Below are 57,671 nucleotides of genomic sequence, written 5' to 3'. Positions count from 1 at the left end.
GCAGTTCGCTTTCTAGTTGGCTCCCCAAATAACCCCGCAGTTGTTTTTCTAGCTGGCTGCGAAGTTTTCTATCGAATTGGCTGCGCAGTTCGCTGCTGGGATTGTCAACTCGACTGAGGATTAGATCGCCAGCTTCGTAGGGGCGATCGACAAAAATGATTTCCGGTGCTTTTAGGCCGATCGCACTGTAAGCCGATTTAATTGTTTCCTCCGCTTGCGAGCGATTTATCGGCCCAGTGGAAAGCGATCTCGCTCTCCACTTTTCGCGATAAACAGGAATCAAAGCTGCTTGTTCTGGCGTCAGTTTTTTAACCTTAGTCTGCGACATACCTCCAACCTTGGGGCTGATATTCCCGCTGAATTCGCACCATCCAATTACCCTCGGGAATTGCGATCGCATGGTGTTCTTCGTGACTCAATAAAGCTGTCGGTGAAAGCACCCGCAAGTACAGAGTGCCGTCTTTTTCGTAAAGTTCAGCTTGTCCCTCAATAATCTGGTGAGAATGTCCCGTGACTTCACCTTCGGCGAGAGTTAGGTGAGGTTTTTTTTCTCCTTGGATTTTCGGTACCGGGGTGAGAATTACGTCGCCTTGTCGGATGGGTTGCATAGGTTGTTTCTCAATTTTGTTTGCTGGTGTCGGTCGATCGAGCTTTTCTACCGCAACTCTATACTACATATGTATTATATGGCTGTCAAGAGCCACAAACCAAATTCCATAACTCTTTGCTGCACTCACAGGCGTCATCTTGGAGTGTGAAAGTCGCCTGGGTGAGGGCGGGTTTATAGATATTGTCGATGTGAATGAAATATTGTTGGTGAAACCCGCCCCTAAAAATATTGTGGTTAATTGATGGAATCAGTGAGGGCGGGTTTATAGATATTATCGATGTGAATGAAAGATTGTTGGTGAAACCCGCCCCTACTTGACATATTTGGCATTGCAACCTATTCCCCTTGTCTGTGTTGACGAGAGAACCCACAACTTGTTTGTATTGGCTGGATCTGACGAAGAAATTGAGGTTAAAATTGCTCCCAATGGGGAGTTTTTTTTTAGTTATTCAAGTAGATTAGACTGCAATGTCCGAGGGATAATTGAACCGTTATTTCCTTAAAAATCGCGGGAACAAAGCTGCACAGCCAGCCTAATTATACAGGCGGAAAAAGCACTTGAATTCAATCATAACGAAACAGGGAGATTGGGATTTTGATAATAATAGCAATTAAAAAAACTCATGCAACCGTAACTGTAGTAGCTGAGCCTGGTGCGGCTATCTAAAATAAAAAAAAATTGACAATCTAGTAGCGACGCACCTGACAAAATAGTTCAGGAAACAACCCTCCGTTGCACCTCGCCCCACACTAATAAGTGTTGCAATACTTTTTGTGATTGGTATAAAATTGAGGCAGCGTCAGCGCCAGCAAATGAAAGAATATAAAGGTGAGTATTGTATCCTAATAATATATTTATAAATAGGGGAGCGATCGCCCAAGCCACTGGGACTTTAAACCCCAGAAATCCCGCGCCGAAACTCCATAACGGCTTCAACCCTAGAAGCCATCAGCAAGCAGCGAGACAGCAGGTTGATGTCTAAACCGGGCAGAACTTCGCTTTGGTCAATTTTTTCATAACCGTGCGATCGCAAATGATACAGGCCAAATATTCCATCCTCCCAAAACCAAACTTCGGGTACTCCTAATGCTTGGTAGCGAGTTAGCTTGCGCTTTCCCCCACTGGTAAACACTACTTCGATGGAAATATCCGGGGTAATACCTGTTGACTTACCAATTAAAAAGGATTCGTCAGCTTGAGCCGAGACTTCCTCTCCCTTCTCTTGGGTAAAGCTACCCAAAGGGTTAAACTCGATGTCTTTTTCAACAAAGTAGTCGATCGGCAAGCTGGCAATCATTCTGCTGAAAATTTCGTGTTCTTGCGAGACTGACAAGATTTCTACCTCACTGTTATAATAAAACAGTCTGATACCGGGGGAGTTAGAAAAACCCTGCTGAATTAGTTTGAATTGTTGCCAGCTAATCTCGGAGTGGACTAGCCTTTGGTCTTGGGGTTGATTTAATGTTACTATCACGATCCGACATCCTATAATTATTCTAGTGCTAGTGGAAATAATTTAAGTTTTTCGTCAGGACTTTAATGCTTATTAAGTCGGAGTTAAGGACAGAAGTCCTTACTACGAACCTATTTTTGTAAGATATTTAGTTTTTCCAATTCGATCGCAGTGAACTGACAAAAAACTAATAACTAAGGACTAATAACTATTATCATTGAAATGTGGCAACCGAAACCCGATCGCGCCCTGATGCTTTCGCCTGATAAAGCGACTCGTCGGCGAGCGCAATTAGCGCCTCCGGCTGCGACTTCGGCGCGGGAATGCAGCAAGCTACACCCAAACTCAGCGTCACGTATTCGCTGACAGCAGACTTAGCGTGAACTATTTGCAAAGCCCGCACCTGTTGTGCGATCATTTGAGCTACGCAAGTGGCACCTTCAATATCCGTATTCGGCAAAACTACTACAAATTCTTCTCCACCGTAACGCGCTACTAAATCGGCCGCTCGCTTTACCGAATGCTGGATAACCGCCGCCACTTGCCGCAAACATTCATCCCCCGCTTGGTGACCGTAAGTGTCGTTGTAAAGTTTGAAATAATCGATGTCGCACATAATCAAAGACAGCGGTGCTTCTTCCCTCGCCAAACGCCGCCATTCCGTATCGAGGTATTGATTAAAAGAGTGGCGGTTTTTTACCTCAGTCAAACTGTCGTAAGTTGCCAAATACTGCAAGGCTCGATTCACACTTTCCAACTGCTGTTTCTGCTGCTGCAACTGACGGTTGAGAAGCGCCAACTGCTGTTCGGCTGAGTGCGATCGCAACAAATTTCTCACCCTCGCCAGCAATTCCCTCTCGTCAAAAGGCTTTGCAATATAATCGTCAGCACCCGCATCCAAACTTTCGATCCGAGCTTCCATCCCCGATCGCGCTGTCAAAAAGATTACCGGAGTCGAACTCAATTCTGGCGTACTCCGAATCTCCTTGAGCAAATCCAGTCCGTTTTGTCTGGGCATGACTTGGTCGCTCACAATCAAATTTGGCTGCAAACTTTTGGCTTTTTCTAAACCTTCAACCCCGTCACTCGCGACGGCGACTCGATAGTACGGAGTTAATAAAGTTTCGAGGTAAGCCTGCAGAAAATTGTTGTCTTCTACTACTAGCAACAGCGGTAATTCTCTGCTGTCAGTTGTTAATTGTTCCTCATTATTTTTGTCGTCAAAACTGTTATGTTCCGGCAGCGAGTCCTGGGGTGCGATCGCCCCGATACTTCCCGATCCCCACTCTCCGGAGCCGAATCCAGTCAGTCCAGCCAATTGGGCGATCGCGCTCACCAACTGAGTCGCTTCCACCGGCTTCGACAAATGCCTCTGAAACCCCGCCTCCAGCGCTTCGGCCGAATCTTCTTCCTGGAGGCCTCCCGTCAGCGCCACGGCCGGCAGCAGTTCCCTGTGCTCGAACCTTTCCATTGCTCTGATGCGGCGGATCAAATCGCAGCCGTCAGCTCCGGAAACCGTCATATCGCTCACCAACACGTCGGGCCGCGACTGTTGCAACTCGGCCATCGCTTCGCCGGCGCTACCCACCGCTGTTACCTTGGCTCCAAATGCTTCGAGGCCAGTTTTGAGAAATTGCCGGATCTCGACGCTGCTTTCCACCACCAGGACTTGCTTTCCCGCTAGGGGTTTGGAAACCGATCCGGGTCTGCTTTCCATTTGGGCGATCGCAGCAGTGCGATCGTCCTGTGCATTTTGCTGGGCAATCGGTAGCACCACCCCAAAGGTCGCCCCCTGACCGATGCCGGGACTCGAAGCCCAAACAGTTCCCCCGTGCAGTTCCACCAAGTGCTGCACAATTGAGAGCCCCAGCCCGAGCCGGTGCTGTTCCTTGGTCTGGAAGCTCTCAGCAGGGCGGAAGTAGTCAAAGATGTGGGGCAGAAATTTGGGGTCGATCCCGCAACCGCTGTCGCTGACCCGAATCAAGACGCCTGACTCAGTAGGCTCAGTCCGCACTTGAACTGGGTTTGGTGCCGATTCTGGGGTGAATTTGATGGCGTTGGTAAGGAGGTTCCAGACTACTTGCTGCAAGCGTTCTGCATCTGCCAAAATGTAGCTGACGGCGGGGTCAAAATGTGTTTCTACGCGGATGTTTTTGGCCGAAGCCTCGGGGCAGAGGGTGGCGATCGCAGACTCTACGATCGACGGGAGGTGAACTCGGCCAATGTTCAGGCACACTTTCCCCCGCAGCAGCCGCGAAAGGTCGAGGAGATTGTCTATTTGCCGGTTTTGTAATTTGGCGTTGCGCTCGATGATTTCCAAAGCACGGTTGGTGGTGGCTTGGTTGAAATTGCGCGATCGAGCTAGCTGCACCCATCCCAAAATCGCGCTCAGGGGCGATCGCAGTTCGTGGGAGGCGATCGCCAGAAATTCGTCTTTTGCCCGGTTGGCTTCGGCTTGGGCTGCTTCAACGGCTTTGCGATCGGTGATGTCGAATCCGATCGCCAAATACTCACAGGGTTTTCCCTTGCAGTCCAACAGCGGAACTACTGCTGCGTACACCCAATAATCACTTCCATTCTTGGCTTTATTCTTAATGTCTCCTTGCCAAACTTCACCTTTGGCAACTGTTGACAGCAGATTTTTGATTAATTCCGAAGACTTATATTCCGAATGGAGGATGCCAAAGTGGCAGCCGATCAGTTCGGGGCGCGAATAGTTGGACATGGAGCAAACTCGATCGCTGACGTAGTTGATAATTCCTCGCGCGTCAGTCCTCACCGCAAGTGCCGATCTGTTGATCGCTCCTTGAAAATCTAAACATTCTTGCAGCGACGAATCTAGTTTTTTTGTCGTATAAATTTTGCCTGGGCGATCCGGCTTATCCTTGCTCCGCTCTTGGATTTCCATTGCTTCTATTTTCCCCTGACGGCTGACACCTAATCTACTCGCATCCTGATTCATTGTCACTATTTTCTTTCCCGCGTCGGCGGGTGCAATATTTTGCATCTCTTCATCTTCCTGAAAATTTGGCAGGACATCGACTCGGGAGTCACCTCAATTTTTATTTATAGTTGGCTAAATTTTGTCAATCTGAGGACTGATTTTCTCATATCTAGCCGATCGTCCGCTGCTGGCTAATACCCTTTTATATTTTATATTTTATATTTTACTAGGGGGAATTACTGAGAAATTTAGGGTGTGGATCGCACGCCTACAGTTCCATTCTTCTTTTAAACGGGTAGCATAACCGTCAACTTTTTTCTCACAATTACTCCTCGGATCTGGCACAAAGTCTCCTCAAGGGCCGGCTTTCGGGTCTGTGGCATTCTGCCTCAGATCCACTCAAGCAGATATATGTGTATGGCTAGACAGTTCCCTAATCATTGGCGGGTTTGGGCGAAGAAAGTCCGTGTCTTGCGATCGTCGGCAACTTCTGTTAAATTATTTTCTTCTACATCTTGACAGGGCTGTATAATTTTTGTATTATAAAATGTAATATAAGTTCAAACGAGAGAGCCGCCCAACTGCATTGACGCACTCAACTATTAACAATTTGAGGAAAATAGTCTGTGAATTTAGACGCTGTACGCGAGCACTTTGAACAAGGAGCATTTGATTATGACGGCTTAATTCCTCGCCTGATTCCGCGCTATCGCGAACAACACGATGTAATATTGCAGTTAATCCCTTCTGAAACTAATGCTAACATAAAAGTTCTGGATTTAGGCGCGGGAACTGGCATACTGTCGGCTGTGGTTTTGTCAGCATTTCCTCAAGCAAAAGTCCTCGCCTTTGACATGGCGCAAAATATGCTAAAAACTTGCCAAACTAACTTGTCCGCTGTCCGAGAACGGCTGACCTTGCAGCAAGGAAACTTTGCCGAAGATGATTTCGGCAGCGGTTACGATTTGGTAGTTTCAGGGTTGGCAATCCACCACCTCGACAGCGCAGGTAAACAACAGCTATTTCACAAACTTTTCCACTCGATGAATCCAGGGGGAATCTTGCTAATTCGAGATATTGTGACAGGTGCTACTCCCCGGCTGACTGAGCAATACGAACAGTTGTGGCGGCAGTACATGAAAGCTAACGGAGAAGACGATGCAGCCTGGTTTCAAAAATATCTAGGAGAAGATATTCCCTCCTCTGTGGAAGAGCAGACCAAGTGGCTTGCAGAAGCAGGTTTTGCCGACGCAGGATGTCACTGGCGCTATCTAAATTTTGCTATTTTTGGCGGAGTTATCCCCAGGTAGAAGGCATGGCAGAATGCAGATTTTTTGATAATTATCAAAAGATAAAGCTCGTGAGAACTCGCACACCGAAAACTTTTTCATTCCCGGACGCAGAACCTAATTATGTAGGTTTTTAAGGGCGCACCTTACCGCTCGAATTCGCGCGTAAAACCCTTCGTTTTTGGCGATATGAAAATTTTAACAAACCTGTAGGGCGGGTTCACTAAAGCGCCCTCTGGCAGTGCAAACAGATTCAACAAACCCGCCGCCCACCCACGAAATAAGCCGCTAGTAACATTTTGTAAAAGGTGATTTAAAAGCTCAATAAATAAAGTAAAATCATGAATGATTCTCGCTTAGTAAAAATCAGCAGATATCTCAGCAAACACCTGCGCCACGCGCCAGGGCGCATCGGCATTGAACTCGCTCCAGGTGGCTGGGTTCCTGTTAACGAACTCCTCGATGCGTGCCAAAAAAATAACTTTCCAGTTCAGCTTGCAGAACTCAAAAAAGTAGTCGCGCAAAACGACAAGCAGCGCTTTTCACTCGACTCCACAGGCACTCTAATTCGTGCGAACCAAGGACACAGTGTAGAGGTAGACTTGCAGTTAGAACCCGCTGTTCCCCCGGATATTTTATATCACGGCACAAGTAGTACTGCCGTCGAGTCTATTCTCAGTCAAGGAATTAGGAAAATGTCGCGGCATCATGTTCATTTGTCGGTGAATATCCAGACCGCGCGCCAAGTAGGTGCAAGACATGGCATCCCGGCCGTCTTTACTGTAGATGCCGCAGCAATGCAAAGCGACGGCCATACATTTTACTGCTCTGCCAACCAAGTTTGGCTAGTAGATTTTGTGCCACCCAATTATCTCAAAATAAGTTGAGAACTTTCCGGTGTTTTGTATAAATTGTACCCAAAATGTTTTAAAATTAAGAGCAAGTAGGAGTTTTGCAAAATGAGTGCAGAAGATATGGGCGATCGCGACAACAATTTCAATCAAAACAATCCTCAAAATCGAGGGCTGCTCGGCTCGGGCTGGCGACCTTTTTACCGTCAATTTGATTGGGATCACCTGCTACACTTAGCGTCTAGCGACCCCTTAGAACTAGCTCAAAAAACTTTAGGTGCAGCTAGCGACATTGCCGACGCAATGGGACGACACCAATATACCTGGTGGGCAAATATTTTAAATGTATTCTCGGAAAATACTCGCTACGAAATGGATGAGTTTTGGGATTACATTACTCCGCAGCCAGTTTACCCGGATTACCGCTACAAAGACGTTTTAGCTACCGAAACCCCGGTGGTACAATTGGTCAGCCGCGCTAGCATTCCCATCGACTACGTTCTCAACAAACTCCAAGAGATTACTGTTTTCAAAGTTCTGGATTTGCTGGGAAAACCGGATGCGATTACCCAGTGTTTTATGGAGCGACATTTTTCTTATGCCCCGGAGCGATTTATTAGCTGGGAACGCTTGGAAGTTTTGGGTACTGTTTATGCTTATTGGGCCCGATTAGGCTGCTGGCTGCAAATTGACAGCTACGACAGGGGAAGACGCTGCTACACTCTGATTTCCCAAGATATTGCGCCGCTCGTTAGCAAGGCAACTTACAATTTAGCGGTGATTCTGGGCGGGTACAAAAGCCGCGTCGGACAGGTTCACAGCCAGTTCCCAATTCGGACGTTTACGGAGGAGGTTCAAAGTTTTACTGATACAATTCAGCAGGCAATTCTGGATCAAAATCAGTTGGCTGTTTTGATCAGTGGCGAACCGGGGACGGGCAAAACTGCTTGGACGCAAGCGGTAGCAAAGGAAATTTTAGTGCCGCTGGGTTATGTAATTTTTATCTTAGACCACGATGCTGTGGAAAATTTTGTGCCACCGAGTTATTTAGAGCGGATTTGTATTATTATCAATGAGGCTGATAATTTGGCTCAAGATCGATCGACCGCAGAGGGCCAACGCACTAACAAAACTGAACACATTTTGAGTTTGCTGGATGGCACTTTGTATCAAAGCGTGATAGACGAGCACGGGATTCAATTTGGACAAAAGCTCGTAGTTTTGATGACTTGCAACACTGCTGAAAGATTAGATCCTGCAATGTTACGCAAAGGGAGAGTGGATTTTACCAGTGAATTTACGCACAAATTTGTTTGAGCTATCTCTTAAATTCTCCAGCTATCTGCGCGATCGCACTGACTGCACGATCTCATACCATGTTCGATTTTCGATTTTCAATTAAAGAATTGGGAATGAGTGAGGAAGCTCAAGGTTTGGATCGCGGGCCTACAGTTGCATTCTTTTTGGATGTATCAAATACCGAACAATCACCAGGAAATCTTCTGAATCTCAAAGTTGGGGGAAAAATTGCTTGAGTACCTATAGACCATTGGTGTCAACAATCACCTAAAATCCTTTGTATCTCTCGTTTTTTGCCGAGTCTTGCTCCCCCTCTTGCGCCCCCCAATAGTCGGGGGAGACCAGAGAGCACTCGAGTCCCATCCGGCTATTCGGCGATCGCCCGGGCCATCTGTGCCTAATCGTCAAACAGCAGTCGGGCAATAGATTTGGTCTTAAGTTGACACCAATGCCTGTAGACAGATAGACATATAGACATCAAAAATGATATGACTGAGGGGTGATACCCTGTAAGGGTATCGTCCGAGAGGGGAAATCAGGGGAACACAGCATTTTTGGTCTCAAACAGAATTTGTTAAACTTGACAGCTATGGAGGAAATCCCAAACCGTGCAAACTAAGCCAGTTCAGCAAAAAAGTCAGGGACTGGGAAGGTACGCCGACGGGACAGTCGCGATCGCCCAACAACCCGCAGAGGCAGCCGTGTCCGAGAGTAAAGACCGACTTCGGCGGTTTGTGGAGCGCTCCGCCGAGGCCGTGGCAATGGTAGATTGTGAAATGCGCTATCTGTCGGTTTCTCGTCGCTGGGAAACAGATTGCGGGCTCGGCTGCCAATCGGCGATCGGCCGGTATCATTGGGAACTGTTCCCGAATCTCCCGGAATATTGGGAGCAAAATGCCCAGGCTTGTTTAGCCGGAGTTTTGGAATACAGCGAGTTTGTGGCAGGGCCATCGATCGCATCTGTATCAGGAAAAATCGCAGGTGGCTCTTTGGCCGCGTCGGTAAAATGGATATTTCAGCCTTGGAAAAATAGCGAAGGTGCGATCGGCGGTTTGATCCTGTTTGCCTCTGAGATAGCCTGCGATCTCGCTCAAACAAATGACTATAATAAATTTCTGTCCGAGGTCAAAAGCAAGCCGTTAGAAACCATACCGCAACTAACTCAAATTGCCCTCGAAAATGCTGCTGATACAATCTTTATTACTACCTCCGACGGTCAAATTTGCTACGCCAACAAAGCCGCTTGCCATCTTTTCGGCTACTCGGAATCGGAACTGCTAAACCTGAGGGTTAGCGACATCGATTCGCAGTTACCAGCATCGGATTGGCCCGAGCACTGGGAGCAACTAAAGCAGCAAAGCAACCTCACTGTTGAAACCAGTTACAAAACCAAAGACGGCGCCAGTTTTCCCGTCGAAGTTAAAGTCAATTATTTAGAATACGGCGGCTGCGAATACCGCTGCGCGATCGCCCGCGACATTTCGGATCGCCAAGTAGCAGAATCAGCGCTTTTAGAGGCGAAAGAGCAACTTCAAGCCGTTTTGGACGCCGTGCCGGGATTAGTTTCTTGGGTAAGTTCCGATTTGCGGTACTTGGGAGTAAACCGACATTTAGCTAGGGCATATAAAATGCCTGCCGCAGTATTTACCGGTCAAAAAGTAGGTTTTTTAGATACAAGTCCCAAATTTAACGATTTAGTATACGGTTTCTTTGCCAGCAATAAAAAGAAGACATCTCAAGAAGTAACAGCGAGCATCAGAGGAGAAAATAAAACTTATCTAATTGTCGCTCAAAAATACCATAACAATACGGCGGCGGTATTTGTGGGATTGGACATTACAGAAAGCAAACAGTCTCTTTTTGCTTTGCAAGAATCCGAAGAACGCCTGCGGCAGCAAGCGGCTAGATTAGAGCAGACGCTGTTAATTTTGCAGCGAACTCAAACTCAACTGATTCAAACAGAAAAGATGTCATCCCTGGGGCAGTTGGTAGCAGGAATAGCGCACGAAATTAATAATCCAGTTAGTTTTATTTCCGGCAATGTCAGCCACGCCACCGGCTACATTCAAGAACTAATGCGATTGATCGACCTTTACCAAAACTATTATCCCCATCCCGTGCCGGAAATTAAATATGTGATGGAGGAATTAGACTTAGAATTTATCACGCAAGACTTGCCAAAACTGCTAAATTCAATGAAAGTCGGTTCGGAAAGGATTCGGGATGTCGTGCGATCGCTGCGCTTGTTCTCGCGTACCGATGAAGCCCAAATGAAGCCTGCAGATATCCACGAAGGTTTGGACAGCACTTTGCTGATCTTGCAAAATCGCCTGCAAGCTAAAGGGGGACGGCCGGGGATTTCTCTAGTTAAAGAATACGGGGATTTGCCGCTAGTCCGCTGCTATGCGGGACACTTAAACCAAGTGTTCATGCACTTGTTGACAAATGCGATCGACGCTTTGGAAGAAGGGGGGAGAAATTCCGAAAAGAATGGTAAAATGCAAAATCAGTCTTTCTTGTCTGGGGCCAGCTCGGGCTCTGGAATATTAAATCCCGAAATTCGGATTCGGACCTCGGTGGTAGAGGAAAACGAAGTTGCGATCGCCATTAGGGACAACGGCCCTGGGATGACTGAAGAAGTCCTCGGCTGCATCTTTGACCCTTTATTTACCACTAAATCTCCAGACACGAGCACAGGTTTGGGTCTAGCAATATCCCAGCATTTAGTAGTAGAAAAGCACGGCGGTAACTTGCACTGTATTTCGCGTCCGGGAGAGGGAACGGAGTTGATAATTAAAATTGCGATCGGCAATGATTAATTGACTTCACCCAAAGCTGGAGACAAGCTGCCGCCGAAAGTCGCCCAGAGCAAAAAAGTTGAGATTTTAGTTGAGCAGGACTTATGCAGAACCTAATTATGTAGGGTGTTCTTCGGCGCACCTTACGGCTATAATTCGCGCGTCGAACCATTTTTTGCGTCCAGGATTGTTTAAGCCCCCAGAGTGCGGCTGTACAATCAATTCTAAAATCTAAAATCTAAAATCAAGTGATTTACAGGGGAAATAATATGGTAATCGAGTGGCTGAGATTTAAAGTACCTCCGGAAAAGTGGGAGGCGTTTATTCAACGAGATGAAGAAGTTTGGACGGCGGGACTAAAAAATTTCCCCGGTTTTTTGGGCAAAGAAATTTGGGTGGATTCGGTGGAAAATGAGGTGGTGATGTTGATTCGCTGGGAAACTAGGGAACAGTGGAAGTCTGTTCTGCAAAGCACAATAGATGAGTTGGACCGCCAAATGGGCGATTTGCAAATTGCGATCGCCGAAAGTCGCGAATATCAAGTTCCCAAGTTTTTGCCTTAGTCAGTCAGCAGTCAGCACTTAGGAGTTAGGAATCAAGCGTCCAATCTTCGATCGAGAGTCCAGGAACTTGACAAAAGTCTCGTTGGTTGTGAGTGATAACGGTAGCACCGATGGATAAAGCAATGGCTGCAATCCGCATATCTTTTTGCAGGCGATTTTTCCGCAGGGGCGGGTGATCTTTTAACAGTTTCTTGAGACAAGTATCAGCTTCCGGTGTAAAGTCCAGTACCTCAATAGTTTGCAGAAATTTTACAGTTGTCCAAAGTTGAGAATAGAGTCCAGGTAGGTTATGCACCTCGGACGGATCGTTAATCTTGCCAACCCAGCCATTGAAGAGTTCTTGAACTGTGACAATCGTGACAGCAACCTGATGCTTGGCCGCGTTAGCAGTGACATGGGGATGATTGTAGAAAATATCTGAAACGCAATCCGTATCCAGAATATATCGAGACACAAAAAGCCACCTCTACAGGTAATAGGAAGGATCGACTTCTGACTCATCATCTGAGGTTCGTTCGGCGCGAATTGACTCCATAATTGCCACAAAATCGGGATCGTCTTTAAAGACACCTGCAAATTTCATCCAGGTTGGTTCTGAAGCCTGAATCGGCACGTTCCCTGAAATCGCTTCAATAATTTTGAGCCGTTCTAAAATGGTAGCTTTCATTTGTGCGATCGCCATTGCCACCAAATCGGAATCGTCTTTAAAGACACCTGCAAATTTCATCCAGGTTGGTTCTGAAGCCTGAATCGGCACGTTCCATGAAATCGCTTCAATATTTTTGAGCCGTTCTAAAAAGGTAGCTTTAATTTGTGCGATCGCCGCTTCTCGTGTTTCTGCTTTCACTTGACAGTCGGGAAACTCTCTGACAGATGCCACAACTTCTCCGGATGTGAGTGATTCTAGCAGCAGCGTCACATTGAGGTTGGTGAATGGATCGGGCTGGGGTAACTCTAGGTCGATCATGTTAATTTTTTAAAGATTAATTATGAGTTTACTTTTATTGTACCGCAGACATCAATTTGGTATTTGGTGCGAGGGGCGATATGACGAAAAACCTAACACAAAACAAACTAAAACTCTACATCAAGATTTAAGCGAAATGCCGGAGTTGGGCGACTTCTTCGATCGCACCCTCGAACTCCAAACCCTCACCACCTGGATTCTACAACAAAACTGCCGCCTCATCACCCTCACCGGTATCGGCGGCATCGGCAAAACAGCCCTAGCAGTACAACTCGTAAAACAAATCAAAGACGAGTTTGAGTACGCAGTTTGGTACACACTAGACGAATTCCCCACCGTAGATAAATTTCAATCTAACCTAATACAGCTTTTTTCCCAGTCAGAAAAACAAGATTCATCCCCAACAAACCCGAAACGCTTACCGCCGATCAAATATTTACAAAAGCATCGCTGTTTAATAGTCTTAGATGACATTCACAACCTTTTCTGTAGCGGCGAATTGGCAGGAAAGTATAAACCAGACTGCGAAGAATATCGCTCTTTATTCAAACAAATAGAAAAATTATCTCATCCCTGTTGCTTTCTGCTAATCGGTTGGGAACCGCCGAAAGAAGTGCCTCAACTCACCAGCGAAAATACTCCCATTCGTACTTTACAACTCACTGGTTTAGACACCGCAGCCGCCGGAGAAATTCTCAGAGATAAAGGATTAACAGAAATTGATAACTGCGAAGCACTCATTCACCGCTACCAAGGCAACCCGTTATGGTTAAAAAGCGTGGCGACTCTGATTCAAGAGTTGGGAATAGGCGCGACAGAGTTATTAATAGATGATACCATATTGTTACCCGAAGATTTAAAAGATATTTTACAGCAGCAGTACGATCGCACTTCCGAACTAGAAAAACAAGTCATGTCATTGTTGGCGACAGAAAACCAGCCAGTCAACGTCGCCAACTTGCTACAAAACGGACAAATATCATCATCAGATTTGCTAAACGCATTGCAATCTCTATCGCGGCGCTGCATGATCGAAAAACAGGAAAGTCTTTACACTTTGCCACCTGTACTGAAGCAATATATCAAAGGGTTATAACTCACATCTTGCACCATTCTCAAGAACAGGCAAGATGCCTGTGAAGCGAAGAATTAATTTCTTGTGGAACAGGCATCTTGCCTGTGAAGCGAAGAATTAATTTCTTGTGGGGTGGGCAGGAGAGCCCGCCCATAAAAGCCTTATTGAGAATGGTGCAATATCTCAGTTATAACCAAAATAGTCTTGGGCGCATAAATACCAAAGAAACCGGGTTTTTTACCTATTCTGCGGGCTGCAACGCCTCTTCTCGTAAAAAACCCGGTTTCTGGACACTATGCGTTCAGGACTAATTTTAAGAAAATTTTGCATAGAGAGCTAAAATAAAATTAACGCTTAAAAAGCCTACTCCTAGTACGAGAATGATAAAGATGCCGATACTGAAAATAGACTTTAGCCGATCGGCAATTCCGGGTTTTTCTGAGTTCATTGGTCAATTTTCGCAGTAAACTTGATTCGGGCAATTCAGAAAGAGTAAATTATACCAATGGGGGAACAAAAATGCAACTACCGACAAGCTCCAAATCCCGAGATCCATCAGTAGGTCGCATTTTTTTAATTTTTAATCTCAAATCTCAAATCTAAAATGGTATTAGGCATGGTTCGGTTGGGCACAGCAGCCGCGAAAGTCGATCGCCCGAAGCCGATCGCGCCCGCGTCCTGTAAAATAGAGGGCGCGTTGGGGCCAACCTTTTAACAGCCAGAATTAGGGGCGATCGCAGCGGACTCCCAAATACATAATAATATGTCAGTGATTCTTAACTTGCTGACTAAGGTAAAAATAGAAGAGTGCCAAGAAATAATCTAAAACATATAACTGAAAAAAGGATAGAAATCGATGCTCCACCCAGTCTCGCAACCTTACCAAAAACGAGAAAATACTATGACCCAAAGAGCCGTGCGGAAGCCAAAACCCTCTGTTGGAAACCAGTTGAGGCCAAGTTTTCCTCAAAGGCACTGGCTGGAGCTGGCAGAGTACGCCTCTCTGGCGGCCTCTGGTGTGGGTTCCCTGGCGGTGGCTGTGTCGGGTCAAGCTTTTTACGGGGTGGCTCCCCTAACTTTGGCTTTGTCGCTGAATGTTGCTAACCGGTATCGGTTCGAGCAGCAAGTGCGGGTTCATCAAAATTTGGAAATCGCCCAAGTGCAAAAGTCTGTAAATAAGGTCGAAAAAACGGCGGTGACGGTAATTGTTAAATTGCGCAAGCAGTTGTCTGGAGATATTACAGCGCTGCGCCAGCAAATGGCTGCACTGCCTAAGCCAGAAGGCTTAGAGGATTCTCTCGACATCCAGCGGCAATTGCTGAGTTTAGGAGAGTCGGTAGCTTCTTTGCAAGAAATCGTGGCGTCTGCTGTGCTCGATGTCCGCCAGCAGGTGAGCGAACAAGTGCAAGATTTATCGGTTGGCCAATCGGCGACTCTCGAAGCTGTGGAACAGGCTATAGAGAAACTGCAAAGCGCGACGAAAGGCTTGGCAGAAACTTCTCTCACCCGAGACGACTGGGAAGCAGTAAATACTCGATTTTTGGAAATCCAGAAAGTTATGGCCAATTTGCAAAGCCAACTGCAAGCTCCCGCGCACCAATCGACTGCAGATTTGTCCCTCGTCCAAGCTCAAATCCACCGTTTGGAACACGAGCAGCAAGAAGTTGTCAAACCTCACCTGAAGCGCTTAATCACGGTTGTCAAGGAGTTGCAGCACACACAAGAGACCCGTCAGTAGTTATTAGTCAGCAGTCATTAGTCATCAGTCATTAGTCATCAGTCAGCAGTCATTAGTCAGCAGTCATTAGTCATCAGTCAGAAGGAAGATTTTTCCCTCGGACACGCTCGACACTCTCCGACTCTCCGACTGTCGCCCGATCGAGTCCAAGTTTTTGGACAACTGTGTTACCGAAAACCTGGGTTTAAAGCCCCGTCCTTTCAGGGCGGCTTTTCTTTTTATAGTCACAAGTCGCCATAAAGTGTTAGGATAGCTGCATGATAACACTAGAGTACAAGTTAAAAGGTAAACAAGCGCAATATCGGGTCATCGACGACATGATCCGAACTGCTCAGTTTATCCGAAACAAGGCTCTTCGTTATTGGATGGACAATCAAAATGTTAAGCTGTCCGATCTATACAAACAGTGCGCCATATTGGCTTGTGAGTTTGAATGGGCGGGAAAACTTAACTCGATGGCGCGTCAAGCGATGGCCGAACGTGCCATTTTTGCTGTCCAACGTTTCTTCGCTAATTGCAAAGCTAAGAAACCTGGAAAGAAAGGCTACCCGCAGTTCAAAAAGAACTCGCGTTCTGTGGAGTATAAAACATCAGGTTGGAAGCTTTCTTCTGACAAAAGAAGATTGACTTTTAGCGATGGCTTCGCAGCGGGTACTTTTAAATTAGTCGGCTCTGGTGACCTACACTTCTATGCTCCTGACGAGATTAAGCGAGTCCGGGTTGTCAAAAGGGCAGATGGCTACTATGTTCAGTTTTGCGTCAACGTAAAACGGACAGAGGAAATCAGTCCAGCAGGTAAGGCTATTGGTATCGACGTTGGGTTAAACCACTTCTTAACTGATAGTAACGGAGACACCGTACCCAACCCTCGCTATTTACGTAAAAGTGAGAAGGCGCTCCGCAGATTGCAACGGAAAGTTTCTAAAAAGAATAAAGGGTCGTCTAATCGCCAGAAGGCTATCAACAAGTTAGGGAGAAAACACCTCAAAGTTAGTAGGCAACGTAAAGACTTCGCCGTAAAGACGGCGTTGTGCGTAGTGAAATCTAGCGATTTCGTAGCCTACGAAGATTTGCAGGTGAAGAACATGGTAAAAAACCGCAAGCTTGCTAAATCAATAAGCGATGCAGCTTGGAGTCAGTTTGCTCAGTGGTTGCAGTATTTAGGGAACGTGTACGGGAAAACAGTTGTTGCTGTCGCCCCTCAATACACGTCTCAAGACTGTTCGGGTTGTGGCAGCACGGTTAAAAAGTCGTTGTCAGTAAGGACTAAAATTTGTAGTTGTGGATTAGTGTTAGACCGCGACCACAATGCAGCACAGAATATTTTAGCTAAAGCTCTACGACAAACAGGAATTCAAATAAATACGGCGGGGCACGCCGGAATTAACGCTTGGGGACAGACCGACCTCTACTCGTTGGTGGTGACACCAACGGGCAAGCCGACTGGTTGAACCAAGAATCTCCGTGCGTTCACGCACCCTGAGTGTCAAAAAATGAAAAGCTAATCTGCCTAGTTCACCTGTTTTCAACCTGTTACAACAAAATTCAATGACTGCAACTGTCACTCTTGCTGATAACCCGTTACTAATCGGTCAAGGATTGCCTCCATTTGACGCGATCGAACCACAACACGTAGTCCCCGCCCTCACCCAACTGCTGACCGAACTAGAAGCCTCGCTAGCTGCCTTAGAATCGTCTGTCGAGCCGACTTGGAGCGGCTTAGTAGAACCCTTGCAGCGGCTCGGAGAGCGTTTAAATTGGAGCTGGAGCATTGTCGGACATTTGATGGGCGTGAAAAATAGCCCGGAACTGCGATCGGCCCACGAAACAGTGCAGCCGGAAGTAGTAAAATTTTGGAGCAAGCTCAGTCAAAGCAAACCGCTTTACGAAGCTTTTAAAGCGCTGCGGGCCAGCGAAAATTGGGACGGCTTAGAGTCAGCTCAACAGCGAATTGTCGAAGCCGCTCTCCGAGACGCCCAACTCTCCGGCGTGGGTTTAGAAGGCGAGCAAAAAGAGCGTTTTAATGCCATTCAATTAGAATTGGCCGAAATTACTACCCAATTTTCCAATCACGTCCTCGACGCTACCAAAGCATTCAGCCTCACCCTCACAAACAAAGACGAAGTTGACGGTTTGCCGCCGAGTTTGTTGAGTTTAGCAGCTCAAGCCGCTCGCAGCGCCGGCGAAGAAAATGCGGATGCCGAAAACGGCCCTTGGCGGATTACTTTAGACTTTCCGAGTTACGGCCCTTTCATGCAGCACAGCACCCGCCGCGACTTGCGCGAAAAGTTGTACAAAGCTTTTATCGGCAGAGCAAGTAGCGGAGAATTGAATAACTGGCCGTTGACCGATCGCATTTTAGCTTTGCGCCAGGAAAAAGCTGCTTTGCTCGGGTTTAGCAGTTATGCCGAATTGAGCTTGGCGAGCAAAATGGCTCCTGACGTTGCAGCAGTGGAAGCTTTGTTAGAAGAATTGCGCTTAGCTAGTTACAGTGCTGCTGTCAAAGATTTAGAAGATTTGAAAGCTTTTGCTGCCGAAAAAGGCGCGCCGGAAGCTGGGGATTTGAAGCACTGGGATGTAGGTTTTTGGTCGGAACGGCGGCGGGAAGAAAAGTTTGCTTTTAGTGCCGAAGAATTGCGCCCTTACTTTGCTTTGCCGCAGGTATTAGAGGGATTATTTGGATTAGTAAAGCGGCTGTTCGGCGTGACAGTAACTGCGGCGGACGGTCAAACTCCTGTCTGGCACAAAGATGTGCGCTATTTCCAAATAGATGATGAAGCAGGAAATGCGATCGCCAATTTCTATTTAGACCCCTACAGCCGCCCCGAGGAAAAGCGCGGCGGTGCTTGGATGGACGAGTGCGTGGTGCGCGCTAAATTTGTGGAAGCGTCCAAGACAACCACGCGGTTGCCGGTGGCTTATTTGGTGTGCAACCAAAGTCCTCCTGTTGACGGGAAACCGAGTTTAATGACTTTTGGGGAAGTCGAAACTTTGTTTCACGAATTCGGTCACGGTTTGCAGCATATGCTGACAACGGTAGACTATCCGGGGGCTTCGGGCATCAATAATGTTGAGTGGGATGCGGTGGAATTGCCCAGTCAATTTATGGAAAATTGGTGTTACGACCGCGCGACTTTGTTCGGGATGGCAAAGCATTACGAAACCGGGGAAACTTTGCCGGAACACTATTACCAAAAACTGCTAGCAGCGCGCCACTACATGAGCGGCACCGCCATGCTCAGGCAAGTACATTTTAGCAGCGTTGACATCGAATTGCACCACCGCTACCGATCGGGCGGCAGCGAAACTGTGGCCGATGTCCGCAACCGCATAGCTAAAACTACCACAGTTTTGCCTCCTCTGGAAGAAGACGCATTTTTGTGCGCTTTCGGACACATTTTTGCGGGCGGCTATGCGGCAGGGTATTACAGTTATAAATGGGCGGAAGTGCTCAGCGCTGATGCTTTTGCGGCTTTTGAGGAAGCGGGTTTGGAAGATGAAAGTGCGATCGCATCTACAGGCAAGCGCTTCCGAGATACAGTGTTAGGATTGGGCGGCAGTTTGCACCCGATGGAAGTGTTTAAAACTTTCCGGGGACGCGAACCGAGCACTAAAGCTTTGTTGAGACACAGCGGTTTAGTTGCGGCTTAATTAAGTGTGGAATAACTGGAGATTAATGCGGGTGAATTTATCTGCATTAATCCCGGTTTTTTGTTGAACAAGATTTACGCATATCCTGTATGTGTAGGGTGCGGTGTGCATGGAGTCTTACCGCTATCCAGCAGATTCAACGCTTATGAAGTACACCACATATCGTTCGATACCCGTAGGGACACGGCGAAAGCCTTTGTCCCTACACTTCATAAACCTGGAATACGTTATAACTCATGCGTAAAACTACTTTTTGCGTAACTTTTGCTGAATTCAAAATGTTTGTAGTCAGGACTAAAGCGATCGGATTTTTATAATAATTCCAAAAACTATTGCTAGATATAATCGTGTGACCATCTGTAGGAACTCGGCAAATTTTGATAATAGTTATAAAATTGATAATTGTAGCAACACTTTTTTTATTGATATTAATAGGACTTGCATTCCTGACTACAAACCTATTTTATTGTAGAACATCATACAAGAAACATCTATAGTTAGGCACATCCCCAATGTTTATGTGTAAAACTGGGGAGAAAGTGCGATCGCCAGCAGCTTTTAGTTTAGGTTGAAGGCTCACCAAAGCAGGATCAGTGTCAATATTGTGAGGACAAACTGCAACGCCGCGAATATTTGCTGTCATGTATCACTGATTATACTTAACTTTCCCTCCCCCAGACATTAACTTTATATTTCGCAACATTTATCGGCTTTTGTCTCGATACAGCTAATGCTTTTATTAGCGACTAAAAATCGCGGATTTTACCGAATCTTTAATATAGAGCGACAACAGCGAGTCTTTTTTTAAGTTTTGTTAAAAAGCGGGGGACTCGGCGTCAAAAGGGTAAAAAATTTAGGTACAAACTAAAAAACTTAGTTGAGATTAATTTTAGGATTGTCAGAAAAAATCTTTGTATATATGATAAAAAGTAAGGATTGATAGTGAGTCGTTAACCCATAGATTAAGATTTTCATGGATATTCAATTAATTAATATCGGTTTTGGTAACATTGTGTCTGCTAACCGAGTGATTGCCATTGTCAGTCCCGAGTCAGCGCCAATTAAGCGGATTATTACTGATGCGCGGGAGCGGGGACAACTGGTTGACGCTACTTACGGCCGCCGCACGAGAGCGGTAATTATTACAGATTCGAGTCACGTCATCCTCTCGGCGATTCAGCCGGAAACGGTTGCTAATCGTTTTGCGATCGGCAAAGACGCTCACAGTCGGGATGATTGAGGTTTGTCAGTTGCAATTTGAGCGCTTACAGTTTAGAGTAAGCGAAAACTTGAATTGTTACAGGTTTCTCTTCTAAAAATGAAATTCGGTAAATTAATTGTTCTGACGGGGCCTAGCGGTGTGGGGAAAGGCACCCTAGTTCGATCGCTCCTCAATCGCCATCCCAAATTGTATCTTTCGGTATCGGTGACAACTCGATCGCCCCGTGAGGGAGAAATTGAGGGACAGCACTACTATTTTGTCAGCCGCAGCCGCTTTGAACAAATGGTTGAGGCTGGAGAGTTGGCGGAATGGGCTGAGTTTGCGGGTAATTTTTACGGTACTCCTTATTTTGGTCTCAAGCTAGGAATTGGTGAGGGAAAATGGGTAATCCTCGAAATTGAGCTCGAAGGGGCTAGGCAAATTAGGAATAATTTTCCAGAGGCGCTGCGAATTTTTATTTTACCTCCTTCTTGGGAAGAATTGGAGCGGCGGCTGCGGAGTCGGGGTCAAGATTCCGAAAGTGCGATCGCCCGTCGCTTGCTGCGGGCTAAAGAGGAAATTGAAGCTGCGGGGGAATTTGATTTTCAGGTTGTTAATGACGATTTAGAAGTTGCTTTGAAAAAACTGGAATCAATACTTAATTTGGTTGAGGTCTCAGGTAACTAATGACTAATAACTAATGACTAATGACTAATGACTAATTACCCATTTTTCCGTCCTGGCTAAAACTTCGCTACTTTCTTTGAGAGAAACACAAACTTTAAAATTCAATTCCAGAATATTCACCGAAGGCGAAAATTTTCGTAGCGGTTCAATTTCGCGAGCAGAACAGCCCAACATTTCCATATAAGCTAGCGTCCACCCAATAGCTGCAATGTCGCTGATATTGCCAGTACCCTCGCACAGGTGACAGCTAATTTCGCCTTGGGGGCCGCACTCGGGACAAACCCAATTGCCGAGAGATGAATGCGGTTGATTTGTGCGAGCATTAGATGCAGTTTTTAAGGCTTTAATGTGGTTGTGAACTACTTGTTCAAAACTTCGATTTTGCTTGATGCGCTGGATAGATTTGTTGTGCGATCGCCCGATATCTTCTGCTGGCTGTTGAAAGGAAGCAAGAGATGCAGTTTGGTTCTCCCTTGTTACTCTCGATTCGCCTAGGTTCGCAGTTAGCTGAATACCATAGTCCTTCGACTCCGCAGTTTGAGAGTGGTTGAGTGCGCTGTCCGAGTCGGGTTCGGAAGTTGTGAAGGATGGTTCTATTCGATCGGCAAAATCTTGCATTGAGAGGTGATGTTCGATCGCCAAAGACCAAGTTCTTTTATGTCGGAGGTCGCCATATTTTCTGGCTTCTGCCTCAGTAATGCCGATCGCCGCAGCCTCTTGGCGCAGCACATTCATCGAAGTCGTTGTCTCTGATATCATGAGTTTGTTTGCAGTTAATTTACGATCGCCCGCTCGGTCTACAAATAAATTACCTTAGATATAGTACAATAGTCCGGACTATTTTTAGATCCTAGTCTGAAACCCTTGATTTTTCGTTAGGAAGTCGATAGCGCAATCCCCCTAAAACCCTTATTTTACGGTTGGCAATCACCCACTGTCCGAAATATTGATAGTAGCCTAAATCTAAAATCTAAAATCTAAAATCTAAAATTGGATGACTTCAATTCTTCCCGATACAGCTTTATCTGTTGCCGGACTAACATCATACCTGCAAGACTTGTTGGAGGGCGATCGCAACCTGCAATCAATTTGGCTGACAGGCGAGGTGTCGAACGTTTCGCACCACCCCAGCGGCTGCTTTTTCACTCTGTGCGACACCGACAAAAGCGCTGCTATTCGCTGCGTGGTGTGGAATTCTCAGCGGCAAAAATTGGTGCAAATGCCGGCAAAAGGGGAACAGTTGCTGGTTTTGGGAAGCATCCGGGTTTACAAAAATCGCGGCGAGTACCAGTTGACTGTTGTGCAATCGCTACCGGCTGGGGCAGGATTGCAGGCTTTGCGGTTGCAGCAATTGCGATCGCGCTTGGATGCTGAGGGTTTCTTCGATCCCGCCAGAAAGCGCCCGATTCCGGCACACCCGCAAATTGTGGCCGTGGTGACATCAGATACTGGGGCTGCTTGGGGAGACATTCAGCGCACTCTAGCCCAAAGATATCCGGGTTTGCGGGTGTTGCTGTCGCCGACAGGAGTGCAGGGAGAATTGGCTGCAGCTGCCATTGCTAGGGCGATCGCCCGGGTAGAATTGGACGGTAGGGCTGATGCGATCGTTTTAGCGCGCGGCGGCGGTTCTGCGGAAGATTTGGCTTGTTTTAATGATGAGAGAGTTGTCAGGGCGATCGCGAATTGTGCGATTCCAATTATTACAGGCATCGGACACGAAAGAGATGAAACTCTCGCGGATTTAGTAGCAGATAAACGAGCCCATACTCCGACTGCGGCGGCCGCTCAAGCTGTACCAATTTTAGCAGATCTTTACTTTGAACACAAGCAGCGAACGGTCAATTTAGCAAATGCTGTGCGGGCAAGATTTCAGACAGAAGAAGAGCATTTGCAACTGTTACAAAATCGATTAAAACGTTTGCCTGCGACATCCCGAACTTTGCGGCAAGCAACTGGTAAACTGGAGGTATTGCAAGAAAAGTTATCCGCACTGAATCCGGCGGCGGTTTTGCAAAGGGGTTATGCGGCGGTAATCCAAAGTGACGGTACGATCGTCCGCACTACTGACGGTTTGGAATTGGGAGAGGAATTGACTGTGAGGTTGAGTCGGGGCGTGCTGAAAGTTAAAATTGTAGAAGTATTGGATGCGGAATAAAAGTTATGATTGATTCGCAGTTGCGCCAGTCTGACTGGAATTATGAGGAAACGGTCGATCGAATTGAAGCAATTATCGATCGGGTGGAATCGGGAGAGTTGCCTCTAGAAGAGGTTTTCGAGCAGTTTGCGGTGGCTGTGGAGTGTTTGCAGGAGTGCGAAAGCTTTTTGGCGCGGGGGAAGGAACAGATGGATTTGTCGATCGAGCTTTTAGCCGCAGAACCCGATTTTTAACCGGAGATAAACTCGGATTAATATGGATGAAATAGCGCGTTTTGCCGAAAGTCCGACAGGGAATTAATTCCCTGTTTCATAGCGAAAGTCCTCGCTATGAAGAGTGTTAAACTCATGATATTAAATCCGGGTTGGCTACCCCCTTTCTTATTACCAAACGCAGAATCAACATCGACATTCTTTGCGTAGAAACCGGCTTACTTTGCATCACTCCTTTATTTGAAAATTTTAATCAGATTCATCTTCCGATATTGCTTGATACTCCAAAAGCTGTTCCCCTCGGATAATCCGCAATTTACCCGTAACTTCTGCCGCATCCAACCCGCAAATTAATATTTCTACTGCCGCTTGCAAATCTTGCGGTTTCGCTTGAGAAGGCAGACGCAGTAATACAATCCCAGAATAATCAGAAGGATTGTAGCGGAGGCGATTGCCAAACCCCCTGTCCAAAGTCACCAAACATCTACCTTCACTCCGACAGATATCAATCAACAATCCATCCGCTGTTGAACTCAAATTTTGTTCCCGTACAGTCGCAACATCGTGCCCAGCTAAACGTAACAGCGAAACAACGCGGATGCTGCCCAAATTTTCATCAAGTTTTAACTTCACTTTAAAACTACCTTTTTTTCACCCAAAGGAATTTCCACATAACAATCTCTTGCCAACTCAGCCCCATAAGCAATACAAGCCAAAATGTCTTCTCGTTCAATTCCCGGATATTCCTCAAGCAATTCTTCAAAAGTCATTCCACTAGCGAGAAAGTCAAGAATTAGAGAAACCCAGATGCGATGGCCGCGAATACAGGGTTTGCCAAAGCAGATATTCGAGTCGATTGAGATGCGAGACAGTAAATTATTTTGAGTCATGTCTTTTCAATTAGATATTTTCCATTGATTCATTGTAATTAATTTTAGGGTTGAGTTGGGTGGGGCAGGTTTACAATAGGGACTTCTCCATTGCGCTTTTGAAGAGATATCGCAGGAGTCACCCAGTTTATGCACATTGCAAAAATAAATCATATCAAACCCTATTGATAGCAAAGGATTTGATATGAAGCGAATTCTATTAGCCAGGATTTGGTATAGCGCGGTTTCTACAATTTGTCGATCGACCTTTTGGCCTTATCCGTGATATTTTTCACCGTATCTTTCACATCTTCTGCTGCGTGGCGGGCGGCAGCTTCGGCTTGTTTGGCTTTGCCTTCAACCTGGTCTTTTTTGTTGCCCGTGATGTTGCCGAAAATTTCCTGAGCTTTGCCTTCTAAATTTTTGCCGATCGCCTTTGCTCTGTCTTCTGCACTCATAATAAGCTCCGTTTGGCAAGTTGCTTTAGTAACATTGTAAAATCCACTCGCCTGCAATTGCCTTTAACTTCATATTAATTTATATTCTGCTTGACCTCGGTCTTCTCCTGATGACTTACTTCGGGCAAATCCCTCACTCAAAAAGCGAAGGATTCCTTTTTTTGACCACTGTATACGTCGGCAAAATGTGTCACAAACAACTATTTCAAACTCGCCGCAGCAATTTTAATCGGTTCCAGCAATTTTAACGGCAAATGCAGCATATTCAATTGGGTGCTATCTGCTGGTTTCCTTTCCGGATCCGGGCCGTGATAATCGCTGCCACCAGTTGCCAGCAAACCGTAATGAAGACACAAATCTTTCAACTTTTGGATTTGGCTAGAACTGTGGGTGGGATGGTATACTTCAACTCCCATTAAACCAGCATCTACTAATTCTTTTAAGACTTCCTCAACAGCGCCGCCGCGAAATAAATAAGGGTGAGCCCAAACAGGTACTGCACCGCAACTTCGCAATAAATCAATGCCTTCGGCGATCGAGAATTTCTCGTAATGCACGTAGGCCGGGCCGTCATCTCCCAGCCAGCGATCGAATGCTTCCCGCGATGATTTGGCGTGACCTGCTTTTACCAGCGCAGAGGCAATGTGAGGCCGTCCCGGTGCCATTCCTGGGGATGTTTTTGGCAGTTCGATCGCGTATCCCATTGCTGCTAATTTTTCGACCATTTCCTGCGATCGGCGAAACCTTCCTTGCAGGCGATCGTTCAAAGGAACTTGCAACTTATTTGCATCGGGATAAAAACCTAAAATGTGCAGCGATCGGCCGTTGTGAACTGTACTGAGTTCGAGCCCGGGGACTATTTCGATACCGTGCAAAGCAGCAGCGGCGAAGGCTTCATCCCAACCCGACATCGTATCGTGATCCGTGAGGGCCAAGGCGCGAACCCCCGAAGACGCGGCGGCGGCTACGAGTTCGGCAGGGGTGAGAGTGCCGTCGGAATAAGTAGTGTGACAGTGGAGTTCTAGCATTTTTTCTGGTAAGTTAAAGTCGGCGCAACCTGCAATTATTCCCCTCACTCACGCGAGATATATAGCCTTTCTCAGTAACATGAGGTACTATCTGGCATAAGGCATAGGGCATAGGGCATACCTCACCACGCTTGAGAACCGCTATATCGTCATACTATTTTAGATTTTAAATTTTAGATTTTAGATTGGGAATGAGTGATGATATCAGGGTTGGGATCTTGTCTACAATAATTGCTTTTTTTTCGTAACTGATTTCACGGCCAGCAACAAGTTTTTTGGTTATTTAAATCTGTTAGCTGTAATAAGTTGTCCCGCTTTTACTTTGTACCTTTCTGTTTATTAAAATTTTTCGTAGGGTGAGCATCCTGTCCGCCTTTTCAGTTGAATTGAAATCCAGAATACCTTAGCTATTTCTTGATTTCTCGCATTGGGTGAAGGACACCCTCTGGCAATTTGGTAGGAACCGGCGATATTTCAATACTTTGTATGTTGTGAACTGGGATAACGACCAGTTTATCTGCCAATTCGAGAATTATCGGGTCTGCCGTCAACATTTTGTGCAGGCGAGTGCCTAAAGTTGCTTGCTCTCCTACTGTTCCCTCTGGCGCAACGAACTGGAAGTGTTGCTGTTTGCCGTTGGTATAGTGGATTGTCAGCTCGATAATTCTTTCTTGGTTGGTTGCTTGCATAATTTTTTTCCCTAACAGTCGATCGGGACTTCGCAAAATTAACAATAAATCAAAACTGGCGATCGCACCACCTTTTGAAAGCTTTTGACAAAACCGGGCTGTGGGTACGAAAGTCCGGTTCCTGCTAATTTTATCACAAAAACTGTACTGAAACTCGCCAACTTACCAAGTATACAATTGGCAGTCGCGCTGTCTTCACTCCTTAATGCGCGAGAGCCTTCGCCAGCAATATTTGGTCGATCGGGCTTTCTGCTGTGCCACTTGGCAAATTGGCGCAATTCAACCTCTGCCGCGACTTAACTCAAAGCGCTCTCAAGCTATACAGCAGACACACTTGAGCGCTTTGGGGGTCAAGGTTTTTCTATTGTGGGCACTGTGGAGGTTGAGATAGTGGCATTCGGCTGTCACTGCCGTTGAGGAATTTTTTATAAATTAATAACATAACATTCAGGTACAGCTTATGAAATCCACACTTTGCTTTCCCGAAACTTCTCTCGATTCTAACGCAATTACCTTTGATAATAGTGCTATTGAATCTTGTATCCTTGCAGCTTGGATTGACTTAGTAGGAGGAGACTTTGATAGCTTGGGAGGAGATGATTGGCTTCCCTTGTGCGGCGACATTGATGACGGCGAAATTTACCGGGAATGGTTTTTTTGGCAAGACAGCGAAGTGACTCAAGAGTGGGAAGCTTACGATCCAATTACTAATTATCGAGTTGTGGCACCTAGCCGAGAAATGCTGATTTCTAAAATCGACAAAATAGAAGATGAGAGACAAGTTTAAAATCAAGGGAGAATATTCTATTTTGACTCTTTTAGGACTTATGCACAGCCTCTACTTGTAGGGTGCGCAGGGCGCACCTTACTACTGCATAGTGCGAGTGTTTCAACCTGTGGGTATTGCTTTTTGTTTTTCTCGTTCTAACTTGCGCTGCTTCAAAGCGGCAAGATTTTGTTTAATCGTGTCGAGCGCCAATCCAGTCCCCTGCTGTTGGTATAATTCGCTGGCACGGATCAAATCTGCAACAGCCTCGTCATCCGATCGCAAATTTGCCAAAGCCAAGGCGCGATTGTGGTAAGCTTCTGCCAAAGTTGAAATTAGTTCTAAAGCGCTGGTAAATTTATCTTTAGCTTTGCGGTAATTTCCCGACTGATAAGCCTCAATTCCTTGTTGGAAATAAACAGAAGCTTTGGTGCCGCTGTCGGTATCTGGAAATTCTGGGTAAGTTAAAATTGGTTCTTTAAAGAGTACAGAAATGCTGCCCTTGCCGAAGTAAGCCCAAGTCATTGTTCCCAACCCAATCCCCAGCACGAGGGCAACAATGACAGACAGAGCAATAAAATTGGTGAGTTCCATAGAGCAATATTTGTTGTATTATAATATGATAAGTTAATTTCTAAATTCTGCAACAATGGCTGCGCGGATTTACCTCAACGGTCAATGGTTTTTCGGCTCGCTAGCTTTAGTATTGTCGATCGGCTTAATTACTGCAACTGCAAGTTCTGACGCAGCAACCAAGGCGCAAACTCAAGCAGGGTGGCAATTGTTGCAGCGGGATGAGACAGGGTTGGTGGTAGCAATGCGACACGCGATCGCCCCAGGCACAGGCGATCCTGCTAACTTTAAGTTGGGTGACTGTTCCACCCAGCGCAATTTATCTGCACAGGGAAGAACCCAAGCCAAGCAAATTGCAGCCGAATTTCGCAACCGCAACATCAAAGTTGCCAAAGTTTTATCGAGTCAGTGGTGTCGGTGTTTAGAAACAGCAAAATTGATAAATTTAGGCAAAGTCGAACCGTTCCCAGCGTTGAACTCGTTCTTTAGCGACAGCAGCAAAGAAGCCAGACAAACAGCAGCCATTCGCAAATTAATTGTTGACAACCGCAACACAAAAGGCGCGATTATTATGGTAACGCATCAAGTAAATATTACCGCGATTACTGATATTGTACCGCAAAGCGGCGAAGCTGTGATTCTCAAAGGAACTCGACAAGGTAAAATCCAAATAGTCGGACGAATTGGAGGATTTTAAATAGATAGAAAGTTATAATATTACCAATTCCCCCTTACTAATCGCCCATTACCAATTTATATGAGTTTCCAATACAGCGCCGCCCTAGTGACTTTAGCAGACCTCGATCAAGAAGTTCTAGTTAAATTTTACACAAAATTTCTCGACATAGAACCAAACCCTTACATTCCGAATACTTATGCTGAATTTCAACTCCCCGGCTTAAGACTCGGCATATTCAAACCAAAAAATTTCCACAAATCGGAATTTGCCAATCGAGCAAAAACAGGCATGAGTTTGTGTTTAGAAGTCAGCGATATCGAAACTGCGATCGCCCGAATTTGGGCTTTAGGTTATCCGCCCAGCGGAGAAATTATCAAAGCTTCTCACGGTCTAGAGATCTATGCCTTCGATCCTGCCGGCAACCGCATAATTTTACATCAATCCCATAAGAATATAGGATGATGGCTAATGATTTGTGAACTCTCGATCTTTCCTTCGCGTCCTTCGCGTCTTCGCGGTTCGTTCAAAAAAACATCTAGTTCACAACCCGCTGAGGATTGCTATATAACTTATCCAATTGCTTCACCACCATCGCAATGACATTGTAAAAGCCGCCCCTACAAATCAAAACTGCCTTAACTATCTAATCAGTTCAGCAAAACTATAAAAACTGATAATTAATAACAACAAAGCTGTCAGGTGAGTTAGCTGAAATTGAGGCCGCGGGCCGAGGGATTCCCGCACCAAAATTGAAAAAGACGAACCAATTATATAACTCAAAGACAGCGTTAAATACTGCCACTGCAATGTTACACTCCACAGCCCGAGCAAAATCATCGCCAAAGTCAACATCACCAACTCAACAAAGCGAGGCGGGTTGTGCTGAGTAGACAGAATCAAAGTCTCCAACCAATATTGCCAAGGTCTCATGTTTTAGCGATCGAGCTTTTGGATTTAGCCTTCTAGCTTAACCTACGATCGCCATTCTGTTTGTTGCTGCAAACACCTTAAAGCCTCCGCCGTCTCAACCTGCGGAAATTGCCCGTAAAAGCGACTGACACTGTAAAAAGGGTGAGGAGTCTCCAGGACGATCGCCTTATCGCCCATTCCCGCCAAAAATCCCATCAAATCTGCCGGGGCGACAGGCGCGCAAATCCACAAAGCCGCCGGTTGCTGCGACTGCAAAGCCTTAGCCGCCACAGCCATCGTCATCCCCGTAGCAATGCCGTCATCTACCAAAATCGCCAAAGCCCCCGCCGCGCTGATATTTGGGCGTCCCGGAGACAAATCTGCCAGCAGAGATTGAGCATTATTTTGAGCCACGGGCAATGCTGATTTTTGCAAGCGCCAATTCTGCTGCTTTTGCTTTTCCCAGAGGACGTGACCGTCAGCAGTTGCAGCCCCGATCGCCAATTCTAAATTATCTGGGCGAGTAATTTTCTTAGCGACAACCACATCCAAAGGACAGCCCAAGCGGCGCGCAATCGGCACAGCAACGGGCAAACCCCCGCGCGGCAAGGCGTAAATAATCGGTTTCACAGCCTCCTGTGCCGTTAAATTCAACTTGCCGAGCTCGCCCAGAACTGCCTCGGCCAGTTTTTCGCCAGCATCGGCGCGATCGTCAAAAAACGGGTTAGAGAACATATTTTTGCCTGTACGAGCTCAACCAAACAATTGGAGATTGTGCGAGTGTTAATTGGAGATTGTGCGTGCAGCGTAGCTATCCCGTAGGGAATCGACAGCCGCGCATACAAGCTTCTAGCCAATCTCAAATCACCAAACCCGATCTAAACTATAAACTCTAGACTCAAAAAAATCTCCCTAATTGTAAAATTTATGTCCAGCGACTTGCAACTGAGCCTTTTTGACAACAATCAAAGTGCCACTTTCCAAACTGACTCAATACCAGCAAATGCCAAAATTCCCATTCCTCCGGGCACTTATCAAAATATGGAACAAATTGGCGAACACTGCAACCGCTGCTACCGCTGCGAATTGGGCAACAGCCGCACTCACGCCGTCATCGGGCGCGGCAATCCTCAAGCCTCAATTTTGATTGTGGGAGAAGCGCCCGGACAAAACGAAGACGAAACCGGATTGCCCTTCGTCGGGCGATCGGGCCAACTGTTAGATAAGATTTTAGAATCCGTGGGATTGAGTGCAGAAACCGACGTATTCATTGCCAACGTCATCAAATGTCGCCCTCCCAACAACCGCCCTCCGACAGCAAAAGAAATCGAAGCTTGCAAACCTTACTTGCTCGAACAAATTCGCATCTTAGACCCCAAAATTATTTTATTAACCGGTGCAACAGCCCTGAAAGGTTTGCTCAGCGACAAGCGGCCCATTAGTAAAATTAGAGGTCAATGGATTGAATGGGAAAATCGTTTGTGTATGCCAATTTTTCACCCGTCGTACTTGCTGCGAAACCCCTCCCGCGAACCGGAAACTCCGAAATGGTTTATGTGGCAAGATATGCAACTAATCAAGGCTAAACTAGACGAATTCAAAGAGCAATTCTAATCAATTTTTGTTGTTGATTTGTAGGGCTTGTTCACCAAAAATCTCAAATTCCCACCCACAATCTACAAAAACCAGCCCCACTCAACCCAAAATTCGTGAATTTTCTTACACCTGTGTTCTGAACAGGCAAGATGCCTGTTCCACACACAAAGACTAAATTTTCTTACACCTTTGTTCTGAACAGGCAAGATGCCTGTTCCACAATCACAATTATTTCTTGTGGGGTGGGCGTCTCGCCCGCCCAAAAATACAATTTAGTTACGGGAAAAATTATTTTTTGCATGACAATCGCGCAACCACAAACGAATAGCCTCAGCAATTTCGCTTTGACTATCTTGACCTAATAAAGGACGAATATCCGCCGCAGTACCAAACCGAGAAACGATTTTTGCCAACTCCCAGCGGTTCTCGGTTTTAGTTAAAAATAACCAATGATATTGCTGAATTTCGACTCGTTTTCCCCCGCGATACTGCCGTTCCAAAGTAGTAATAAAAACTTGACTAGCATTTTCAGGAATTGCCTCCCCAGAATTTAAAGGTAACGGTTCAAACTCCGGGCGACCGGCTAAAATTATTTGAGGCAGGGCGTAACCGGGCGGTGTAGAAGTTTTAGGAGAAAAGCCCGATCGCACAATTACGCGATTAGCATAACTCGGCAAATCTTGCAACAGACGATCGACCAAAGTTTCTAAATCAGCCCGACAGGGCGATCGCACTAACAAATCATACCGACTGGCATTTATACTGTTAGTATGATTTGTCACAAAATTAACTGCCCAAGTCGGAGTTGCAACCGCAGATATCAGCAGATAAACACAGATGAACGCAGATAAAATTCCCTTGGCGTTCATCGGCTTTTATCGGCGGTAAAAAACAACATTTGTATTGTTACTCCAACTCTTCACAAATACGGGTAAAAGCCGCCACTGGATCGGGCGCAGCAGTAATTGGCCGCCCAATCACCAGATAATCCGCACCAGCTTTTAAAGCGGCTTTTGGAGTCATCGAGCGTTTTTGATCGCCCCCATCAGCCCATGAAGGACGCACACCGGGACAAACTAACAGAAAATCATCCCCGCAACTCCTTCTTAACTGTTCCACTTCTTGCGGAGAACAAACAGCCCCAGCTAAACCCGTTTCCTTAGCCAACAATGCCATGTGCAAAGCATATTCTGGCAACTCCAAAGGTATTTTTAACTCAAAAGCCAACTGTCGCGAATTCAAACTCGTCAACAGGGTAATTGCAATCAACTTAGGAGTCGGTCGATCGACAGCCGCCGCCCCTTCAGTCAAAGCCAACTGTGCCGCTTTCAAAGCATCTTTACCACAAGTAGAATGGATCGTCAATAAATCCACATTGTACTTAGCAGCAGCACGACAAGCACCAGCCACAGTATTCGGGATATCGTGAAACTTCAAATCGAGAAAAATCCGCTTTTCCCGCTGTTTTAAAATTTCCAAAATCCCCGGCCCGGAACTCACAAACAGTTCCAAACCCACTTTCCAGAAAGATACTTGCGGGAGTTTGTCCAGAAGGGCGATCGCCTCTTCTTGACTCGAAACATCCAAAGCAACAATAATTCGATTATCAGCGTTCATCAGCGTTCATCTTCAGTATTCATCTGCGGTTAAAAAAGAGATTCAAGACACCAATCGCACAAACTTATTCTTCCCAACCTGCAAAACCTTACCGCATAAATCAGCAGGTGATTCAAAAGTAAGATTAACATCAGAAACCCGATCGCCCTCCAACTTCACCCCGCCGCCCTGCATCAACTTCCGCGCATCACCGCTACTTTTACAAAGCCCGCTAGCACTCAGAATATAAAACAACTTAGCCGGAAACTGGACGTTTGCCAAAGAAAACTCCGCTACAGCATCAGCTTGTCCCGCAGCACCTTTAACCAGCGCAATTGCATCTTGTTGTGCGCGATCGGCTGCTTCCTTCCCGCAATACTGACTTACCACATCGACCGCCAAAAGTTTCTGTTTTTCTCGCGGATTTTCTGGCAATTCATCAAGCGGCAAATCTGTCAATAGTTCAAAATATTGGGCGATCGAACTATCAGCAATTTTCTCCAACTTAGAATACATCGTCAGCGGGTCTTCCGACAAACCCACATAATTGCCCAAGGATTTCGACATCTTCTGTGCGCCGTCAGTCCCGATCAAAATCGGCATCAGCAAACCAAACTGCGGTTTCATCCCAAAATGCCGCTGCAAATCTCTCCCCACCGCAATATTAAACTTTTGGTCGGTTCCCCCCAATTCAACATCCGCTTCCAAAGCCACCGAATCGTAACCCTGCATTAGCGGATACAGAAACTCATGCAGATAAATTGGATTTTCCTGCTGCATCCTGTTATCAAATCCCTCTTTAGCGAGCATCTGCTGCACCGTCATCGTCCCCAGCAGTTCCAAAATCTTCGCCAAGTCCAATTTTGACAACCACTCCGAGTTATAGCGAATGGACAAACGCCCGGGTGTGTCAAAATCTAGAATCGGACGCACTTGGTCTAAATAAGTCTTGGCATTTTCCGCCACTTGTTCGGCCGTCAACTGGGTGCGCATCTCAGATTTCCCTGTCGGATCGCCAATTCTTGCGGTAAAATCTCCGATGACTAGTACCGCTGTGTGACCGGCATCCTGAAAAGCTCGCAGCTTGCGGACGCAAATGCTGTGTCCCAAGTGAATGTCACGGCCTGTCGGGTCAATTCCGAGTTTGACGCGCAACGGTCGATCGACTTTTGCCAGCAGTTGGGCTAAATTTTCGTCAGGGTTGCTAGAATCAGGTCGATCGGGAAAAATCTCGCTGACGCCGCGGTAAAGCGCTGAAAGGTTAGGAGTTATCATCGGGGAGCGATCGTCCATCATTGTTTTGCCAAAGTGCAGCAGAATTAGTTACACTCACTGGTTGACGCATAAAAACATAACTATAGCGCGAAGCCGTGAGAACCCCGGTCTTTCCAGCCGGGGATGAAACGCAGCAGCAGCTTTTAAGCTCCCAGTCACCGCTTTTAAAATAATCCTACAAGATCATGTAAAATTTTGTAGAAGGAGGTGATTGAACCCTGTTAACCCTGACTTACGAGTACAAAGCAATGCCCACAAATGAGCAGATTCGGCTAATAGAACACACCCTAGACTTGTGCCGAAAAGTGTGGAATTTTGCTCTGCGTGAGCGCTCATACTGGATTAATTCTCGCAAGTGTCCGGTGAATGCTTGTTCAATCATCTCTGAGTACATCATTCCAGCTAATGAACTCTACCCAAACTACAATGCTCAAGCCAAGTCTTTAACACTTGCCAAAGAGCAGTATCCAGAACTGAAAACTGTTAACGCCCAAGTGCTGCAACAAGTCCTGAGAAAACTTGAAACCGCATTCATTGATATGAAGCGCAAGGGAATGGGGTTTCCCCGATTCAAAAATCGGTACAAAATTCGGTCATTCGTTTACCCGCAACTGGGTAAAGCTCAATTCCTGAAGGACAATCAAATCAAGTTGCCGCAGTTGGGGTGGTTAGAGTATGTCAAGTCACGCAAGATTCCCGACGGTTTTTTAGTTAAACAAGCTCGGATTGTTCGCAAGGCTTCCGGGTATTTTGTGATATTGACACTAGAATGTGACGTGAATGTGCCCGATGTTTTACCATCGGGTTATCCCGTAGGATTGGATTTAGGTCTAGACAAGTTTGTTGCCACCTCCAATGGTGCGTTGATTGAACGTCCTCGATTCTTAGATTCGCTGCACCGCAAGCTGACATTGCTGCAACGCAGATTGAAGCAAAAGCAAAAAGGCTCCAGCAATCGGCACAAATTAAATCGGCAAATTGCACGATTGCATCAACGCATTGCCGATACTCGAAAAGACTGGCATTTCAAACTAGCACACTCGCTTTGTGAAGATGCTGGGATGATGTTTGTCGAAGATATCGACTTTCGAGTCTGGGCGAAAGGAATGCTGGGTAAACATATCTTAGATGCTGGATTCGGGCAATTTGTTTCAATCCTGCAATGGGTGTGTTGGAAGCGTGGCGTTTACTTTGACAGGGTGAACAAAGATTACACCTCGCAAGTTTGTCCCCAATGCGATACGCATAGCGGAAAAAAAGAATTAAAGGACAGAGTTCATTCCTGCCCTGAATGCGGTTACACGACTCATCGAGACGTAGCGGCCGCACAAGTGATCCGCAATCGCGGAATCTCTGCGCTGGGACGCAGCGCGGCTCAAATTGCCTGTGGAGACGGTCTGACGGGGACTGGGAACAGTCTAGTTAAGAGTCAACGAGGCAGCGAAGTTGCGGTGGAGAGGCACGGCTTCAGTCTGCCTTGTAACATCCTTTGAGAATCCATGTGCATTTATGCCGGGAAGTACGTCAACAAGCTACTATAATCCCAAAGCTGACCGGCTTTCATTAGCTGACAGTATCTAGGGTTCGCATCTAAAATTAAAAGTCTTACACCCCAAATCGAGTGAGGAAGTGAAATCCACGTGTCAACCAACGCAGTCCGCAAAAACACGGAAAACTCAGCCCCCGTATTCGAGTTTGTTCAGTCAGTCAGTAAAGTGACCGCCGGAACCATACTCAGCATGACAATGCTTGCCAGTTCCGTAGTCGCTGGCGGACTGGTTGGCTTAGCGATCAGCTTCCGCAATTTGCCAGATGTTCGGATCTTGCAAACCTACTCTCCTACAGAAACTACCCACATTTACGACATCAACGGCAAGCCCCTAGCCAGCATCCACGATGAAGCAAACCGGGATGTCGTACCCCTTGACCAAATCTCCCCGAACCTGAAACGGGCCGTTCTGGCGATAGAAGATAGCAACTTCTTTACCCACAAAGGCATCAACCCCGGCGGGATAGCCCGAGCTCTCATAGTCAACCTAGAAAAAGGTAGAACCGTTGAAGGCGGCTCGACTATGACTATGCAGCTAGTCAAGAACCTGTTTCTTTCTCCCCAGTCAAAATTTAGTCGCAAGGTAGCTGAAGCGGTAATGTCTATCCGCTTGGAGCAAATTCTCAACAAAGACCAAATTCTGCAACTATACCTAAATCAAATCTACTTAGGGCACAACTTGTACGGCGTAGAGACAGCCTCTCGAAGCTATTTCAACAAGTCAGCAAATAATTTGACTCTTTCAGAAGCAGCCATGCTGGCCGGCTTAATTTCTGCCCCCGAAGAATACAGTCCTTTCGTCAATTACAAGTTGGCAAAAGACCGGCAGGAAATCGTTTTAAACCGCATGAAGGAGCTCAAATGGATTACGCCGGCCCAAGAGACTGCCGCGCGAGGGCAAAAAATTAAGCTAGGCAAAATTACCTCTTTTGGCGGCTCTCAAGTTCCTTACGTAACACAAGCCGTAGTCCAGGAACTGACGAGGCGTTTCGGGCGAGATGCCGTGGTTAAGGGAGGAATGCGCGTTCAAACCACGATCGACCTCAAAATGCAGCGCATAGCCGAAGAAACCGTCAAAGCGTGGCACGAAAGGCTTTACTACCAAGGGCTGTTTTACGATCGCGACGAAGGTCAAATTGCCCTAGCCGCCGTCGATCCCCGCACCCACTTTGTCAAAGCAATGGTGGGCGGCGTCGATTACGAAAAGAGTCAGTTCAACCGCGCCATTCAAGCACGCCGCCAGCCCGGATCTTCTTTTAAGCCTTTTATTTACTACGCTGCCTTTGCTAGCGGCAAATACGGCCCGGATTCAGTTGTCTACGACTCCCCTGTCGGCTACCGCGACGGCGACGGCTACTACTACCCTCAAAACTACGGTGGCGGCTTCTCCGGTGCCGTCAGCATCCGCAGAGCTTTGGAAGTATCTCTGAACATTCCCGCCGTCAAGCTTGGCCAAGAAGTCGGATTGAATAAAGTGATTGAGATTTGCCGCGTACTCGGCATCAGAAGTCCGATGGAACCGGTGGTTTCTTTGCCCTTGGGTGCCGTTGACCTAACTCCTTTAGAAATGGCCGGAGCTTTTGCTACCTTCGCCAACAACGGCTGGCATTCTGACACCACGTTTATCGTGCAAGTCACTGACAGCAGCGGCAACGTCTTGCTCGACAATACGCCCAAACCCAAATTAGTTCTCAATTCCTGGGCGGCGGCATCTGTCAACAGCGCCCTGCAAGGGGTAATTACCAGCGGAACGGCAAGAGCGGCTCAACTTGGGCGGCCTGCTGCTGGGAAAACTGGTACAACTTCCTCAGAACGGGATATCTGGTTTGTGGGTTACGTGCCGCAGTTGTCCGTGGCTGTTTGGATGGGCAACGACAATTATAGACCGATGAGCTACGGTGCTACTGGCGGTACTATTGTCGCCCCTGTTTGGCGCGATTTTATGAGCCAAGCTTTGGAAGGCGTTCCCGCAGAAAGTTTCAAACCTGCTTCATCTTTTGAGCGGCCTTAATTATCAGTCATTGGGCATTGGGCATTGGACATTGGGCATTGGGCATTCGGCATTGGGCATTGGGCATTGGGCATTGGGAATACTTTATTTTTCTTCCTTCTTCCTTCTTCCTTCTTCCTTCTTCCTTCTTCCTTCTTCCTTCTGCTCGCTAGGATTGTTTTTCCAGCTCAGATTTCATCCGCTCCAGCGTTGAGTTCATTTGCTCAAACATCTGCTGGGGCGTGATGCCAAATTGATTGAGCTGTGTTTTTAACTGCTCTACAGTCATCTGAGCCATGAAGTCCTCAGACAGCTCGAAGCGCTTCATAAAAATACGGTAGCGCTCCATCATTGATTCCATCTGAGCGATGAACATTTTCTTGCCTTCGCGATCGAATTTGCCGTAATTGCCGCCTAGTTTGATGAGAGATTGATAGTCTTCAAACAACAGCTTGGCTTCTTGCTGAACAATTTCTGAATCAAAAAATCCCATAGCTTTCCTAATTTTTTAATATTCTACTAATTTTGATCTAGGCGAGAAATCCCGCTGCTTTTTGTACCATTTTATCAGTTGCCGGAGGAAGTCCGTACCCCTTAAGGCACAAGAATAAGTAGAAATTTCCGTACAGCATAAGGCATGGGCATTGGCCCGCGCAGGGCATTGGGCATCGGGCATCGGGCATCGGGCATCGGCCCGCGCAGGGCATTGGGCATCGGGCATTGGTTATTGGTTATTGGTTATTCAAACTAACAACCAACCAATAACCCATAACTAATGACTGATGACTGATGACTGATGACTAATGACTTCTTTAAACTTCCCCGATGCGTTCTAGAGGCCAAAACCGCACTACAGCACGGCCGATGATATTCTCCTTAGGTAAAAATCCCCACCTGCTGGAGTCGTTGCTGTTGTTGCGGTTGTCTCCCATCACAAAGTATTCATTTTCTGGGACGCAATAAGGCCCCCACTGGTATTTAGGAGGTTCGGCAATATATTTTTCGACGAGGGGTTGGTCGTTGAGATAAACTAAACCTTTTTTAACAGCGACGGTTTGACCCGGTAAGCCAATTATCCGCTTGATGAATGCTTGGTCTTGGGTAAAGCCTTGTTCTTGCAACTGTTCGGGCGGGGCAAATACTACGATGTCGCCAGTTTTTGGCGGTTGGAGGTGGTAGGAGATTTTTTCGACTACGACGCGATCGCCCACGTGCAGAGTTGGTACCATAGAATCTGAGGGTATGTAGCGCGGTTCGGCGACCAAGGCTCGAATCACTATTGCTAAACTCAAAGCAATAATCACTATCTGAAGATTTTCAAAGCTTGACTTCCACGCTTTCTGCCACCAGGTTTCAGGCGGATTTTCTGCTACTTTTGTACCCAAATTATTTTTTTCAGATGTCATGAAACTCCTCGCTATATAGTTGCCACTAATTATCTAATTAAGCTCGCTCAGCATTTAAATTGCAGCTCAAGAAATAATCAAACCATGAGCGGGCACGGCACGCGGACCCGCCCCACATATACAATTTAAATGCAGTAAAGCTTACCATTGAAGTATGTCGCTGTTCATTACTAGACTTGAAGTGCAGGCATTCGCTTTCCTATCTTGAAATCCTCTGCGTTGCATCTGCGGTTTCCCGATCGATCGAAGATTTATGCAATAATATCATGTCCGATCGATTAACCATAATATCCCGGTCGGGGCGGGTTTTTGAGATGGGAGATTGTTGGCAGGCATTGTTGGCGAACCCTCCCCTACAAAAATCGCGGTCGCTCGACCGGACATGATATAAGTCTTTGATTGATATTAACTCATAAAAAAGGCAGAGAATTTAAATTCTCTACCTTTTTTACGTGAGGATTTTGAATTATTGGCGATCGCGAGATTGGTTATTTCAAAACTTTACTCGCGATCGCACGCCACTCAATCTTACTCAGCGCCTTGGGGCAGCAATTCCCGCTTTTGACCTTGCACTACCTTGATAATTCCGTCCTCGCCCACATCAACAACAGCGGTGTCGCCGTCTTTGACCCGGCCAGAAAGGATTTCCTCAGCCAAACTGTCTTCCAACAACCGCATGATGGCGCGGCGCAGGGGTCTGGCTCCGTAGCTGGGGTTGTAGCCTTCTTCTACCAGCCGTTCTTTGAATTTTTCGGTCACTTCCAGGGTGATGCCCTGTTCTGTCAAGCGGCCGAACACTTCTTTGAGCATAATGACCGCGATTTCCTTCACTTCTTCCCTGTTCAACTGGCGGAAGACGATAATTTCGTCTAGGCGGTTGAGGAATTCGGGGCGGAAGTAGTTTTTGAGTTCTTCGTTAACCAAGGAGCGAATGCGGTTGTAATTGGCATCGGTTTGGTTTTCGCTGAACTCGAAGCCGAGGCCGCCGCCGCCTTTTTCAATCACCTTAGAACCGATGTTTGAGGTCATAATCAGCAGCGTGTTTTTGAAGTCCACGGTGCGACCTTTGGCATCTGTTAAGCGGCCGTCTTCCAATATTTGCAGCAGCATATTGAAGACATCGGGGTGGGCTTTTTCGATTTCGTCGAACAGCACGACGGTGTAAGGACGGCGCCGGACTGCTTCTGTGAGTTGGCCGCCTTCGTTGTAGCCGACGTAGCCCGGAGGAGAACCGATGAGTTTAGAAACCGTGTGGCGTTCCATGTATTCGGACATATCCAGCCGAATCATCGCGTCTTCGGAACCGAAGAAGTAGCCGGCTAGGGCTTTGGTGAGTTCGGTTTTGCCTACGCCTGTGGGCCCGGAGAAGATGAAACTGGCGATCGGGCGATTGGGATTTTTCAAGCCGACGCGAGCGCGACGGATGGCGCGGGAAACGGCTTTCACTGCTTCTTCCTGCCCGATCAAGCGCTGGTGCAAGGTATCTTCCATGTGCAGCAGCTTTTCGGATTCGGATTCTGTCAGTTTGTTTACCGGGACGCCCGTCCAGCTTGCCACGATTTGAGCGATATCTTCTTCGGTGACTACTGGCGATGGGTCTGTTTCGCCGGTGCGGGCCGAGTCGGTTTTTTTGGCTTGGGAAATAGCGCGAATTTCGGCTTTGATGGTCATTTCCCGATCGCGCAATTCGCCGGCTTTGTCAAAGTCTTGAGAACGCACCGCTTCGTCTTTATCTTTGAGGACTTGGCGCAGTTCTTTGTCAAGTTCTTTGGCTGCGGGGGGCAGTTGGGAGTTGATCAAGCGGACTCTGGAACCAGCTTCGTCTACCAAGTCAATTGCTTTGTCTGGGAGGAAGCGATCGGAGATGTACCGATGTGAGAGTTTCGCTGCAGCTTCCAGGGCCGTGTCCAAGATTTTCAGCTTGTGGTGCTGTTCGTAGCGTTCCCGCAGACCGAAGAGAATCTCGATCGTCTCGTCAACAGTGGGTTCGCCGACCATGACGGGCTGGAAGCGCCGTTCTAGGGCTGCATCGCGCTCGATGTGCTTGCGGTACTCGTCGAGGGTGGTAGCGCCGATACACTGGAGCTCGCCTCTTGCCAAAGCCGGCTTGAGAATGTTCGCCGCGTCGATCGCCCCTTCAGCCGCACCTGCACCGATCAAAGTGTGCACTTCGTCAATCACCAAAATCACGTTACCCGCCGTGCGGATTTCGTCCATGATTTTTTTGAGGCGTTCTTCAAATTCGCCCCGGTATTTCGTCCCCGCAACCAGCAAGCCGATGTCGAGGGTAACGACGCGCTTTTCTTCGAGGATATCTGGGATGTCGTTGTTAGCGATGCGCTGGGCGAGACCTTCGGCGATCGCGGTTTTGCCGACTCCGGGTTCCCCGATGAGCACCGGGTTATTTTTGGTGCGGCGACCGAGGATTTGAATTACCCGTTCGATTTCTTTTTGGCGTCCGACTACTGGGTCTAGTTTCCCATCGACCGCCATTTGAGTGAGGTTGGCTCCAAATTCGTCGAGGGTTGGGGTTTTGGTGCGAGCGCCGCCGCCAGTGGCTGCGACTTCTGCGGTTTCTCCCAGCATCCGAATCACTTGGGTACGGACTTTCGACAAGTCTACTCCCAGATTTTCTAGGACTCTAGCCGCTACTCCTTCACCTTCGCGGATCAGGCCCAGCAGCAGGTGTTCGGTACCGATGTAGTTGTGTCCGAGTTGACGAGCTTCTTCTAGGGATAGTTCTAGAACCCGCTTGGCGCGGGGGGTGAACGGAATTTCTACTGCTACGAAGCCGGAACCGCGCCCGATGATTTTTTCCACTTCAATCCGAGCGTCTTTGAGGTTGACCCCCATTGATTTGAGGACTTTAGCTGCAACCCCGGTTCCTTCACCGATCAGACCCAGGAGGATCTGTTCTGTCCCTACGAAGTTGTGACCCAGGCGGCGAGCTTCTTCCTGGGCCAACATGATTACTTTTATTGCTTTTTCTGTGAAGCGTTCAAACATGATTTATTCCCATCACCTGCTGCTAAGTGCCCGTTTCGAGGTCACGCTCGCACAACGAGCGTTTTTGTTCTCGTAGGGACAGGGCAATGCCGTGTCCCTACTCGTACTGCTTATTCTAGCGTGACACTCCCAACCGCTCTGCCGCACTGGAAAAGCGGTTGCAGATTCTAGGCTGCCGTTGCAGGGTGGCTTTCAACTGGGAAGACCCAAATGGTGGCTGACCTACAACCTCCCCTAGACTGCAAGAAGATTGCTCTTCTCGGCCTGTGCCCAACCTACGACTATGTATTGAGGATTCTAGCACAATCTTTTTGGCTGTCATGCAGGTGCAAAAGTGATAGTTCTCGAATTACAGGGCGTGTTTTATACAAAACTTATTAGTTTGATCCACGATCTACGTCCTAAGCTATATAGACGTTAAGCTGCTGCCCATGTCCAAAATCTGTTGGTTTGCGAGGGCGAGAGCGAGCTGGGCTTTCTTTATCTAAAATTTTGCCTCAGATGCGTTGGGGATTTGGGTAGTATTGATTTCAGCTTCCGCTATTACATTGATCTTGGGTGTGGCGCTTCTTCCACACCATTGCTGAGATTGTGGAGACCAAGCGACCCGAACAGCAAAAAGCTTTTTTTGGCGGCGGCAGCCTTTAAGGACTTCTTTACCAAAAAGCTGGGTTTAAAGCCCCGTCCTTCTAGGACGGCTTTTTCTCTTTGAGTTTGTCAATCCAGTTTTCTATAAGTTGAGTCATTGTTTTTCTTCTTGCTTGGCAATTCTCCGCAATTTCTCTAACCGACTCACTGCAATATGAACGCTTAATCTTTCTCTGGTCATTTGGCTACCCAATTGCTATCCTATTATGTTATCGTAATCAGTATGAAAACATTGAAGTTCAAGCTATATCAAAGCAAGCGGAATAAACACCTTAAGCGAAGTATCAATGCTGCCGGGGTGATTTATAACCATTGCATTGCACTCCATAAACGGTACTACCGGATGTGGGGAAAGCATTTGAATTGTGCAAAACTTCAATCGCATATTGCCAAACTGAGAAAGCGTAAAGCGTTCTGGCAAACGGTCGGCTCTCAATCTGTACAGGATATCTGCCAACGCATCTCGATCGCCTACCAACTGTTTTTTAAGCATCACAAGAAGGGAGTTAGACCGCCCGGATTTAAGAAGGTTCGCAGATACAAATCGTTCACTCTCAAGCAAGCTGGCTACAAATTCTTAGGCGGTAATCGAATTAAGATTGGGAATCGCATTTATCAGTATTGGAATTCCAGAGAGATAGAGGGGACGATCGAGACGTTAACTATTAAGCGCACGACCTTAGGAGAGCTATTTATAGTTGTGGTCGTTGACACCGTTGGAGAGCTTGAAACCAAAGTCGAGACGAGTAGAATCGCTGGCGCAAGATTTCGGATTAAAAACGTTTCTCACCTGCTCAAATGGAACAAAAATCGAATCACCGCAATTTCTAAAACAGTCCCTTAACGCTATTAAGAAAGCAAGTCGTCAGCATTCCAAAAAACGGAAAGGCTCAGCGAACCGGGAAAGAGCAAGACTCAATCTAGTTCGCAAGTACGAGGATGTAGTGAATCGTCGCTCTGATTGGTTTTGGAAATTGGCTCGCGAACTAACTGATAAGTTCGATATACTGTGCTTTGAGACGTTGAATCTAAAAGGAATGCAACGACTTTGGGGACGTAAAACTTCAGACATTGCGTTTGGCGAATTTCTTCAAATTCTTGAATGGGTTGCTAAGAAGAAAGGGAAAGAAGTGGTTTTCATCGACCGTTGGTATCCATCTAGTAAGACTTGTTCACACTGTGGACACGTCCTGAAAGATTTAGATTTGAACACAAGAGAATGGCGATGTCCGTCCTGTCAGAAGGTGAATGATAGAGATGAGAATGCAGCCAAGAATAACTTGCTGGTTTTTCTTGGCATCAACCGTTAAGTTAGGTGATGTTAGACAGGCTTCGCCTGCAATTGCTGTCTGAGCTTAGAATCCCCCGTGATAAGAGCCGGGGGAGTATGTCAAGTTAATTCGCGGGTTTCTTTAACTGCAGATTGACTCGATTGAGCTACATAGATACCGCATAAAATCACGACAAACGCCATCAAGTCAAAGAAACTCAAGCGTTCAGAGAAAATTACCCAAGCCAAGATTGAGGCAAGGACTGGCTCGAAAAGCAGCGTGACGGCGACGAACCCTGACGACAGCCTGCTGAGGCTGTAAGCCAAAAGTCCTTGACCCAACACTTGGCACAAGAGGGCTTGCAAAATTACGAAAAACCACCCCATCCAGGAATGGGGAAACAATGTTTCTTCGGCGAGTGCGAGGACGGGAAACGCAAACATAGTCGTGAAGGCGCAGCGCCACAGCAATAAGGTTGCCGTGGTAAATCGTTCTCGCAGCAGTTCTAGCAGTATCAGATACGCAGCAAAACAAATCCCCGATAGCAAGGCGACGGCATTGCCTTGTACTTGGTTGGTGGCGAACTGCACGTCATCCAATCCCATAGCGATCGCTCCCGCCACTGCCAGGATCATGCCAATGATGAATCTGCTATTATACCGCCTACCTAATAACAACCACCCCCCCAAACCGACAAAGAGTGGGTTCAAACCACAAAATAACGTAACGTTGGCAACGTTGGTTTGAGTCAGCGACAAAGACCACAGCAGGAAGTAGGTCGCTCCGAAAGTTCCCAATGCTACCAATAGCCCGAATTCTCGTCTCGTAAAAGGCTTCTGTTCTACGGGTTGGCGCTCGGATTTTTGGCGGTCCAAAGCCTCAACTGTGCTCAACAAGCCAAAGACGATGGCAGCGATCCAGCCGCGATGGAATGCTACGGCATTTGAACTTATTTCTCGTTCGCACAGTTTGACGAGGATTGGTGCTAAAGATAGGGGGATCAGGCTGGCAAATAATGAAGCAGTTGCGATCCGAGCAGGTGTTCTGGACGACGGTTGCTGTGCTAATTCCAGTTTGGCTGTCATACTTTTTAGCAAATGTGTTGACATCGAGTTGTGCTGATTTTTTGAGCCAAGTCTTTTTCAGTTGCTTACCGTTGAAACAAACAGTAATTAATGGTGACTACCCGCTCTCTAGGCGATTTTGTGGGAGACGAACAGCAGCTTGGCTAGATACGGCTAGGTATAGACCGATGAGAACTAGGGCAAAACCTACCCAATTCGAGAAACTTAACTTTTCCCAAAATATTGCCCAAGCCAAAATGCTGCTAAATACTGGCTCTAACAAATGTACTAAGGAGACAACCACTGAGGACAAGCCAGCAACGCTATATGTTAAAAGTCCCTGACCTAAAACTTGGCAGACGAGAGCGAGAAAAATGACGAACAGCCATCCATTCACTGAAGAAGGAAAAACCCGCTCTTGAGCGAACACCAGCATAGGCAAGATGGATAGGGTAGCGATCGCACAAACCCACAACTGAATTGTGATCGGGTCAAATTTGGTTCTCAGTTGTTCTACCACCAGCAGATATGCACCCATAAAAACCGCAGAGACGATCGCAGCTATGCCTCCTGTTACCTCACCAGTTGCGATTTGTATCTGCTCGATTTCAATGGCGATCGCTCCGCCAATGGCGACGACCATCCCAATCAGAAATTGGCGGTTAAAGCCTTGACCGAATAACAACCAAGCTCCTAAGCTCGTAAATATCGGGGTAAGATTATGTAGGATTGTCGAGATAGCGACGCTGGTTTGAGTCAGCGACCAAGCTACAAAGGCTAAGGTGGCAGCAAAAAAAGTCCCAGCACCCAGCAATAGCAAAAGCTCCTGACTGGTGTATGAATGCTGTTGAACGGGTTTGTCACCAGAAAGTCTCTGACGTATCGCCTTGTATCCTTGCCACAGCCCGAAGACGACACTACCTAGCCAAAAGCGATTGAATATTGTAGCATTGGGGCTGAGTTCAGATTCACTCCATCTAATGAAGATAGAGCCAAAAGATATGGCGACTACACCGACAAATAATGAGGCGATCGCCATCGTCGTTTTATTGGATTCATTCATCAGGGGTGAAACAAATATAAAACAGAAAAATCTATGATTGGCTGTGAAGCAACTGTGCTTCGTGGCGATCGAGAAGTCTTCTCTAGTAAATCCCGGAGCTAAATGCTTGTTTTAGTTTTTTTATATTTTTATTTTTGAAAGATCGTCCCTTTTATTAATTAACATTTATCTCAAACTATGTCAAGCACCATTTTTTACATACTTTACGGCTCTATGGAGTCGGTTTCCAAATGACGACGATCCGCAGTTCTACGTTTCTGTTAGCCATTTTTTCGGCTCCAGGATGGGGTGCTTTTTTGCTTAACTTCGGCATTCTTGGCGTTGTCGTTATTGTTCTCTACCTACTGTTTGGTATTTTGTGGAGGGTTTAGCGGCGAGAAACTAAACTAATTTAATTTTTTTCTTCTGGTGATTTACCCAGAATATTGGCTGGACAAAAAGCACAGTTTATGACCGTGCAAAGTATACGATCGGAACGGTCTACGATCGCGGTTTCGTGGTAGAGTGCTTTTGGTCGTTAACTAATCAGACTTAAAAGTCTGAAACTTCAATCGTGGAAAAGAATCTAAATCCTGTTTAAGGGGTAGTAAAAGTAAATAATGAACACTAGAAACTTAGATGACCAGGTAGAAAGTACCGAAAATGGATCGATCGAAGTTACAAGTAAGTTCGATGATGCAGCCACAACAACTTCTGCCGCATCACCAAAAGAATTCAATGCAGAACAGCTAGGACGTGTCTACTTTATTCGGCACGGTGAAAGTACCAGTAACGAACGCAACATTTTTGCAGGAGTTCTGGATGTTGACCTCACATCCTTTGGCCGGTTGCAGGCGCGCCGTGCAGGTGTTGACCTGAAGAAAAAAGGTACAAAGTTTGACGCAGTATATGTCTCCCACATGAGACGCGCACGGCAAACCTGTGAAATCGCCCTTGCTGAAAGTCAAGCACTAAAGTCGCCAAATACCCCCGTTGAGATAGATCATCGAATTAGCGAGAAATCCTTTGGCATTTTTGCGGGTCGCAACCTAAATCTGCTGCGTCTAGCCTTGGGCTACGAAGGCTTCGAGGAAATGTTGCATTCACATAACGAAGCACCTCCGGCTGGCGAAAAGATTGCCGAAGTTTACTCTCGCGCTGCCCGTTTCTACGAAGACAAAATAGTACCGCACTTGGAACGGGGAGAAACAGTTCTAGTAGTGTGCCACCAATATGTATTGGAGCCTCTAGCACTTTATTTAAGCGGTCTACCGCCGACAGCTTATAAACACCTGAAACTTCCCAACGGTAAAGCTCTCAGCGGTGTGGATCTCGTCAATTTTCGCGACAAGGAATCTGGCGGTGCTGCTTCGCTGCGTAAACAGATCAACGATCTTTCAATTATGTGGGCGATTTTGATCTATGCCGCTGCCTTCTTGCTGGGAAGCTTGCTAGGGGCAATCACTGCCGCAGCAGGAGCTATTCCGTCCGCCCTATTTCGAGCAATAATCGTTGCGTGTCTTGCCGCCTCAACGTTTTATACCTACCTAGACATTGACTTTGCTGCGAGTAAACGCAAAGTAACCTCTACTGTGAAGTATCTAGTTTACGGGTGGATGGCAGTGCGATGGGTAGTTGGGCTATTTTTAATATTTTCTGGATTTTTGTATCAGACTGAAGCCGATTTGTACAAAGTTTTGTGGGTGCTGTTTTGGATGGTTCCGCCAGCCCTTACTTCCCCTGTTTTATCCGTGCTTTGGGGCGGTAATCTTTATCCGTCGGCTTTATTGTCAAGAACCCTATCAATCGTTGCTCCACTGGCGCTTCTGGCTACATTGAAGGTTGCCAATTTACCCATTAATGTTGACAGCCTGATCTTTTTCGGCGTCATTCTAATTTTAGGTCTGGCAATACCGGGTGCGATCGCCCAGTTTTGGCGCGACAAATCCCCGGTTGAATCAAACCACCACAGTAAAAACTGGAAATTCATCGGAGTGCTTGCTGTCGCATTCATGGCCTTGGCAACAGGCTTTCAGTTTACTCCCTCAACCTTCATTTCGGATATATTTTCTTCAACCGATCCGAACCGCTCCCTAGCCTGTCTGCAACAACTAGCAATTGCAACTTTAGTGTTTGTCTCGATGCGCCTAGTAGCTACATTAACCTCAGTATTTACAAAAGGCAAGCTAAGTAAGGCAGAAGCTCGAGATGCTTATATCCTGCTTGTGAATCCCAACTTTTTCCTTTGGGCGGCTCTTTTCATCGGAGTTAGTGCAACTGCAAATCCCGAAGCCGTAAAATATGCAGTTTTTTGGGCAGCGCTGGGGTTCTTCTGCATACCGCTCATCGAACAGATCTTGTTCATGAATTCATTTGGCAATGACATACTGAGAGAAACACTGCGTTCTTCGAGAGTGGCGACAGAAGATATCAAAAAGCTTTTCCTGCAATTGGATACGGATGGAAGTAAGGCGCTCGAACGTACTGAGATTATGGAGCTGTTAGGGCTAATCGAAGATATGACAACAGGCGAACGTAGCTCTGAAGAAGTCAGAAGCTACATCACTGATTATCTTTTTAATAATCTTGACTCCGATAAAAATGGCAGTGTTGATTTAGCAGAGTTAGAAGAGTACATATCAACCTATGGGTTGGTTGCTAACCTTAACGTTGCTCAAATCTAAACTTTGGCTCAATAAGCCATAACATCTTTGCTTGGGGTAGGGGTAGTCAAGGCACAAAACCTAGGAAATTTGCACAACCGAAAACCAACTCTACTAGACCTCTTGCAAAAGTCCTTTTCATAAATTTATTGGACGGGCTCTTCGACCCATCCCACAAGAAAAAATAACTCTTGTGGGATGGGCCGAAGAGCCCGTCCTAGTTATTTTTGCAAGAGGTCTACTCTTTTATTTACATCTATGGAGGAAACGCTCTCTGGCAAAAATCGCACGCTTGACCCGAAAGACTATCGCTGGGATATTAGTCATCGGAAACCGGGACCCAAATGCTCGATCGCATTTGATATATAGCAATCCTTGCAGGAGTCGTAAATTTTTTACCCCACCCCAACCCTCCCCTTATCAAGGGGAGGGAGTAAGAAATTCACAAATGATTCAGGATTGCTATAGGTAACCGAAAACGATAAGCGCTTAGTCGCCACCGATTACTTGTTTAACCTCAACCATTATGGTAAGGTTCATTATGAAGGGCAACACAAGATTCATGTCTATGTGCTTGTAATTTTCCGGGCAAGGGTGGGCGCTGCTGTTAAATCAACAGCGATCGCTCTGACTAACTGGTTAAAATCCCCAGAACATGGAATAAAGACATAATCAAACTAATCAACTTATTACTTTAGCATTATAAATTGTAGATGTCAAATGGTAGAAGCTATCAAATTTAACAATAATCAAACCACCACAGCCGATTGGCGACTCACTCCGGGCTACTTGCATGAAAGCCGATCGGATTTTGAATCAGCACATATTTTGTTAGGTCGTTTTTTAGCCGATAGAACCTCAGAAGACCCCTTGGTAGAAAAACAACTATTTGCCAGCGACGGCATTTTTGAGTGGGGACACGCCAAGCCTTTAGAAAAAGTGATTAATTCACGGTCAGACTTGGATTTTCTACTGTTGCATCCCTATTTGTTACGCAACTGTATTACTATCATCGAACCTTGGGAACACGTAGGCCTTAACGCTAAGGGCGAAGATGTTCGGGCTTCCAAAAATGTCGCCTACATTGCTCAGAAAGTCGCCGATATCGACTCAGTATTACTACCTGTTTGGTCAACAGGAGTCCTCGATCCAGAAATAGTTGTTCCCGCAATTAACTCTGGTTATGCCGTAATCGTCGAAGGTGGCGATCCATCAACATACGATGCCTCCACCTGGACAAGTCCGGCGTGTCCGCGAGAGGATATGTTTGCATTAATGGAAAAACTATTGATCTCGCGATCGCCCACCAGTGCTGCTGCCATCTTTATTTGTGTGGGACACCAGTTAGCTGCGGAATGTCATATACGGCTGATCCGTCGTGCAGTCAAAGAAGTTTTGGGCACGACATCTCTGGATCGCGATCGCTCAGGGATGGGTCTGAGATCGTTGCAAGAAGTCTGCCAGCGCATCGAAGCAATGGGCAAGACACTCGAAGTCAAAAAGCGTGATGGACGAGTTGTTGCCAATGGCTGGAATGACGAGCATTTTGCCGTGACGCGCAATGAATTAAAAGAAGTAGGCGATCGCGTGTTGTTGCCTTATCAGTCTCCCGACGGCGATGCCTTGGGTATTCCTTGGGAACTCATTCATGGCCACGATGTAACTGCTGATGCACATGAAGGTGTGATTGACACAACGATTCAATACGAGCGTGAAATATCAACTTCGATGTTTCATTCGGATGAAGTCAACGAAGAAGCAATATTGTTTGCAAACTGGGCTTACCGCAGTATTCATGACGCTATTGTTCCCTATCGGCACATCATCGCTGGTAGCGCTCTGTCATGGCTGATACAACTGCCCGATTCCCTGGAAATTCTCTGTTCGACCGCAGAGGCAGATGGTGAAATAGTTACGGAATGTTCGGCTACCTGCATTAACTACAAAGACTTTGAAACTAAGAAAATTAGACGCTCGTTTACTTGCCAGTTCCATCCAGAACTGCTCTCGGATTTGCGTGCGATCGGTAACAGTGAAGCTCCCTCCTATTCAACTTTAAAAAATGATGATGGTGTCCGCTTATTTGTCCGACTGCTGTATGCGGGAATGCAAGAGTAATGCTATTAGCTTGCGCCACTTTTTGCGTGGCGCAATTACTACTTTGAGGGGTGAAGATGACAATTGAAGTGAAACCATCACAGGAACAGATAGAGCAGGCACCAGGTGCGATCGGGCAGCGACTTCAAGGGACTATCGGACTAATTACCTTATTTCTCGCAATCTTTGCCTTATCCTTTGCCGCCATCTTCATCCGATTGAGCGAACGGGAACTCGGTCCGGTTGCAACAATATTCAATCGCTTCTGGGTAGCTACTGCGATCTTAGGATTAGGGAATCTGTTCAAGACATTGAGCGAAAGAAACTCCCCCGACTCCCCCCTCCAAAAGCAACATTACACCAGCAGCGATCTAGTCTTGTTGCTGGCAATGAGTGTTTTTTTCTCAAGCACCTTAATCAGTTGGGCTTGGTCTCTAACTCAGACCAGTGTGGCAAACTCTAATCTATTACATAACGTAACCCCGCTGTTCACCACGGTGATAGGATGGCTGTTTCTCAGTCAATCTTTTGATGGCAGATTCCTCATTGGCATGGTAGTCGCCATCAGCGGATCGATCTTAATTGGACTAGGTGATTTGCATATAGGGAGTGATAACTTTACAGGTGACTCACTTGCCATCCTATCGGCCGTCTTTTCTGCGGCCAATCTGCTGACTGTAGAAAAACTTCGAGCCAAGTTTTCAGCGACAACCATACTTTTGTGGTGTTCCTTTTTCGGGACCGTGTTAACTTTCCCGATCGTTCTGCTAACGGAAGATGTACTTTTTCCCTCTTCTTGGGCTGGGTGGTTGGCAATAATTGCCCAAGCCTCGGTCTGCCAAATTGTGGGTCAAAGCCTTCAGGCTTATAACCTCAAAGGATTTTCTTCTGGGTTCGTTGCCGTGTTCTTGTTGGTAGATCCAGTGATTACTGCCATACTTGCTTGGATAATCTTTTCGGAAGAGTTAAGCCCTCTGAACTGGTTGGCTTTTTCTGTAGTTTTGGCAGGCATATACATCGCCAAGCCTAGCCAAGGATCTGACAAAGTTACCCCTTTGGGAAGTTAAAAGCCAATGTTTTGTTTGGCTAGACAGACTTGAACAGAATGCTCGCATCATAAATATTCGAGCCTTTAATAACAATCTGGATTTATACTTTGACGCCTGTCAATAATTGAATTTCGCCATCTTAGCACTACGGGAAAAAGAGGGTATAGATACCCTGCATCTGGAATTTAGAACATACCTCGAAAGCTATAAGCAGACTTGGGAAAGAACTGGTAAATCAATAAATTGACGTTGCACTTTCCCAGGGATAAGGTCGCGCGATCGCTACCTGCGTTGCCAACGGAAGTATCGATTTCCATAGACCTCTTGCAAAAATAAATAGGACGGGCTCTTCGGCCCATCCCACAACAAAAAATAACTCTTGTGGGATGGGCATCTTGCCCGTCCCATCAATTGATGAAAAGGATTTTTGCAAGAGGTCTAATGTTCCACTCGCATGAAGTCAACAAAGAAGCAATCCTGTTTGCAAATTGGGCTTACGGCACTATTCATGACGCCATTGTTTCGTATCGGCACATCGTAGCTGCTAACTCTCTGAGTTGGCGAATAAGTAAGTAGGCGCTGTAAAACGCAATTATGTAAACGATTGTAAAATATCCAAATTCCCTAAGCGTGGCTAAGTCAGCCCTGTTTACATACTGTTACATAGATCGGTTTAATTCCGCCTACCTACTTACAATTGCCCGACGCCATTAAAATTATTTGTTCCACAGCAGAGGAAGATGGTAAAATAGTTGCCGAAGGTTCAGCAACCTGCATTAAGTACAAAGACTTTGAAACCTATAAAATTCGACGCTCCTTTAGTTGCCAGTTCCATCCGAACTGCTGTCATATTTGCGTGGGATTGGTAAAAGTGAAGCTCCATCTTATTCAACTTTAAAAATTGATGATATGGTGTCCGCTTATTTGTCCAACTACTGTATGTAGGAATGCAGGCATGATAGTTTTAGCTTGCTCCTTCACTGGCGGCGATTAATTGGACAAACTCCATATAAAGGACTGAGGTTAATTTAACCATGGATACTCCGAGAAAAATTTTAGAGGAATTGCGACGAGTCTTTACCAAGATTGCTGGAAAAGACCAACAAATCGATCGCTCAGAGTTTAAGAAAGCTATGGGGCTGAAAGACGAATATTTTGCCGAGCGAATGTTTGCGATGTTTGATAACGATAAAAGTGGCGTTATAGACATTGAGGAATTTTTGAAAACAGTAGAAGAACTTGTCTTTGCAACGGAAGAAAAAAAACTGAAATTTGCTTATCAATTGCACGACATAAACGGGGATGGTTCCATCGAAAAAGACGAAGTTTCTCACTTGATTGCTGCTAGCTTGAAGGAAAATAATTTAACCTTTCCGCCGGAACAAGTTACCAGTCTGGTTGACATTTTGTTTTTAGAAGCTGATACCGATAAAAGTGGCGAAATTTCTTTTGAAGAGTTCAAAGGTTTAATCGCAAAGCATCCGGATCTGCTTGAGGCGATGGCAGTTAGCCCCGTTAGCTGGTTAAAACCTCGCCAGCCAGACGACGACGCCATAGCAGTTGCGCCCAAAGAGAAAAGGTCGCGAAAGGCGTACATCAAGCATTACATTCAAAACAACTGGGTCAAGATCGCTTTTTTGTCCCTCTATCTTGTTGCCAACTTGTTGCTTTTCTTTGGGGCGGTCGATCGATATGCAAGTCAAGGCGCAAACCTGTACGTTCAAATTGCGCGGGGATGTGGCGCAGCGCTCAACTTCAACGGGGCATTGATCCTAATTCCCATGTTGCGGCATTTTATGACTTGGCTTCGCAAAACGAGCATCAACAACTATCTGCCGATAGATGAGGGCATCGAGTTTCACAAGCTCGTGGGTCAATTCATGTTTGTCTTTGCGATCGTCCATACGATCGCGCATTTTCTCAATTACACCACATTGCCGGTTCCCTTTGCCGAGAGTCTTTTTGCAACGAAGGCTGGCTTGTCAGGATTTTTATTACTGCTAGTTTTCTGCGTTATGTGGGTGACAGCGCAAGCTCCAATCCGCAAAGGCGGAAAATTTGCGCTTTTCTATACAGCTCATATGTTGTACGTCGGGTGGTTTGCCCTGGCGTTAGTTCACGGACCAGTTTTTTGGCAGTGGGTGTTGTTACCTGTTGTGGGATTCGCGATCGAACTGGTTATTCGCCGGCAGAATACAAAAGAGCCTGCCTATGTAGTTAATGCCTCTTTACTCCCCTCCAAAGTTCTAGGTTTGGAAATTGCACGTCCGAAATCTTTCCACTATCAACCAGGGGACTACGTGTTTGTTAAATGTCCCAGTCTCTCCAAATATGAATGGCATCCATTCACAATTAGTAGCGCCCCCGAAATCCAGGATGTCTTATCTGTACACATACGCTCTGCGGGCAGTTGGACTGGAAAATTATATCAACTTTTCCGAGAACAGCACGAGCAATGGATACGGTCAGGTAACTCTAAATACGAGCCGGGAGTGCTTGTCCATTTAGATGGACCCTATGGGACACCGACTACCCATATCTTTCAATCTAAGTACGCTATTCTAATCGGTGCGGGTATTGGCGTAACTCCATTTGCCTCTATTCTCAAAAGTATGCTGTACCGAAGCCAACACGGTTCTTCAGGAATGCGTTTGCAAAAGGTACATTTTTACTGGCTCAACCGAGAGCAAAAAGCGTTTGAATGGTTTGTGGAACTCTTATCCAGAATCGAAGCCCAAGACACTAACAACTTATTTGACATTAATTTGTATCTGACAGGTGCCCAGCAAAAGTCAGATATGAAATCCAGCACCCTATTTGTGGCAATGGATTTGATGCATTCTCAGACGCAGGTTGATTTGATTACAGGTTTAAAGAGCCGTACACAAACTGGTCGTCCAGACTGGGAAGAGATTTTCCGCGATGTAGCACAGCAACACGCGCCCAATAAAGTTGACGTATATTTCTGCGGCCCTCCTGGACTCTCGCTACAATTGAGAAATCTCTGCCATAAATACGGGTTTGGCTATAGGAAAGAAAATTTCTAGCAAAACTTCTGGCAATTGATTTACGATCTTCAGCGAGAGTCATAAGTTTAGGACTTACACAAAAACCGGGCTTCTTTGACGTAATTTCGGCTTTCTGACTATTTCTCCCCGTAGAAAAACCCGGTTTATTTGAACTTTTGCCTAATTCCTGGACTTGCTCTCCGCCATCTCCCAAAAAACCTTACTTGAATCTCGAAAAACGAGGAAAATATCCAATGAAGTTAGACAAGTTTATCCTAGCCCAAAATATGGCATTTCTGATATCAATTCCACCGGAAAGCAACCTGGCAAAATTGCTCTCCTTTTGCTTGGTGACAAAGGTTAGAAAAAAGATGACCGGAACAGAACTCTTAAAAATAACCTCTGAGCTAATGGAAAACCCATCCAATTTGCCCTATTGGACTCAAGAGGTGATGGGACTCGATTTAGATTACAGCAGTGAAGAGTGGAAAGCTTTAGGAGAAATGGGCATAAACGATGCAGGAGAGTTTATGGCTATGGTGTCTCAAGAATTGGAAAATTTGAGTTTGTAATATCTGGCTCTGGCGTCAGCGAGTAAACTCTCTTCCAACACTCTATCAAAAGCATTCATCAGAGCCGGATACTTAAAAAACCCTGTCTGAAAGACAAGGGAGCGTCAACTTTCAAGAGAGAAACAAAAATATGTCTTTAAATGTGGAACTTTTAGAGCAAAGTTTCGATAAAATCAAACCTCGTGCTGATGAATTTGCGGCTAGCTTCTACGAAAAATTGTTTACAGCTCACCCAGAGTTGAAACCGCTGTTTGCCAAAACTGATATGGAGAAGCAACAGAAAAAGCTCATAAGTGCTCTGGTTTTAGTAGTAGAAAATCTCCGTTCTCCAGAGGCTTTAGGGCCAGTTCTCAACGCACTGGGAGGCAGACACATCGGTTATGGAGTAATTCCCAAATATTACCGTCCAGTTGGAGAAGCATTACTAAGTGCTTTTGAGCAGTCTCTCCAGCAAGATTGGACAACCGAAGTAAAGCTGGCGTGGACAGATGCCTACACAGCAATTACTGCTTTGATGTTAAAAGGCGCAGGTGTAGAAACTACACCTGAAGAAGTTAAATTAGAAACAGAGATTATTCCCGATAAACAGGTAAGTATAGCAGCTAATCACCAACTAGAATCAGTTCCCCAAACAGAGCAAAAATTAGCCGTAGAGGTACTGGAAAGCAGTTTCGATAAAATCAAACCTCGTGCTGATGAATTTGCTGCTAGCTTCTACGAAAACCTCTTTATCGCCCACCCAGAATTTAAACCGCTGTTTGCCAATATCGATATAGAAAAGCAACAGAAAAAGCTCATAAATGCTTTGGTATTGGTAGTAGAAAATCTCCGCTCTCCAGAAGCTTTAGGGCCAGTTCTCAAGGCCTTGGGAGGCAGACACATCGGCTATGGAGTAATTCCCAAATATTATGGTCCAGTTGGAGACGCACTGCTGATGTCTTTTGAGCAGTATCTCCAAGAAGATTGGACTCCCGAAGTCAAGCTGGCGTGGACAGATGCCTACAGAGCAATTACTGGTTTGATGTTAAAAGGCGCAGGTGCAGATTCTTCACCAAAGGTTGTCGCAGATGAAAAAGAGGTCACCCACCATCAGCCACAAGAATCAAAGACACAATTACTGAACGAATCTAAGCCCGCGCCGCAAACCGAGGAACAGAAAAAGCCTTTAGTATCAATTCAGTTGGCTGGTGAAATTGTCCAAAAAACGCTCTCGAAAATAACTGATAGTTATCAGAAATTTCAAGGTCAATCATTCATTCAGCGATTGGGTGAAGTTCTCAAAGGAATTTTAGAAAAATTCATTGATAATTTTTGGGCACAACCCGCCTGGTTAGTTGCTAGTGTTTCAGCCGTTCTGTTCATCATAATTTATGTGGCGGCAGACGATAATTCTCTGGTTGGGGAGATTGTGCAGAGTGTTGATGCTCTTAGTATGGTCGTTGCTTTAATTTTATTCATTAAAGAAGCTCCGGATCGCCGGAAGCAATTTCATTACCAAGCTTGGAGTATAGTTGATGCAGCACACGGCGTAAAAGTTAGCTATGCAAGAATTCTGGCACTCCAAGATTTGAATGAAGATGGTGTTTCTCTCAGAGGTCTAGATGCTATTGGTGCAGACTTAGTAGCTATTAATCTCTATCGGGCCAATCTAAGTGAAACCAAATTGAGTGAAGCCGACCTCAGTAATGCCAATCTGAGCCACGCTAACCTCAATAATGCTAACCTCAGTCAGGCTAAATTGAGTGGTGCTAATCTCAGTGAGGCTAACCTGAGTTTTGCTCGCTTGAGTCAGGTTAATCTCAGTAGTGCCAACCTCAGCGGCGCTAATTTAATTTGTGCGGACTTGAGTAACGCAAATATGAGCGGTGTCAATTTGACGAATGCTAGTTTGAGTGGTGCTAATCTGAATAGTGCCTACCTAAGTGGTGCAAATCTAAAAGGTGCTAAAGTTAGCATTTCTGACTTGAGCGGTGCTTTGCTCGCAGGTGCTGTTATGCCTGATGGGTCGAAGTATAAGTCTCTGGAAGATGGGGTCACAAATAAATAAATTGATGCCAACTTTTTTATGACTTTGAGGTCTGCTTTTATAGTAAAATGGTGAGAACCCCTTGAGGAGAAAAGCTTTGGCTTACTGAAATGCGATCGCTACTAATGGTGAGAGATAACTCTTTAATTTATGAGACATACAATGTCCGTTCAAGAAGTTGTTTCCTTGCTCAATGAACTGGTAACAGGCTTTGATGAAATGACAGAAAAATACGGTATGTCTGCAATCGCTGCCCTGTGCTATGGTTGAGTTTATCAAAAATCTGGGTTTAAAACCCCGTCCTTGCAGGACGGCTTTCTCTTAAGGTACTACGACATATACCTGTTA

The 57,671-nt window shown here is 46.2% G+C and carries 55 protein-coding genes (1 of these 55 running past the window's edge); 28 read left to right on the top strand and 27 right to left on the bottom strand.

Annotation, left to right across the window (positions count from 1 at the left end; genetic code table 11):
• Together QUB61_RS02540 and QUB61_RS02535 are read right to left on the bottom strand one after the other, a co-directional pair.
• On the bottom strand, positions 1 to 328 hold the 5' portion of the coding sequence (locus QUB61_RS02540; protein ID WP_333123066.1) for a hypothetical protein. It extends 497 nt beyond the left edge of the window; the window shows 328 of its 825 coding nt (coding positions 1-328); it begins with the start codon at positions 326 to 328; its stop codon lies beyond the left edge, outside the window.
• Positions 315 to 608 (bottom strand): hypothetical protein, encoded by a 294-nt coding sequence (locus QUB61_RS02535; protein WP_333123068.1) that lies wholly within the window; start codon positions 606 to 608, stop codon positions 315 to 317. Before QUB61_RS02535 ends, QUB61_RS02540 begins: the two co-directional genes overlap by 14 nt.
• Positions 609 to 924: 316 nt before the next feature.
• Here QUB61_RS02535 and QUB61_RS39720 point away from each other — a divergent pair, with 316 nt between their 5' ends.
• On the top strand, positions 925 to 1,113 hold the full coding sequence (locus tag QUB61_RS39720) for a DUF6888 family protein (RefSeq protein ID WP_445300165.1): 189 nt from the start codon (positions 925 to 927) through the stop codon (positions 1,111 to 1,113).
• Between the two features lie 390 nt (positions 1,114 to 1,503).
• Here QUB61_RS39720 and QUB61_RS02530 read toward each other — a convergent pair whose 3' ends face one another.
• Both QUB61_RS02530 and QUB61_RS02525 read right to left on the bottom strand, forming a co-directional pair.
• On the bottom strand, positions 1,504 to 2,085 hold the full coding sequence (locus QUB61_RS02530; protein WP_333123071.1) for a Uma2 family endonuclease: 582 nt from the start codon (positions 2,083 to 2,085) through the stop codon (positions 1,504 to 1,506).
• 193 nt (positions 2,086 to 2,278) lie between these two features.
• Positions 2,279 to 5,071 carry a diguanylate cyclase gene (locus tag QUB61_RS02525; protein ID WP_333123073.1) on the bottom strand — a complete coding sequence of 931 codons (2,793 nt, stop codon included), beginning with the start codon at positions 5,069 to 5,071 and terminating at the stop codon, positions 2,279 to 2,281.
• A gap of 563 nt (positions 5,072 to 5,634) precedes the next feature.
• Here QUB61_RS02525 and QUB61_RS02520 point away from each other — a divergent pair.
• The 6 genes from QUB61_RS02520 (at position 5,635) to QUB61_RS02495 (ending at position 11,808) form a co-directional block, all read left to right on the top strand.
• A complete protein-coding gene (locus QUB61_RS02520; protein ID WP_333123076.1) occupies positions 5,635 to 6,318 on the top strand; it encodes a methyltransferase domain-containing protein in 684 nt (227 codons plus the stop codon).
• Between the two features lie 320 nt (positions 6,319 to 6,638).
• A complete protein-coding gene (locus QUB61_RS02515) occupies positions 6,639 to 7,184 on the top strand; it encodes an RNA 2'-phosphotransferase (RefSeq protein ID WP_333123079.1) in 546 nt (181 codons plus the stop codon).
• A 72-nt stretch (positions 7,185 to 7,256) separates the two neighbouring features.
• On the top strand, positions 7,257 to 8,465 hold the full coding sequence (locus QUB61_RS02510) for an AAA family ATPase (RefSeq protein WP_333123081.1): 1,209 nt from the start codon (positions 7,257 to 7,259) through the stop codon (positions 8,463 to 8,465).
• Positions 8,462 to 8,683 (top strand): hypothetical protein, encoded by a 222-nt coding sequence (locus QUB61_RS02505; RefSeq protein WP_333123083.1) that lies wholly within the window; start codon positions 8,462 to 8,464, stop codon positions 8,681 to 8,683. Before QUB61_RS02510 ends, QUB61_RS02505 begins: the two co-directional genes overlap by 4 nt.
• Positions 8,684 to 9,055: 372 nt before the next feature.
• The gene (locus QUB61_RS02500; protein WP_333123086.1) at positions 9,056 to 11,266 is read left to right on the top strand and encodes a PAS domain S-box protein; all 2,211 of its coding nucleotides are present in this window, start codon (positions 9,056 to 9,058) and stop codon (positions 11,264 to 11,266) included.
• 248 nt (positions 11,267 to 11,514) lie between these two features.
• The gene (locus tag QUB61_RS02495) at positions 11,515 to 11,808 is read left to right on the top strand and encodes a TIGR03792 family protein (RefSeq protein ID WP_333123088.1); all 294 of its coding nucleotides are present in this window, start codon (positions 11,515 to 11,517) and stop codon (positions 11,806 to 11,808) included.
• Positions 11,809 to 11,833: 25 nt separating this feature from the next.
• Here QUB61_RS02495 and QUB61_RS02490 read toward each other — a convergent pair whose 3' ends face one another.
• Together QUB61_RS02490 and QUB61_RS02485 are read right to left on the bottom strand one after the other, a co-directional pair.
• Positions 11,834 to 12,262, bottom strand: coding sequence for a type II toxin-antitoxin system VapC family toxin (locus QUB61_RS02490; RefSeq protein WP_333123091.1), 429 nt, complete (start codon positions 12,260 to 12,262; stop codon positions 11,834 to 11,836).
• Positions 12,263 to 12,274: 12 nt separating this feature from the next.
• The gene (locus QUB61_RS02485; RefSeq protein ID WP_333123093.1) at positions 12,275 to 12,775 is read right to left on the bottom strand and encodes a hypothetical protein; all 501 of its coding nucleotides are present in this window, start codon (positions 12,773 to 12,775) and stop codon (positions 12,275 to 12,277) included.
• A gap of 22 nt (positions 12,776 to 12,797) precedes the next feature.
• On the opposite strand from QUB61_RS02485, the gene QUB61_RS02480 reads away from it, so the two are divergent.
• Positions 12,798 to 13,871 carry an NB-ARC domain-containing protein gene (locus QUB61_RS02480; protein WP_333123095.1) on the top strand — a complete coding sequence of 358 codons (1,074 nt, stop codon included), beginning with the start codon at positions 12,798 to 12,800 and terminating at the stop codon, positions 13,869 to 13,871.
• Between the two features lie 292 nt (positions 13,872 to 14,163).
• Here QUB61_RS02480 and QUB61_RS02475 read toward each other — a convergent pair whose 3' ends face one another.
• Positions 14,164 to 14,298 (bottom strand): hypothetical protein, encoded by a 135-nt coding sequence (locus tag QUB61_RS02475; RefSeq protein ID WP_333123097.1) that lies wholly within the window; start codon positions 14,296 to 14,298, stop codon positions 14,164 to 14,166.
• A gap of 453 nt (positions 14,299 to 14,751) precedes the next feature.
• On the opposite strand from QUB61_RS02475, the gene QUB61_RS02470 reads away from it, so the two are divergent.
• The 5 genes from QUB61_RS02470 to gmk all read left to right on the top strand — a co-directional run bounded on the left by QUB61_RS02470 (position 14,752) and on the right by gmk (position 21,127).
• On the top strand, positions 14,752 to 15,588 hold the full coding sequence (locus QUB61_RS02470) for a hypothetical protein (protein WP_333123099.1): 837 nt from the start codon (positions 14,752 to 14,754) through the stop codon (positions 15,586 to 15,588).
• 257 nt (positions 15,589 to 15,845) lie between these two features.
• Positions 15,846 to 17,039 (top strand): transposase, encoded by a 1,194-nt coding sequence (locus QUB61_RS02465; RefSeq protein WP_333123102.1) that lies wholly within the window; start codon positions 15,846 to 15,848, stop codon positions 17,037 to 17,039.
• Positions 17,040 to 17,136: 97 nt separating this feature from the next.
• Positions 17,137 to 19,239, top strand: coding sequence for a M3 family metallopeptidase (locus QUB61_RS02460; protein WP_333123105.1), 2,103 nt, complete (start codon positions 17,137 to 17,139; stop codon positions 19,237 to 19,239).
• 973 nt (positions 19,240 to 20,212) lie between these two features.
• Complete coding sequence (gene remA, locus QUB61_RS02455) at positions 20,213 to 20,479, top strand: extracellular matrix/biofilm regulator RemA (protein ID WP_333123107.1); 267 nt, start codon at positions 20,213 to 20,215, stop codon at positions 20,477 to 20,479.
• Between the two features lie 78 nt (positions 20,480 to 20,557).
• Positions 20,558 to 21,127, top strand: a complete 570-nt coding sequence (gene gmk, locus QUB61_RS02450) for a guanylate kinase (protein WP_333123109.1) — start codon at positions 20,558 to 20,560, stop codon at positions 21,125 to 21,127.
• Between the two features lie 24 nt (positions 21,128 to 21,151).
• Here the strand turns inward: gmk and QUB61_RS02445 are convergent, their stop codons facing one another.
• Positions 21,152 to 21,886 carry a hypothetical protein gene (locus tag QUB61_RS02445; RefSeq protein ID WP_333123112.1) on the bottom strand — a complete coding sequence of 245 codons (735 nt, stop codon included), beginning with the start codon at positions 21,884 to 21,886 and terminating at the stop codon, positions 21,152 to 21,154.
• 235 nt (positions 21,887 to 22,121) lie between these two features.
• On the opposite strand from QUB61_RS02445, the gene xseA reads away from it, so the two are divergent.
• On the top strand, positions 22,122 to 23,282 hold the full coding sequence (xseA, locus tag QUB61_RS02440; RefSeq protein ID WP_333123115.1) for an exodeoxyribonuclease VII large subunit: 1,161 nt from the start codon (positions 22,122 to 22,124) through the stop codon (positions 23,280 to 23,282).
• 5 nt (positions 23,283 to 23,287) lie between these two features.
• Complete coding sequence (gene xseB / locus QUB61_RS02435) at positions 23,288 to 23,515, top strand: exodeoxyribonuclease VII small subunit (protein ID WP_015176394.1); 228 nt, start codon at positions 23,288 to 23,290, stop codon at positions 23,513 to 23,515.
• A 228-nt stretch (positions 23,516 to 23,743) separates the two neighbouring features.
• On the opposite strand, the gene QUB61_RS02430 is transcribed toward xseB, so the two are convergent.
• The 6 genes from QUB61_RS02430 to QUB61_RS02405 form a co-directional block, all read right to left on the bottom strand.
• The gene (locus QUB61_RS02430; RefSeq protein WP_333123117.1) at positions 23,744 to 24,127 is read right to left on the bottom strand and encodes a DUF5615 family PIN-like protein; all 384 of its coding nucleotides are present in this window, start codon (positions 24,125 to 24,127) and stop codon (positions 23,744 to 23,746) included.
• Positions 24,124 to 24,384, bottom strand: a complete 261-nt coding sequence (locus QUB61_RS02425; protein WP_333123119.1) for a DUF433 domain-containing protein — start codon at positions 24,382 to 24,384, stop codon at positions 24,124 to 24,126. The genes QUB61_RS02430 and QUB61_RS02425 overlap by 4 nt, the downstream gene beginning before the upstream one ends.
• Before the next feature lie 227 nt (positions 24,385 to 24,611).
• Positions 24,612 to 24,821: a CsbD family protein gene (locus QUB61_RS02420; RefSeq protein WP_333123122.1), complete on the bottom strand. Its 210-nt coding sequence runs from the start codon at positions 24,819 to 24,821 to the stop codon at positions 24,612 to 24,614.
• Between the two features lie 200 nt (positions 24,822 to 25,021).
• Complete coding sequence (locus QUB61_RS02415) at positions 25,022 to 25,849, bottom strand: PHP domain-containing protein (protein WP_333123125.1); 828 nt, start codon at positions 25,847 to 25,849, stop codon at positions 25,022 to 25,024.
• 407 nt (positions 25,850 to 26,256) lie between these two features.
• Complete coding sequence (locus tag QUB61_RS02410; RefSeq protein WP_333123127.1) at positions 26,257 to 26,538, bottom strand: hypothetical protein; 282 nt, start codon at positions 26,536 to 26,538, stop codon at positions 26,257 to 26,259.
• A 38-nt stretch (positions 26,539 to 26,576) separates the two neighbouring features.
• The gene (locus tag QUB61_RS02405) at positions 26,577 to 26,816 is read right to left on the bottom strand and encodes a hypothetical protein (protein WP_333123129.1); all 240 of its coding nucleotides are present in this window, start codon (positions 26,814 to 26,816) and stop codon (positions 26,577 to 26,579) included.
• A gap of 182 nt (positions 26,817 to 26,998) precedes the next feature.
• On the opposite strand from QUB61_RS02405, the gene QUB61_RS02400 reads away from it, so the two are divergent.
• Entirely contained in the window at positions 26,999 to 27,325 is a 327-nt protein-coding gene (locus QUB61_RS02400; RefSeq protein ID WP_333123131.1) for a hypothetical protein, read from the top strand.
• Positions 27,326 to 27,427: 102 nt separating this feature from the next.
• Here the strand turns inward: QUB61_RS02400 and QUB61_RS02395 are convergent, their stop codons facing one another.
• Positions 27,428 to 27,898, bottom strand: a complete 471-nt coding sequence (locus QUB61_RS02395) for a hypothetical protein (protein ID WP_333123133.1) — start codon at positions 27,896 to 27,898, stop codon at positions 27,428 to 27,430.
• A 55-nt stretch (positions 27,899 to 27,953) separates the two neighbouring features.
• On the opposite strand from QUB61_RS02395, the gene QUB61_RS02390 reads away from it, so the two are divergent.
• Positions 27,954 to 28,574 carry a histidine phosphatase family protein gene (locus QUB61_RS02390; protein ID WP_333123136.1) on the top strand — a complete coding sequence of 207 codons (621 nt, stop codon included), beginning with the start codon at positions 27,954 to 27,956 and terminating at the stop codon, positions 28,572 to 28,574.
• Between the two features lie 60 nt (positions 28,575 to 28,634).
• Positions 28,635 to 29,018: a VOC family protein gene (locus tag QUB61_RS02385; protein ID WP_333123137.1), complete on the top strand. Its 384-nt coding sequence runs from the start codon at positions 28,635 to 28,637 to the stop codon at positions 29,016 to 29,018.
• A 177-nt stretch (positions 29,019 to 29,195) separates the two neighbouring features.
• Here the strand turns inward: QUB61_RS02385 and QUB61_RS02380 are convergent, their stop codons facing one another.
• The gene (locus QUB61_RS02380; protein WP_333123140.1) at positions 29,196 to 29,486 is read right to left on the bottom strand and encodes a hypothetical protein; all 291 of its coding nucleotides are present in this window, start codon (positions 29,484 to 29,486) and stop codon (positions 29,196 to 29,198) included.
• A gap of 42 nt (positions 29,487 to 29,528) precedes the next feature.
• Positions 29,529 to 30,200, bottom strand: coding sequence for a phosphoribosyltransferase family protein (locus QUB61_RS02375; protein ID WP_333123142.1), 672 nt, complete (start codon positions 30,198 to 30,200; stop codon positions 29,529 to 29,531).
• 192 nt (positions 30,201 to 30,392) lie between these two features.
• Between QUB61_RS02375 and QUB61_RS02370 the strand changes: the two genes are divergently transcribed.
• On the top strand, positions 30,393 to 31,079 hold the full coding sequence (locus tag QUB61_RS02370; RefSeq protein WP_333123145.1) for a uracil-DNA glycosylase: 687 nt from the start codon (positions 30,393 to 30,395) through the stop codon (positions 31,077 to 31,079).
• Between the two features lie 254 nt (positions 31,080 to 31,333).
• Here QUB61_RS02370 and QUB61_RS02365 read toward each other — a convergent pair whose 3' ends face one another.
• The 3 genes from QUB61_RS02365 to tyrS are packed head-to-tail and all read right to left on the bottom strand — an operon-like array spanning position 31,334 to position 33,953.
• Positions 31,334 to 31,930, bottom strand: coding sequence for a hypothetical protein (locus tag QUB61_RS02365; protein WP_333123148.1), 597 nt, complete (start codon positions 31,928 to 31,930; stop codon positions 31,334 to 31,336).
• 37 nt (positions 31,931 to 31,967) lie between these two features.
• A complete protein-coding gene (gene pyrF, locus QUB61_RS02360) occupies positions 31,968 to 32,678 on the bottom strand; it encodes an orotidine-5'-phosphate decarboxylase (protein ID WP_333123151.1) in 711 nt (236 codons plus the stop codon).
• 42 nt (positions 32,679 to 32,720) lie between these two features.
• Positions 32,721 to 33,953, bottom strand: coding sequence for a tyrosine--tRNA ligase (gene tyrS / locus QUB61_RS02355; RefSeq protein WP_333123154.1), 1,233 nt, complete (start codon positions 33,951 to 33,953; stop codon positions 32,721 to 32,723).
• Between the two features lie 197 nt (positions 33,954 to 34,150).
• On the opposite strand from tyrS, the gene QUB61_RS02350 reads away from it, so the two are divergent.
• Both QUB61_RS02350 and QUB61_RS02345 read left to right on the top strand, forming a co-directional pair.
• Positions 34,151 to 35,425 (top strand): transposase, encoded by a 1,275-nt coding sequence (locus QUB61_RS02350; RefSeq protein ID WP_333123365.1) that lies wholly within the window; start codon positions 34,151 to 34,153, stop codon positions 35,423 to 35,425.
• A gap of 147 nt (positions 35,426 to 35,572) precedes the next feature.
• A complete protein-coding gene (locus tag QUB61_RS02345; protein ID WP_333123157.1) occupies positions 35,573 to 37,492 on the top strand; it encodes a penicillin-binding protein 1A in 1,920 nt (639 codons plus the stop codon).
• Positions 37,493 to 37,640: 148 nt separating this feature from the next.
• Here the strand turns inward: QUB61_RS02345 and QUB61_RS02340 are convergent, their stop codons facing one another.
• The 4 genes from QUB61_RS02340 to QUB61_RS02325 all read right to left on the bottom strand — a co-directional run bounded on the left by QUB61_RS02340 (position 37,641) and on the right by QUB61_RS02325 (position 43,027).
• Positions 37,641 to 37,964: a DUF1825 family protein gene (locus tag QUB61_RS02340; protein ID WP_006632589.1), complete on the bottom strand. Its 324-nt coding sequence runs from the start codon at positions 37,962 to 37,964 to the stop codon at positions 37,641 to 37,643.
• Positions 37,965 to 38,283: 319 nt separating this feature from the next.
• A complete protein-coding gene (gene lepB / locus QUB61_RS02335; protein ID WP_333123159.1) occupies positions 38,284 to 38,877 on the bottom strand; it encodes a signal peptidase I in 594 nt (197 codons plus the stop codon).
• Positions 38,878 to 39,405: 528 nt separating this feature from the next.
• Positions 39,406 to 41,883, bottom strand: a complete 2,478-nt coding sequence (locus QUB61_RS02330) for an ATP-dependent Clp protease ATP-binding subunit (RefSeq protein ID WP_333123162.1) — start codon at positions 41,881 to 41,883, stop codon at positions 39,406 to 39,408.
• Positions 41,884 to 42,775: 892 nt separating this feature from the next.
• Positions 42,776 to 43,027, bottom strand: a complete 252-nt coding sequence (locus QUB61_RS02325; RefSeq protein WP_333123164.1) for a hypothetical protein — start codon at positions 43,025 to 43,027, stop codon at positions 42,776 to 42,778.
• 229 nt (positions 43,028 to 43,256) lie between these two features.
• On the opposite strand from QUB61_RS02325, the gene QUB61_RS02320 reads away from it, so the two are divergent.
• A complete protein-coding gene (locus tag QUB61_RS02320) occupies positions 43,257 to 43,841 on the top strand; it encodes an RNA-guided endonuclease TnpB family protein (protein ID WP_333123167.1) in 585 nt (194 codons plus the stop codon).
• A gap of 80 nt (positions 43,842 to 43,921) precedes the next feature.
• Here QUB61_RS02320 and QUB61_RS02315 read toward each other — a convergent pair whose 3' ends face one another.
• Positions 43,922 to 44,887, bottom strand: coding sequence for a DMT family transporter (locus QUB61_RS02315; RefSeq protein WP_333123170.1), 966 nt, complete (start codon positions 44,885 to 44,887; stop codon positions 43,922 to 43,924).
• A 97-nt stretch (positions 44,888 to 44,984) separates the two neighbouring features.
• A complete protein-coding gene (locus QUB61_RS02310; protein WP_333123173.1) occupies positions 44,985 to 45,929 on the bottom strand; it encodes a DMT family transporter in 945 nt (314 codons plus the stop codon).
• A gap of 599 nt (positions 45,930 to 46,528) precedes the next feature.
• Here QUB61_RS02310 and QUB61_RS02305 point away from each other — a divergent pair.
• From QUB61_RS02305 to QUB61_RS02295, 3 genes are all read left to right on the top strand, one after another.
• On the top strand, positions 46,529 to 48,592 hold the full coding sequence (locus QUB61_RS02305) for a histidine phosphatase family protein (protein ID WP_333123176.1): 2,064 nt from the start codon (positions 46,529 to 46,531) through the stop codon (positions 48,590 to 48,592).
• Between the two features lie 699 nt (positions 48,593 to 49,291).
• The gene (locus QUB61_RS02300; RefSeq protein ID WP_333123179.1) at positions 49,292 to 50,689 is read left to right on the top strand and encodes a hypothetical protein; all 1,398 of its coding nucleotides are present in this window, start codon (positions 49,292 to 49,294) and stop codon (positions 50,687 to 50,689) included.
• A 56-nt stretch (positions 50,690 to 50,745) separates the two neighbouring features.
• Positions 50,746 to 51,735, top strand: coding sequence for a DMT family transporter (locus QUB61_RS02295; protein ID WP_333123182.1), 990 nt, complete (start codon positions 50,746 to 50,748; stop codon positions 51,733 to 51,735).
• A 167-nt stretch (positions 51,736 to 51,902) separates the two neighbouring features.
• Here the strand turns inward: QUB61_RS02295 and QUB61_RS02290 are convergent, their stop codons facing one another.
• Positions 51,903 to 52,034, bottom strand: coding sequence for a hypothetical protein (locus QUB61_RS02290; protein ID WP_333123185.1), 132 nt, complete (start codon positions 52,032 to 52,034; stop codon positions 51,903 to 51,905).
• Between the two features lie 717 nt (positions 52,035 to 52,751).
• Here QUB61_RS02290 and QUB61_RS02285 point away from each other — a divergent pair.
• From QUB61_RS02285 to QUB61_RS02275, 3 genes are all read left to right on the top strand, one after another.
• A complete protein-coding gene (locus QUB61_RS02285) occupies positions 52,752 to 54,764 on the top strand; it encodes an EF-hand domain-containing protein (protein WP_333123188.1) in 2,013 nt (670 codons plus the stop codon).
• A gap of 215 nt (positions 54,765 to 54,979) precedes the next feature.
• The gene (locus QUB61_RS02280; protein ID WP_333123190.1) at positions 54,980 to 55,297 is read left to right on the top strand and encodes a hypothetical protein; all 318 of its coding nucleotides are present in this window, start codon (positions 54,980 to 54,982) and stop codon (positions 55,295 to 55,297) included.
• Positions 55,298 to 55,427: 130 nt separating this feature from the next.
• Positions 55,428 to 57,344, top strand: a complete 1,917-nt coding sequence (locus tag QUB61_RS02275; protein WP_333123192.1) for a pentapeptide repeat-containing protein — start codon at positions 55,428 to 55,430, stop codon at positions 57,342 to 57,344.
• The last annotated feature ends 327 nt before the right edge of the window (positions 57,345 to 57,671 follow it).

Source organism: Microcoleus sp. C2D2 (genome assembly GCF_036702495.1).
In the GTDB taxonomy this organism is placed as follows: domain Bacteria; phylum Cyanobacteriota; class Cyanobacteriia; order Cyanobacteriales; family Microcoleaceae; genus Microcoleus.
Note: the sequence above shows the minus strand (reverse complement) of the source record. Positions and strands in the feature narration are given on the sequence as shown.

Excerpts from the sequence above, each read along its gene's own strand:
- QUB61_RS02535 (WP_333123068.1), bottom strand. The coding sequence starts at position 608 with ATGCAACCCATCCGACAAGGCGACGTAATTCTCACCCCGGTACCGAAA.
- QUB61_RS02525 (WP_333123073.1), bottom strand. The coding sequence starts at position 5,071 with ATGCAAAATATTGCACCCGCCGACGCGGGAAAGAAAATAGTGACAATG.
- QUB61_RS02515 (WP_333123079.1), top strand. The coding sequence starts at position 6,639 with ATGAATGATTCTCGCTTAGTAAAAATCAGCAGATATCTCAGCAAACAC.
- QUB61_RS02510 (WP_333123081.1), top strand. The coding sequence starts at position 7,257 with ATGAGTGCAGAAGATATGGGCGATCGCGACAACAATTTCAATCAAAAC.
- QUB61_RS02495 (WP_333123088.1), top strand. The coding sequence starts at position 11,515 with ATGGTAATCGAGTGGCTGAGATTTAAAGTACCTCCGGAAAAGTGGGAG.
- QUB61_RS02485 (WP_333123093.1), bottom strand. The coding sequence starts at position 12,775 with ATGATCGACCTAGAGTTACCCCAGCCCGATCCATTCACCAACCTCAAT.
- QUB61_RS02480 (WP_333123095.1), top strand. The coding sequence starts at position 12,798 with ATGAGTTTACTTTTATTGTACCGCAGACATCAATTTGGTATTTGGTGC.
- QUB61_RS02475 (WP_333123097.1), bottom strand. The coding sequence starts at position 14,298 with ATGAACTCAGAAAAACCCGGAATTGCCGATCGGCTAAAGTCTATTTTC.
- QUB61_RS02470 (WP_333123099.1), top strand. The coding sequence starts at position 14,752 with ATGACCCAAAGAGCCGTGCGGAAGCCAAAACCCTCTGTTGGAAACCAG.
- QUB61_RS02465 (WP_333123102.1), top strand. The coding sequence starts at position 15,846 with ATGATAACACTAGAGTACAAGTTAAAAGGTAAACAAGCGCAATATCGG.
- QUB61_RS02460 (WP_333123105.1), top strand. The coding sequence starts at position 17,137 with ATGACTGCAACTGTCACTCTTGCTGATAACCCGTTACTAATCGGTCAA.
- remA (WP_333123107.1), top strand. The coding sequence starts at position 20,213 with ATGGATATTCAATTAATTAATATCGGTTTTGGTAACATTGTGTCTGCT.
- gmk (WP_333123109.1), top strand. The coding sequence starts at position 20,558 with ATGAAATTCGGTAAATTAATTGTTCTGACGGGGCCTAGCGGTGTGGGG.
- QUB61_RS02445 (WP_333123112.1), bottom strand. The coding sequence starts at position 21,886 with ATGATATCAGAGACAACGACTTCGATGAATGTGCTGCGCCAAGAGGCT.
- xseA (WP_333123115.1), top strand. The coding sequence starts at position 22,122 with ATGACTTCAATTCTTCCCGATACAGCTTTATCTGTTGCCGGACTAACA.
- xseB (WP_015176394.1), top strand. The coding sequence starts at position 23,288 with ATGATTGATTCGCAGTTGCGCCAGTCTGACTGGAATTATGAGGAAACG.
- QUB61_RS02425 (WP_333123119.1), bottom strand. The coding sequence starts at position 24,384 with ATGACTCAAAATAATTTACTGTCTCGCATCTCAATCGACTCGAATATC.
- QUB61_RS02420 (WP_333123122.1), bottom strand. The coding sequence starts at position 24,821 with ATGAGTGCAGAAGACAGAGCAAAGGCGATCGGCAAAAATTTAGAAGGC.
- QUB61_RS02415 (WP_333123125.1), bottom strand. The coding sequence starts at position 25,849 with ATGCTAGAACTCCACTGTCACACTACTTATTCCGACGGCACTCTCACC.
- QUB61_RS02410 (WP_333123127.1), bottom strand. The coding sequence starts at position 26,538 with ATGCAAGCAACCAACCAAGAAAGAATTATCGAGCTGACAATCCACTAT.
- QUB61_RS02400 (WP_333123131.1), top strand. The coding sequence starts at position 26,999 with ATGAAATCCACACTTTGCTTTCCCGAAACTTCTCTCGATTCTAACGCA.
- QUB61_RS02395 (WP_333123133.1), bottom strand. The coding sequence starts at position 27,898 with ATGGAACTCACCAATTTTATTGCTCTGTCTGTCATTGTTGCCCTCGTG.
- QUB61_RS02390 (WP_333123136.1), top strand. The coding sequence starts at position 27,954 with ATGGCTGCGCGGATTTACCTCAACGGTCAATGGTTTTTCGGCTCGCTA.
- QUB61_RS02385 (WP_333123137.1), top strand. The coding sequence starts at position 28,635 with ATGAGTTTCCAATACAGCGCCGCCCTAGTGACTTTAGCAGACCTCGAT.
- QUB61_RS02380 (WP_333123140.1), bottom strand. The coding sequence starts at position 29,486 with ATGAGACCTTGGCAATATTGGTTGGAGACTTTGATTCTGTCTACTCAG.
- QUB61_RS02375 (WP_333123142.1), bottom strand. The coding sequence starts at position 30,200 with ATGTTCTCTAACCCGTTTTTTGACGATCGCGCCGATGCTGGCGAAAAA.
- QUB61_RS02370 (WP_333123145.1), top strand. The coding sequence starts at position 30,393 with ATGTCCAGCGACTTGCAACTGAGCCTTTTTGACAACAATCAAAGTGCC.
- QUB61_RS02365 (WP_333123148.1), bottom strand. The coding sequence starts at position 31,930 with ATGAACGCCAAGGGAATTTTATCTGCGTTCATCTGTGTTTATCTGCTG.
- pyrF (WP_333123151.1), bottom strand. The coding sequence starts at position 32,678 with ATGAACGCTGATAATCGAATTATTGTTGCTTTGGATGTTTCGAGTCAA.
- tyrS (WP_333123154.1), bottom strand. The coding sequence starts at position 33,953 with ATGATGGACGATCGCTCCCCGATGATAACTCCTAACCTTTCAGCGCTT.
- QUB61_RS02340 (WP_006632589.1), bottom strand. The coding sequence starts at position 37,964 with ATGGGATTTTTTGATTCAGAAATTGTTCAGCAAGAAGCCAAGCTGTTG.
- lepB (WP_333123159.1), bottom strand. The coding sequence starts at position 38,877 with ATGACATCTGAAAAAAATAATTTGGGTACAAAAGTAGCAGAAAATCCG.
- QUB61_RS02330 (WP_333123162.1), bottom strand. The coding sequence starts at position 41,883 with ATGTTTGAACGCTTCACAGAAAAAGCAATAAAAGTAATCATGTTGGCC.
- QUB61_RS02315 (WP_333123170.1), bottom strand. The coding sequence starts at position 44,887 with ATGACAGCCAAACTGGAATTAGCACAGCAACCGTCGTCCAGAACACCT.
- QUB61_RS02310 (WP_333123173.1), bottom strand. The coding sequence starts at position 45,929 with ATGAATGAATCCAATAAAACGACGATGGCGATCGCCTCATTATTTGTC.
- QUB61_RS02305 (WP_333123176.1), top strand. The coding sequence starts at position 46,529 with ATGAACACTAGAAACTTAGATGACCAGGTAGAAAGTACCGAAAATGGA.
- QUB61_RS02300 (WP_333123179.1), top strand. The coding sequence starts at position 49,292 with ATGGTAGAAGCTATCAAATTTAACAATAATCAAACCACCACAGCCGAT.
- QUB61_RS02295 (WP_333123182.1), top strand. The coding sequence starts at position 50,746 with ATGACAATTGAAGTGAAACCATCACAGGAACAGATAGAGCAGGCACCA.
- QUB61_RS02290 (WP_333123185.1), bottom strand. The coding sequence starts at position 52,034 with ATGGAAATCGATACTTCCGTTGGCAACGCAGGTAGCGATCGCGCGACC.
- QUB61_RS02285 (WP_333123188.1), top strand. The coding sequence starts at position 52,752 with ATGGATACTCCGAGAAAAATTTTAGAGGAATTGCGACGAGTCTTTACC.
- QUB61_RS02280 (WP_333123190.1), top strand. The coding sequence starts at position 54,980 with ATGAAGTTAGACAAGTTTATCCTAGCCCAAAATATGGCATTTCTGATA.
- QUB61_RS02275 (WP_333123192.1), top strand. The coding sequence starts at position 55,428 with ATGTCTTTAAATGTGGAACTTTTAGAGCAAAGTTTCGATAAAATCAAA.